Below are 57,671 nucleotides of genomic sequence, written 5' to 3'. Positions count from 1 at the left end.
AAATTGCGACAGCTGTGCTTTGTGCGCTCTACATCCAACCCTTTCAATTTTGGGTTTTTAGCAAGCTGTGCTTTGCTTACCCGTTTCATAAACGGCATACCCATAGCCCACGCACCAGTGCCAATAAAAGGCACGTATTTTAATTCATCTTTTAAAAAAAACTTAGGGGCTGGTAATGCATGTAATGAGCTAAGCACGGTTATATCTAACCAACTCGTGTGATTACATATAAGTAAATACCAACTTTTTGAATTTAAATCGCCAGTTATATCAACCACAATATTAGGACAACCTAGCCACAAGCCAAACCGATTGCCATTACACCACCCTCGATAAGCGCTGTGCAATAAAGAGTTAACAACAGACAAAGGCAGTAATAACTTAATAAGCCCTAGTAAAAATACTAGCGAACCAAAAAGCATTACATTAGAAAACAATACGCAGCCCACAATTAAGCCGTTAAGCCAATTTGGTAACCACTTTTTTAGCATAACTGTAAGCTCATATTTTTGCCTTTTATTTGGGATGTTTTTCGAGCGATTGTAATGTTTGCTCTTTATTTTCCCATAAACGATTTAGCTCGCTTTGAAAGCGCACTCTAAATTCAGAATCGCCGGTGTAGTCACCAATAAGCTCTTCGCTTACAGGCCTTACATCCACGTGTACGTTGATATTTTTTACCTTACCACCAGCAAAATCCATGAATGTAGGAATGCCATTAGGGTAATGAATTGTAACGTTAACCACTTTAGTAATTTGCTCGCCCATTGCTTGCATTACAAAAGCAATACCGCCCGCTTTTGGTTTTAATAAATGTGGAAACGGGCTATTTTGGCGCGCGTGCTTTTGTGTAGTAAAACGAGTGCCTTCTACAAAGTTAACCACACTTACTGGCATCTCTTTAAATTTTTCGCAGGCTTTACGCGTGGTTTCTAAGTCTTTTCCACGCAGCTTTGGATTCTTTTTTAATTGGCTTTTACTCGTGCGAGTCATAAACGGAAAATCAAGCGCCCACCAACACAAACCTAGAATAGGTACGTAAATAAGCTCTTTTTTCAAAAAGAAGTTTAAAAATGGAATTTTACGGTTAAACACACGCTGCAATACTAAAATATCGACCCAGCTTTGGTGATTTGCAATTACTAGGTACCAATCCTTTAGCTTAAGGTCTTCAAGGCCAGTTACATTAAGTTTAGTTGGCGTAAATAACTTTTGATTTAAGCTATTAAAGGTCACCCAAATAGTTGCAAATTGCTTTGCAGCCCAGCTCATAATCTTTTGTAGAGGCTTAATAGGTATAAGCTTTATAAGCCCACAAATAAAAATAGGCACAAACCAAAAAAGTGTGTTTATTGTGTAAAAAATAATACTAAATACACCGCGAATAACTGACATTACTTCCATTCCTTTAAACATTGCGCAGCCACTAATACTGCGCTTTCAGTTGCTTACAAATTAATCTTCAAAATAGGTATAGCCTTCAAGGCCTGCATTAAGCTCAGCTAAGTAACCTTCTTTGCACTGCGCTGATACATCAAGTTTATTAACTTGGTACGCAAAGTTGTCAGCTAAAATGGCGCTATCATAGTCAACAAACTTTAATACATCCTTAACGCTATCACCTTTTATAGCATTGGTTAACACATAACCTTCATCGTTAAGCTCTACATGCACTGAATCAGTGTCACCAAATAGGTTATGTAAATCGCCTAAAATTTCTTGATATGCACCCACCATAAACATTGCAATATGGTATTGCTCGCCGTGTTTATACTCTGGTATTGGTAGGCTGGTTTCGATACCAGCGCCTTCAACGTATTCGCGGATTTGCCCGTCAGAGTCACAGGTAATATCTTGAATAATCGCGCGCTGAGTCAATGGTTGAGTTAAGTTTTCGATTGGCATAACCGGAAACAACTGCTGAATACCCCATACATCAGGCAATGACTGAAATAATGAAAAGTTAACAAAGAGTTTATCGGCAAGCTTTTCGTTTAAATCGTCGAGGACTTCACGGTGCGCGCGCGCATTATTACTAAGCGATGCACGTACACGATGTAAAATAGTAAAGTAAAGCTGCTCTATTTTCGCCCACTCTAGCATGCTTACTAAGCCATGCACGTACTGATCGTGCGCTTCGCTAAATAAGTGCATAGCGTCGTGATAAATCTCAAGTGCCATACGCGGGTTTAAACGCTGTAAACACTGCCACATTTCATCAAGCACTAACGCGCTATTTTCAAGCGGTGGCTCTGGATTTAAATGATTGGGCGCTTTTTCTACGTCAATTACATCGGTAATTAATACCGCATGGTGAGCGGTTAAAGCGCGCCCCGATTCGGTGATAATGGCCGGATGCGTAAGGTTATGCTGATCGCACACCTCTGCAAATGCATTCACTACATTACGCGCGTACTCTTCTACGGTGTAATTCATTGAACACGCACTGCGTGAGCCAGAGCCCTCGTAATCAACGCCTAAGCCGCCACCCACATCAACGGTATTTAACGGTACGTTTAATTGTGTAAGCTCAGCAAAGTGGCGTGCGCATTCACGCAAAGCACGGTGAATATCACGAATGTTGGCAATTTGAGAACCAATATGAAAATGCACCATTTGCATTAAGTGCAGCTTATTATGCTTTTTAAGCACTTCAACAGCACTTAGTACTTGGCCTGCCGTTAAACCAAACTTGCCTTTTTCGCCGCCCGTGTTTTGCCACTTGCCTTTGCCTACTGAATTTAGGCGAATACGAATACCAATAGCAGGTTCTATGCCTAGGTTGTCTATTTCTTCAAGTAGTGTGGTTAGTTCTGAAAGCTTCTCTACCACAATTTTTACGCTGTGGCCCATTGCTTGACCAATACATGCTAAGCGTAAAAACTCACTGTCTTTATAGCCGTTACACACAATAGTAATTGGCTCTTTTGCTACGCCCAAAATAGCCATAAGTTCTGGCTTTGAGCCTGCTTCTAGGCCAACAAGCCCGCTTGGATGCGCTAATAGCTTACTTACTACAGAACGTTGCTGATTTACTTTTATTGGGTAAACACAGGTGTATTTTCCGTTATATTCACGATTTGCTCGCGCTTGTGTAAACGCGTTAGTAAGTGTGTCTACACGATTTTTTAAAATATCAGTAAAGCGTACTAAAACCGGCAACGTTAAACCTTGTTGCTTAAACTGCTCAGTTAATTGCGTTAAAGAAATGGCCGGTTTTGTTTGGTCGCCATCTGGGTAAGCCACCAGTTCGCCTTGTGCGTTAATATCAAAATAACCATCACTCCAATGAGCAACGTTATAAGTGGCGCGTGCTGTTTCTAAACCCCAGGTCATGGCAACTCTTCTTTAGTCAATTAGGTATAAAGGCGCATTTTAATACGTCACTATCCACTAGGCTAACAAAAATTGAACTTTCACTCACTCCTAACTAACTTTATTCGTCAAATCAGTTAAAATGTCATTGAGCAAAACGCCAAGCACTGGCAGAATTGCCCCTTTTTCATACTCAACCTAAAAAAGTGTAATAGTAACTATGGCAAATTTAGATCAAAGTAAGTGGTTTACTGAAATTAGCGACCGCGATGGCAGCGCATTTTCATTACGTATTAATAAAAAGTTAGATGAAAAACAGTCTCCTTTTCAAAAGGTAGAAATGTTTGAAACCACAGACTTTGGTAATTTAATGATCATCGACGGGTGTACTATGGTAACAACCCGCGAAAACTTCTTTTATCATGAGATGATCAGCCACCCTGCACTTTTAGCGCACCCAAACCCTAAAAACGTCGTTATTATTGGCGGCGGCGACTGCGGTACTTTACGCGAAGTATTAAAACACCCAGGCGTAGAAACTGTAACGCAAATAGATATAGACGAAGTAGTAACGCAAATGTCGTTAAAATACTTCCCAGAGCTTTGTGAATCTAACAACGACGCCCGTGCAACGGTTATGTTTGACGACGGTATTAAATACATGCGCGAAGCCGCTGGCGAATCTATCGACGTGGTTATTGTTGATGGCACCGATCCGGTGGGTCCAGGTGAAGGTTTATTTAATCATGCGTTTTACACAAGCTGTTTAGATGCACTGCGCCCAGGTGGTATTTTAGTGCAACAAAGCGAATCACCTCTTATGCATATGCCATTATTAGTTGAAATGCGCGAAGCAATGCTAAGCGTAGGCTTTAACGATTTACAAACACTGCCATTCCCGCAACCAATTTACCCAAGCGGTTTATGGTCGGTAACACTTGCACGTAAATCACAAGCATTTGACGGTTTTAGAGAAGACGGCGCAGCACAAATAGCCGAGCATAGCGAATACTACAACAGCGGTATTCATCATGGTGCACTCGCTACACCTAACTACATGAAACGCGCTTTTGATAAAAAATAATACTAATTCACTTTAGGCTTTGTTGACTTCTCAAGGTTAAAATTGCATTAAAAAAGGGACTTTTAAAGTCCCTTTTTATATTTATAATGACTATTCAAACTGAACTCGAGCTAACAAACAACATAAGTACAGTTATATTTTAAAACCTTAAAGAGCTATCTAACCAAATAATCAGCTTATTTAAACTTTAAATCGATGTACTAAGTGATTTAGCTCATCAGTCAATTGTTCCATTTTTTTAGATACATCCTCAGTAGTTCGAGCAAGCGCCCCCCCTTCTAAAGTTTGATCGTTTAATGATGATAGGTTTTGACTTATTTCATCTGCAACCGTTGTCTGCTCTTCAGTCGCTTGCGCTGTTTGCATCGCCATATCATTTACTTTAGTAGACGAGCTTTGCATTGCATTAAGCACATCATTAGTTTGACTAAACGAGCCAACCGCATCATCTGCAAATTGCTTACCTTCATCTATCGCTTTAATTGATTGTTCTACGCTCGTTGCAAATTGCTCTATCATTTTTTGAATATCGTTTGTGCTTACTTGCGTGCGTGTAGCCAATGTTCTTACTTCATCTGCTACCACAGCAAAACCTCTGCCATATTCACCAGCTCGCGCGGCTTCAATAGCAGCATTAAGCGCCAGCAGATTTGTTTGCTCTGCAATTGCACGAATAACCTCAAGTACTTTGGCAATGTTATCAGAACTTTGTTGTAGTTCTGTAGAGCGCGCCATAGCTTGCTCCATATTTTGCGACAAAGAAATAATACGAGAACTAGAGTGCGCAACCGCTGTTAGTCCTTGCTGAGCTAAATTTAACGATTTATCAGCTTCTGTTGATGATTGCTGAGCAACACCTGCAACTTCTCTACTTGCTACACTCATCTCATGCACTGCACTTACTATTGACTCAGAGGCTTGGCTGAGCGTTTGATTTACAGCATTGTTTTTATTTGCAACCTGACTTAACTCACCTCCTAATTCACTTAGCTCTTTTGATTGCTCTAAAATATCGCGAATTAATTGCTGTAAGTTGTCGAGAAAACGATTGAACTGCGTTGCAAGTTCAGAAAATTCATCTTTAGACGTTATAACGATCCTGCCAGTTAAATCGCCATCACCAGAGGCTATATCGTTAATACGAGAAGTTACATAGTTAATTTGCTGTGTTAATTGCTTAGGAATAAGGTAACTAAACCAACACGCCACTAATAAAATTAATATGACAAAAATAAGCATAGTTAACTTAGTTGAAGCAATTGTGTCTGATAGTTTTTGAACTTCTTCAACCGATGTTTGCTCTGCTAATTCACCAGCTTGATCAAGCGTAGCTCTTAATTCGTCAAATGCTTTTTCTGATTGAGACTGTTTTTTTAGATTTGTTTTATCATTCATATAGGCCAGTGAAGCGTTTAACCAAGTATTATAAGCACCATCAAAACCGCGAAGCCCATTTATAGCTTTTGGATAATCCGATAACAAAGTTAAGTACTGCTCTGACCTTTGCGTTACTTGCTCAGCATTTTCTTTATGCTCTTGCAAATAAGCTTCTTTATTGTCGTTATGTGCGACTAAATTTAACTCAGCAACCTTTGCTTGATACAAATCCCTGTCGGCACTCAAAGCAAGAGACACAGCCTTAATAAATTTATCGGATTGCACATCTAATGCATTTTTTTGTAAGTTAATTAAGTATGAATACCCAATAATTAACGACAAGATAGCAATACCTAAAATAACAATAGGAAAAGAGACTTTGACGCGGATACTATTCAAATTCATTAATTACTCCAAAAAAAAACATATTTAATACCTACCTTTTTGATAATAAATCTAGTTTATAAAACCTAAAATCGCCATTGAGCGTTTAGCATTATTTGCTGCTGCGAGATTCGTTCATTAAATCCAATTGGCTCTCTATTTTTTGCAACACTTTTAAGTGCAGAACCTTCAACCCCTATTTGTAGTTTATTAGTGAGCTGGTAGCGCCATGTTGCGGTTAAACCTTCCCCATTGCTTGCATTAGGATCAAACGCAGTGGTGTCGTTATCTGTCACTTTAAAGTAATCGTAGCGTACAGAAACTCGATGCTTGCCTTCTTTATGGCTTAACATTAAATAATGGCTGTAAAAGGCATTATCTATTAAAGCATTAGCGCCCATTTCGGTTTTACCATTAAGTACCTGTGCTATAAAGCGGGTTTTATTATTAAACTTATAAAGCCAAGCGGCGCTTGTAAAGCGAGTATCCCAAGCATACTGCCCTGTACTAATATTAAGTGTGGTTGGGTCACCGTTATTGTTGTAATAATAAATTCGAAATTGTGATTTTTTTAAGTAATCCCAGTGTACGCCAGCGTAATAGCCAAAACGTCCGTCTACTTCTTCAAACGGTAAAACCTGATTAGCTTGCCAGCGTAATTCATACGTATTTAATGCCGCTACAGGCGCAAATTTAACACTTTCGTTAAATGTAGTTTGCCTATCGTGTAATGCAAAACCACGCCAAGCAAGTAAAGTACCGGCAGGGTCATTGCCTTTAAATGTAGCACCTACAAAACTAAAGCTATGAGCGCTGTTAAAACGTTTTGCTGGGCGCTTAATAGTTACCTCTGCGCCAACAGTGCGTACTTCCTCGCCTATCCAGCTATTAATAGCTGAGTTTGTATAGTTATAAGGAGAAGTCCATCCTATATCAGGGTTTTCAAGCGACATAAGTGGATAAAAGCCCCCTACACGCACATGCCATTTATAGTTGCTGTTAGATAGCGGCTGATACTTTATATAAGCTTGCGTAAAACCAAGGCCAACGTCAGGATCTTGATTCGCATTTAACACCCCATGAGCCGACCAACTAGATGCTAAATCAACATTAAAATCTAAAATACCTTGGGATAAAATAAGTTCGTCGCTTTTAGTATCGTGCCGATATAGCCCAAGGCCGCCCTCTTGGAAGCTACGTGTATCGTCACCCTGCACGGCTCTAATTTGTATCAAGCCTTTTACTTGTGCATACAATGCATTACTAAAACATAAAGCACCGGCTAAAAATATCAGCCTCGTTAAACGATTAATAGTCATCAAATTCATCCGTAGCAAAGTCAATTTGCTCCGCAATTTCCTGCTTTACTTTATAAGTGATCGGGTTAGTAGCCACAGTAATAGTTTGAGATTCAACCTTACTAATATCACTAAACCCAGAATGCCAAACACTTAACGTGTATTCGCCTACATTGGCATTTAAATCAACATGACCATTTTCATCAGTGATTGCAAAAATAGTACTATCGACCACCACAATATAACCTAACATCCAATCATGAATATTACAGCCAAGCTCAACAACCCCTGTTTGATCAAAAGTAATGGGCGCTTTTGGGTGCTCCTTATATAGCTTTAATTCAAATGTTTTAGCTTTAGAAAATGAATAAACATGATGCATGATTGAGTCCGCATTCGGAAACTCTACCTTTGCATTTTGTGGGACAACTAAAATACGCGGCTTAAATTCTCGATTTTGCTGGGTCATCGCATAAGGTGCTTCTGGAGGAATAACGTTAGAGGAATCTCCTGCAGTTAGCCACACAACAGCATTAGGTAATGGGCCATTATTAGCATTTTTAATTGTAATATTTGCTGCAAAAACTCCAGTACTAGCACTTAGTAAAAATACACAAAGTAAGCTTTTTATCATTTTCTTGTCGCTATTATCAATTTGTTTACATTATAGACCGATTAAGCCACCAAATTCTTTCTATTTTTTAAAACATTGAATACGTATGTAGGCAGTCGTATTAATCATCAACAGTCATTATCCTTAAATGTCACCACCGACTCATCTAAGGACACACCATGAGAATCCCTGCACTTGTGCTTTTAGCCTTTGCTAGTAATAGCTACGGACAAACTGTAGAGCTAAAATCGCCAGACACACAAATAACAGTAAGCATCTCTGACGAAAACAACACGCCAAGCTACGCAATAAAATTTAAAAACAAAGCGGTTATAAACAAATCTTTACTGGGGTTTGAATTTAAAACACAAGCGGCCTTTAGCGACGGTTTTAAAATTAAAAGCATTGAACAACAAAGCGTTAACTCGCAGTGGCAACAACCTTGGGGCGAACGCCAAAACGTTGTTGACGAATATAACGAAGTAGCCGTTACCTTTACAAAAAACGAGCCAAATAAAGGTACCTACACTATTCGATTTAAAGCATTTGATAGTGGTGTAGGTTTTAGATACGAAGTGCCACAACAAACCGGCTTCGAACATACAGAAATAACCAAAGAGCTGACTGAGTTTGCAATAAACAATAGCCATGATGCAACAGCATGGTGGATACCTGCTCGTGGCTGGAACCGCTACGAATATGTTTACAACACTACTCCACTTAACGAAGCTCCACTAGCTCACACACCATTTACGTTTAAAACAAGTGACGGTACTCATATTAGTATTCATGAAGCCGCTCTTGTTGATTATGCGGGTATGGTGCTTAATCAGCGCCGTCCAGGCACATTTACAGCAGACTTAACCCCTTGGTCAGATGGTATTGCCGTTAAAAAGCAAGGCGCTTTTAAAACACCATGGCGCACCATTCAAATAGCCGACAGCGCTGTTGGCCTAGTTAATTCAGATATAATACTAAATTTAAACGAGCCTAATAAACTCGGTGACGTGTCGTGGGTTAAACCTGGCAAATACGTCGGTATTTGGTGGGGTATGCATATAAACACGCAAACTTGGGGTAGCGGTAAAAAACACGGCGCCACTACGAAAACCACAAAATACTATATGGATTTTGCAGCGCAGTATGGTTTTGATGGCGTACTCGTTGAAGGCTGGAATATTGGCTGGGATGGCGATTGGTACTTTAATGGCGATGTATTTAACTTTACCAAACCGTACGATGATTTTGATATAGCAGCGCTGACTCAATACGGCAAAGAAAAAGGCGTACAGCTCATTGGCCATCACGAAACATCAGGCAATGTAAGCAACTACCGAGACCAAATGGAAGATGCCTTTACACTTTACGAAAAATCAAACGTCAGCCAAGTAAAAACAGGTTATGTAGCCGATGGCGGAAATATAAAACGTATAGACAAAAACGGTATTGCGCGCCATGCATGGCATGACGGCCAATTTATGGTTAACGAATACCTTCATAACGTAAAGCTTGCGGCTAAACATAAAATTAGCATCAATACGCACGAGCCAATTAAAGATACAGGCCTGCGCCGTACTTACCCAAACTGGATCGCGCGCGAAGGTGCACGCGGGCAAGAATATAATGCATGGGGTTCGCCTCCTAACCCACCAGAACACGTACCAATGCTTGCCTTTACCCGCATGCTCTCTGGCCCTATGGACTTTACGCCAGGTATTTTTGATATGAGCTTTAATGGTTTAGGAGGCGATACAAACCGCCCACAAACTACACTTGCCAAACAACTTGCACTTTATGTTGTGTTGTATAGCCCAATTCAAATGGCTGCCGACTTACCTAAAAACTATTTGGCTAAGCCCGACGCATTTCAATTTATTCAAGACGTACCAACAGATTGGCAGCAAAGTATTGCCCTTGATGGCGAAGTAGGCGACTTTATTGTATTTGCCCGTAAAGAACGTAAAAGCACTAAATACTCAGGAAACGATTGGTACCTAGGTGCTGTTACTGACGAGAAAGCCAGAACAATTGAGGTGAAACTCGACTTTTTAGAGCAAAGCAAAAAGTTTGAAGCACAAATTTATAAAGATGGTAAAAACGCAGAGTGGAAAAACAATCCGTACGATCTAGCTATCGAAAAACGTGTTGTAACTGCAAGCGATAAACTAACGCTTAAATTAGCCACTAGTGGCGGTACAGCTATTCGTTTTAAAGCACTTTAATACAATAAAACCCCTGCATTTATTGTGCAGGAGTTGATACCTTGATTGGCAAATATACTTGTGCACTTAAACCGCCTTCTGGGCGGTTTTCTAGTTTTACTTTACCGTCGTGCATATCAACAATGCGTTTAATAATGGCAAGGCCTAAGCCACTACCTTCACTGCCACGTGCAGTATCGCCTTGCTTAAAGGGCTCAAACACAGACTCTAATTCGTTTTCAGGGATCCCAGGACCACTATCGTTTACAGCGATAACTACATATTTTTTGTTTGAATTAAAGTAACTAAGTACTTCAACATCGCCCTCAGAATAACGCAGCGCATTACCAATCATGTTGGTAATTACACGTTTAATAGCCACAGAGCTTAAGGGTATATTGCCTATATTTGGATTACTTTTAAACGTAATAGTACGTTGATGCTGAAGCTCAGAATTAACAACCTCGGCAACTAAAGCATTTATATCTTCGCAACTTAGTTCTTCACGTTTATGGTGGCGTAAATACTCAATAAACTGATCGATAATTCCGTTCATATCTTCTATATCGTAAATAATACCTTCACGAAGATAGTCATCTTCATCAACCATCATTTCGGTGGCTAAACGGATACGCGTAAGCGGCGTACGTAAATCATGCGATACACCAGCCATTAGTAAACGGCGGTCGTTTTCAAGTGCGGCAATTCCGCGCGACATTTGATTAAACGCGCGCGTTACTTCTATTACTTCTGTTGAGCCTTCTTCTTCTAATTTGGTAGAAAAATCGCCTTTACCTACTTTTACTGCAGCTTGTTGCAGTGCTTTTAATGGCCTATTAAGGTGCCTTGCAAACAACCACCCACCCAGCACACTTAAAAAGCCAATACTTGATAAGTAAAAAGTTAAAAACTCTAAGTTATTCTCTTTAAAACCTTTAAGCGGTACTTTTACCCAATAACCTGGCGCTTGCGGTGCTTCAACCCAATAAATCAATGGATCAGTTTGGCTAATACGTACACGAGAATAACCACCAAGTTGCTCAGTCATGCTACGCGATAGCATAGAATATTCGCGGCTTTGCCCAAGTCCTTGACGCATTGCTTCGCGCTGCGTCATTACTTCAATGCCGGTAATTTCAAAAAACTTCGCAGATACTTCGTCGTTTATTTCAACGCCATCTTCCCAGTCAATAAATACCGTTTTAATTTGCTTAGCAAGCATCAAGTTAACTTGCTCAATAGTTGGTTTTACAACATAAAAACTAACCGTAACATAAGACACTATTTGATTTATTAGCAACAAAGCCGCCACTAAAAAAACAGTTTGCCCAAAAGCACTGCGCGGAAACATGCCCATAAATATTACTTTTCACCGTCGGGAACAAACACATACCCCAAACCCCAAACGGTTTGAATATATCGAGGATTAGCAGCATCTACTTCAATCATGCGGCGAAGTCGCGACACTTGCACATCAATACTTCGCTCAAGCGCACTGTAATCGCGGCCACGCGCCAAGTTCATTAGCTTATCGCGGCTAAGTGGCTCACGCGGATGCGAAACAAGCGCTTTAAGCACTGCAAACTCACCACTGGTAAGCGATATTGTTTTATCCCCTTCACTCATTTCGCGCGTTGCTAAATTAAGCGTAAATTTACCAAAAGCGATTAAGTTTTCTTCAGCAGCTGGAGCACCTGGCACTTCTTTTGCGCGGCGGCGTAAAATTGCTTTTATGCGAGCAAGTAGCTCACGTGGATTAAATGGTTTTGGAATGTAATCGTCAGCGCCAAGTTCAAGACCAATAATACGGTCTACTTCGTCGCCCTTTGCAGTAAGCATAACAATAGGAATTTCATTTTCTTTTTGGCGTAGTCGGCGGCAAATAGATAAGCCATCTTCGCCTGGAAGCATTAAATCGAGAACCATTAAGTGAAAGTTTTCACGCTCTAGGAGTCTATCCATTTGCTCCGAGTTTCCTGCGGTTCTAACAATAAAGCCTTGCTCTACTAAGTAACGTTCAAGCAAACTGCGTAAGCGCATATCGTCATCAACAACTAATACTTTTGTGGTCTCGTGTCCCATAATCTCTTTCTTATTTTTATATCCAATTACTAGTTAATATAAATGAAAAACTTAATAATCAAAAACTAATTACTTGCTTAGATTGTTACTGAACATTTCAAAGCTTCCTTACTCGTACTTTATTAAATTTTACGCTCGACAAATTTTGGCAAATTTAATAACGTGCACACCATTAGAGTTAATAAAGAATTGGCCATGAAAACAAATTTAGTTACCCGCGAAGGTTACTTGCAATTACAACAAGAACACGATCAACTATGGAACGTAAAACGCCCAGAAGTAACAAAAATAGTTAGCTGGGCAGCCAGCCTCGGAGATCGCTCTGAGAACGCAGACTATCAATATAACAAGCGATTGCTGCGCCAAATTGACCGCCGAGTACGCTACTTACGCAAACGCATACCAGATTTAAAAATTATTGACTACTCTCCGGTGCAAGATGGAAAAGTATTTTTTGGTGCATGGGTTGAAATTGAAAACGAAGAAGGTGAAGTTAAAAAGTTCAGAATTGTAGGTCCTGATGAAATTTACGACCGTAAAGATTACATATCAATAGACTCACCTATGGCGCGTGCGTTGATTAAAAAACAAGTGGACGACGAATTTGAAGTGACCACTCCTCAGGGAAAAAAGCAGTGGTATGTAAACAGTATCGATTACCAAAAAAAGAAATAAAAAGTTTTGATTCAGATCATGTTAACTTTTGATTGTGTAAATTAAAGCAATAAGCTATAACTGAATTATTCAAGTTGATTTGTTTAATTTGAAAGCAGTTAATTAAGGTCGTGATTATGTCAAACATAGTACAGCGCATATTTAGTAATGCCGTATTGTTTGCACTTTTAATGAGTGTAAGTTTGACGCTGCATGCCAGCAACACTGACGTAAACCTTGATAACGCTAAACTATCTAATCACTTTATTACTTGTGATATTCCTGACCAAGCAAACCTCGATTTTGACGTGGACTCTCACGTTAACACTATTACCTTTAGGTCGCCTCAACCACTTCCTAATGTCGTAGATTCTTTTTATAAGAGCACTAATCTAAACAGACCTTTTAGCACTGCATACCAACGCGGACCACCTAGCTATTTAATTTAATTCATTATTTTACAACTTAATTAAATTTTATAACTACTAAGGTGACTACTATGTCTAACTTTAAAGAATTACGTACCCAAAATATTTCTCATGGCGTTATTGCTAGCACATTTGCAGATGATCAACCATTAATCGATTTATCTTCTCCAGCGCTAAAAATGGTGAATAACTTTACTCAAAAAACACCTATTCGTGCAGAGCATGGAACAACGATTACAGAGGCACTTAAACAAGTAAGTGCACAACAATCTGACTTTGTTTTAGTAACAGACGAACACCAAAAATTAATTGGCCTAGTTTCTAGCGCCGATTTACAAAGCTCTAAAATTACTATTATTGCAGAGCGCTTAAATATGCAACGAAGCGAAGTAAGCTTACGTGACATTATGACACCAGTTAGCCGCCTTACAGGTGTAAGTATGCAAAGCTTAAGCTACGCATGCATTGGTGATGCGCTGCAAACGATGGAGCATCAGGGCACAATGTTTTTATTAGTTACAACAGCGAGTAACGAAATTTGTGGTTTAATTTCAGCTCGCCAAATAGCTAAAACATTACATATTCCTGTACATATCTCACCTATTGCTCACTCTTTCAGTGAGGTATTAGAAAACATTGAGCACCCTCACTAGGGCGCTCTTTTAGTTGAATTGATTTGCTCCCGACCCAACCATCTTAAAGCAAGTAAAATAGCTTGCTTTAAGAGCTTTTCATTACTACCTCCTGTGATATTATTCAAGCAATTAACAGCGCCAGTAACACGCTTCTGGTCTTATTTTATTGTATAAAAAGGTTTTTGCATGAGCGATATCTCTGCACGTTTAGCCGGTGAGTTAAACGCACAGCAGCAACAGGTTGTTGCTGCAACAAAGTTACTTGATGAAGGCGCAACTGTTCCTTTTATTGCCCGCTACAGAAAAGAAGTTACAGGCGGCCTAGACGACACCCAATTACGCCTTTTAGAGCAGCGTTTATCGTATTTACGTGAACTAGAAGAGCGCCGTAGTTTTATTTTATCGACAATCGAATCGCAAAATAAATTAACGCCAGAGCTAAGTGCCGATATAACCAATGCACAAAGTAAAACAGAACTTGAAGATTTATACCTACCATATAAAGCTAAGCGCCGCACTAAAGGCCAAATAGCAATTGAAGCTGGTTTAGAGCCTCTTGCAGATGCACTATTTAAAGATGCTAACCTTGACCCAGAGCAACAAGCGGAACAGTTTGTAAGTGCTGAAAAAGGTTTTGCAGATACAAAAGCGGTACTTGAAGGCGCTAAATTCATCTTAATGGAACGCTTTGCTGAAGACGCAAAATTACTTGCTAAATTTAGAAGCCACATTAGCCAAAATGGCGCAATTGAAAGTACTGTGATTAAAGGCCAAGAGCAAGCCGGTGCAAAATACCGTGATTACTTTGAGCATCAAGAACTTCTTAAAAAAGTACCTTCTCACCGTGCGCTTGCAATGCTTAGAGCTCGAAATGAAGGTGTACTTCAGTTAAATATAAACCCAGAGCCTAGTGCAGAAAATTCAGCACAATTATGTGCAAACATGATTGCTGAGCATTACCGTTTAGATATTAAATATAAAGCGGCAAGTCCTTGGTTATTAAACGTTGTTCAATGGGCGTGGAAAGTTAAGCTAGGGTTACACCTAGAGAATGAGTTTTTTGCAGCAATGCGCGAAAAAGCAGAAGCCGGTGCAATAGATGTATTTGCTAAAAACTTAAAAGATTTATTAATGGCTGCACCTGCAGGCCCTCGTACTACTTTAGGTCTTGATCCAGGCCTTCGTACTGGCTGTAAGATTGCCGTTGTTGATAGCACAGGTAAATTACTAGCTACACAAACTATTTTCCCTCATGCACCACAAAATCATTGGGATAAATCAGTGCGTACGTTAGAGCAACTTTGCCGTCAGCATAAAGTTGAGCTAATTGCGATTGGTAACGGTACTGCATCACGCGAATCAGATAAGTTGGTTGCTGAGCTTATCAAAGCAAACAGCGAACTTAAGCTTAGTAAAATTATGGTTAGCGAAGCGGGTGCATCGGTTTACTCAGCTTCTGAATTTGCAGCTAATGAATTTCCAGATTTAGATGTTTCTATACGAGGGGCTGTCTCTATTGCACGCCGCCTTCAAGATCCTCTTGCTGAACTTGTTAAAATTGAGCCAAAATCAATTGGTGTTGGCCAATACCAACATGATGTATCACAAAGCCAGTTAGGCCAGAGCCTTATTTCAGTAGTTGAAGACTGTGTAAACTCAGTAGGCGTAGATTTAAACATGGCCTCGGTACCGTTACTTACACGCGTATCTGGTTTAAACAAAACATTAGCGCAAAATATCGTTAATTATCGCGATGCTAACGGCACATTTACTAAACGTAGTGAGCTTAAAAAGGTTGAGCGTTTAGGGCCAAAAGCATTTGAACAAGCGGCTGGTTTTTTACGTATTAACAATGGTAGCGATCCACTAGATAACTCATCAGTTCACCCTGAAGCTTATCCTGTTGTTAAACGCATTTGTGAACGCAATAGCGTAGATGTCAGTAACCTAATTGGTAACAGCGACTTTTTAACTAAACTTGCTGCTAACGATTACACTGACGAAAAGTTTGGCTTACCAACCGTTACCGACATTATCACTGAGCTTGATAAACCAGGTCGAGATCCTCGACCTGAATTTAAAACAGCTGAGTTTAAAGCCGGTGTTGAAAAAATTAGTGACCTAAAACCAGGTATGATTTTAGAAGGCGTGGTTTCAAACGTTGCTAATTTTGGTGCGTTTGTTGATGTAGGTGTTCACCAAGATGGTTTAGTGCATATTTCAGCAATCACGAATAAATTTATATCAGATCCGCGTGAAGTTGTTAAAGCTGGTGATATTGTAAAGGTTAAAGTTGTTGAAGTAGACGCTGCACGTAAACGCATAAGCTTTACTATGCGCTTAGATGACGATATTGACACAAGTAATAAGTCAGCAGCTCCAGCTACGCAAAAGCCACAAGCACGTGCTAATAATTCGCAACCTCGCGCTGCAAAGCCTAAACGTGACAACGGTAATGCGTTAATGGGCAATGCATTTGCCGATGCGTTCGCTAATGCTAAAGTAAAAAAATAATACTTGTACAACTAAGCTAAAACGAAAAAACCGCGTAAGCGGTTTTTTTGTGGTTATGTTTTGCTAAATTATTAACTTAACGCTGAAAAACTACTTTGGCTCGCTGGCGATGTAGCCATTTGGTAAAAATTAGCAATACGCCCCGCCCGTACCTCAACATCGGCATCACGTGTTTGCTCGTCACTTTTAGCTGTTTTTGTATCGCTGCTTTCATCGCTAGAGAATGATGCTTCAAGTTTACTTTTTGCGTCTTCGTCGTCTTCTTTTTCAGGTTGTGCAAGCTCAGCTTGAGCCGCTGCTAGCTTTTGCGTAGCATCTGCGGCAATAGAGCGATCAGCTCCTGAAGGCTCTGCAGGCGCTAATGCGGCAGCGCGTACTGTTTGCATTTTGTCTATAGTCGCTTGCGGGTCACCCGGAATCTCTGATACATCTATTTGTACTTCTCCGCCAACTGCGTAGTTAGTACCATCTGGGCCACGTTGGTATTCATAGCTTGGCGAGCCAGCATATTGCCCGCCTACAGAAGCGTGTGCTTGTTCGTGTATTCGTACTTCAGTATCCCGTGCTTTTAGCTCTGTAATTTGTTGTTGTTCTTGTTCTAATTGCAGCTCTTCTTGCTCAGATTCTTTTTTCTCGATTGCTTCACTTTCTTGCTCAGTGCCCTCAGGATTTTCTGAGTTTCCATCGCGCTGCTGAACTGACTTTTCGTCTGCTATTTTTCCCGTTGCGTTATACGTCGCACCATCGCTACTGCCTGGCAATTTTGCTTTTTCAGCATCACTTTGCGCTTTGGTTTCTGTATTACTTGCGCTACTAGATGCGGGAGCCGGAATAACTTCGCGTAGTTGGTTGTCACGCCGTGCGGTTTCCGTATAAACATTTGCGGTGTTTATATTGATAGACGGAAATGGCGTGACAATATTCATAATACTAAACTTTAATATCGATTAACGTGCCAAGTACATCATCGGCCGTTTGAATTGATTGCGTGTTTGCCTTGGCATTAAATTCTTCAACTTTTAAGTTAACAAGCGCTTCATCAACACGAGCTGGTTGTGCTACTGGTGCAGTAATCGCCTCTTCAGGGCGTGCTGCCGTAAGCTGACGTTGCTGCGCTAATTGCGCGTCATCTTGTTGTTCTATACTGGCACGGTTAATCTCAGCACTGGCTTTTTCAATACCTTGGCTAGCTCGGTTAAACCCTTCTATACCACTATTAAATACTGATCCGATTGGCATATTAAAACCTCCACCAAATAAACATTGTTTAATTATCGCTCAGGTTCTGCTCAAAATAAAGCTTTAAACAGCGCTATTCTTAGCTCTATTTTAAAGCATTGATTTAACGACAGATAAAAACTCACTTTTATGAGAAATAAATGGTGCATGGGATGCTTTATCTAGTACTTCATATTCAAACTCAGTATTTAGTGCTGACATTTTGCTAATAGCTTTATAAGGTACTAAAGCATCAAGCCGGCCAAATACTCCTCTAATAGGGACTGGGCAATGAGTAAATAAGTCACGTAAATCGTCGTTTTGTAAAATATCTAAACCAGCACTCAGGGCATCGCTTTGGGGTGCGCTGTACTGATTTAGCAATTGTTTAAGCTGCTTTATATCATCACGCGCCGACTCGCTACCCATTGCTTGAATAGCTAAAAAGCGCTCTATTGTTTTTTCTCGATGATTAACTAACTGCTCTTTAAACTGCGCCAATACATTCGCTTTTATTCCAGGCCAATTATCTGCCTCTGCAAAAAAAGGAGTCGATGCTATTAAAATAACTTTAGATACCTTTTCAGGCCAATGCTTCGCAATATAAAGTGCAAATAATCCACCTAACGACCATCCCATTAAAATGCTCTTCGGCTTTAATTGCTTACTCAAAATTTCTGCTGCATCATGCAAAGTATAAGGGCTTGGGCACACATCGCTATTACCAAACCCAGGTAGGTCATGGCTACGTACATTTCCTGAATATAAAAACTCAAGTTCTGGCTGTACTAACTGCCATACGCCCTGATTCATTCCCCAACCATGTAATAACACTAACTCATTTTGCATATTTGCCTAACCTTTACCAAACTTAGGCTCATCATAACGTTTAGAAAGGCGATTGCAATGCAAGGAGCGAGTCTGTGAAACAAGCCGTTTTAAATTGGTTATTTCCCTCTTATTGCGTGCAGTGTCAAAACTCGATTGCGACCTCTTTAGGGCTATGTGATTATTGCCTTGAAGATTTACCATTGTTTGATTTTAGTAAGCATACGAGTTTATTGCATCGACCTGATATTATTGAGATGTTTCCTAATTGCGAGTTTGATAAATTATTTGCATGCGCTTTTTATCAGCCTCCCTTTGAGCATTGGCTTAAAAGGCTAAAATTTAATAATCAAATTCATTATAAAAAGGCATTGCAGCAAATTATACAAAAACAGTTAACGCAGTTTTTTGAGCAAAGCCCTAACTTGCCAGATACCTTTATTATTTTACCTCTTCATAAAAGCCGCTTTATTACTCGTGGATTTAATCAGGTAAGCCAAGTTTGGCAACCCTGTTTAGCTAATTACGCCCCACTAAGTAATGTTCTTATTCGCGATAAAAAAACACAAGCTCAGTCGGAGCTATCCAAAGCAAAGCGTATAAGAAACTTAAAAAATGCCTTTATTTGTACACAAGACATGGCCGGTAAAACAGTCGCTATTGTTGATGATGTGATGACGACAGGGGCAACATTAAACGCAGCTACTAGTGCACTAAAACAAGCAGGCGCTAAACAAGTGTGGGCTTTTACAACTTGCTTAACGCCTATTTAATTATTAAAAAGTATTAAACCAATCCGCAATAATACTTAATCATTTTGCGGGGCTAAACGTGTCGCTACCTGTGTTAAAAAATTCTCATTTACGACTGCATGGATGCAGAAGGTAGAGCAATGCAGAAGAAATTGCCGAGAACAACTAAATAGCGAATTTTTTGCCTAGCTATCAACGCGTTTTTCCATCCTCAAAATAGATTACTTAATTAAGCGAATTGGTATTATTCGCCATTTGCACGAAACGTATGACCAAAAAATAACGCATTGCTTAGTAGTCGACTAGTCCCATACCAGTAACCCCTAAATACAGGGTCGTCAGTCATACCAATCACAGTGCCTCGTCCATATGAGTGCGCAATTAAGCCAGCACCACCAGCAACTTGATCAACATTAACGGCATCAGTAAAACCTGCCAATAATGGGTTTTTAGTGTAGGTAAGTACATTTACGAATGGCGCATCGGAAACTTCTAGCAACCAAGTACTGTTTTTGAATACGGGCAATGTATTGCGCTTAAGTGAAAATGTAAGCGGATGAGTTAAATCTACATTAGTATTAAAAATAGCACCTGCAATGCGTTGACGTCCTGCTAAATGGTCCTTATCGGCGTAGCTTAAACCTTTTGTTTTAAATGCACTTGCTACATCTTGGCGTGATAGATAGCTTGCTTTAAGTAATTGCTGATCAGCTAAAAATTTAGCACCGCCTTTGTGACCCCAAATAACGCCGCCTTTTCTTACCCAGCTTTTTATAGCCACTTTGTCGGTATCAGATAAGCTATTGTAGTTACCATGAGCAAGTACTATATGGCTGTAATTACTGAGTTCAATAGAGTTTAAACGCTCCATTTCAACAATTGTTGGCGCAACACCTACAAAGCGATCGAGGTAATACCATACTTCCCCAGCTTCGTACTGGCTTACGCCTTTACCACCTACCAATAATACTTTTGGCTCGCTAACAACCGCCATTGTACGAGACCCTAAATCGGCTCCTTTGCTTGTAAGACCTGAGTTAATAGGCTTGATTGCAATTCCAAACTCGTTTTGTGCTTTATTTAATATTCCAACCCAATCATTATTCGTTTGTAAGCCTGCTGGCACAATAATACTACCAGCATCAAAGCTTACTTCACTTGAGTTTGATTTGGCTGTTAATGGGCTTAGCGCTACACGCGCTTTAATACCTTGCTTTAAAAGGCTGTTTAGCATTTTAGGTGCTAGGTAATCATCCCACGAAAAGCCAAACGCATAGCCTTGCTCAAGTGAAGCAAAAGAAGGTTTTACCGCTTTTTGCCACGGTGTACTTGCAACCTCTAAACCCCAACTGCTTTTTACTTTTGCAAAAGGTAAGTTAAACGCATGCGCTAAAGTCCAGCCAGATACGTCATAAAAGGTGTTATCAGCAAAGTTTTTTTGCTCGCTAAAAATAGCTTTTATTAGGCGGTACTGTGGCTGGGCTAAGGGCACAAAGTAACTATTGGTTGTATAGTTGTTGCCATTTGCCTTGAGTGATTTAGTAAGCGAAAAAGCATCTATTTGATGCTGTTTCAACAACCCTAAAAAATCTTTAATACGAGTGTTGTCATCCACGCCCTCAATTACATAACCTTCAAAGCTTTCATCACTGGCTAAATCAGTAGCTTGATTATAAAACTTAGCTTGGTAATCAAGTAATGCTTGGCGGTTATCAACAGCGGCTTTAAAGGTAGATAAACTCGTTAATAGTTGATTTTTAATAGTAAAGGGAAAGCTCAAAGGTCCATTTATAGTGTCTTGGATATGCCCGCGAGAACTTGCTTGCTCAAATAAAATACCTACACCACCATTTACGTCGGGATAAGTTGAGCCTTTACCGTAATAGAAGTCGTCAAAGCTTTCTTCGGTAAAGTACAGTGCGTTGTTTTCATCTAACGTTTTTGCGTGATAGTTAGCAATCGCTTTAGTTAACGTTACATTTTCATCCGGTGTTATTGGGTGTTTACGACTAGGGATACCTGGCTGAAAAAAGTAACTGCTGTTTGGTCCCATTTCATGAAAATCGGTTAAGACATTTGGTTTCCACTGATGAAATTTAGCAATACGCGCGCGCGATTCAGGATGTTGTAGTAATAACCAGTCACGATTTAAATCAAACCAGTAATGATTGGTACGACTACTTGGCCAGCTTTCAACATGTTCACGGGTTTTAGGGTCGCTTGATAAGTTCATACCTCGGTTACTGTTTGCCCAATTAGCAAAACGAGCAAGTCCGTCAGGATTAAGCGAAGGGTCGAGTAAAATAACCGTGTTATTTAATAACTCATCTATTTCAGCGCCTTGTGCAGCAGCTAAGTAATACGCCACCAGCAAAGATGAGTTACTACCTGATGACTCATTACCATGCACACTGTATCCCATCCATACAACGGCAGGCTGTTTTGTAGAATTAGCATCTGATCCATCGTTACTTAAGCGTGCTAAGTGAGCTTGGCGTGTCTGCTCTATGCTTGATAACTTATCAGCTGCTGTAATTGTTAGCATGACAAGGGGGCGTTGTTCATGTGTGCGGCCAATCACTTCAAAATTTATACGGTCGCTTTTATCAGCAAGTATTTCCATATAACGTACGAGCTGATCATGTCTCACGTGCCACTCTCCTACTTCGTAACCGAGTACTTGCTCAGGAGTAGGAATTGAAGGGTCAAATTTTACATCTTGTTCAAAATAATACGAAAGTGGCTTAGCTACACTTGAAAAGCTAAGCAACACCACCATTAACGTTAATACCAAACGCATATAAATCACTCAAAAAATGTTCGTTGTTTGCACGCTACCATTGCTTAAAATAGATGCCAACTTTTTACGCTCAACACTAGCCGCAACACGATGAGCGGAGTATGATACGCAGTATCCGAGTAATTTAGTCAAGTATAGATGGTTTTATGATTTCTATTTCCGAAACAGCGCAAGCGCATTTTGCTAAACTATTAGCAGATCAATCACAACAAACCAATATTCGTGTGTTTGTTGTAAACCCTGGTTCATCACAAGCGGAATGTGGTGTGTCTTATTGTCCAGAAGACGCTGTAGAAGCGAGCGATATTCGCCTAAACTTTAACGGTTTTGATGCCGTTGTAGATGCAGAAAGTGCTCCATTTTTAGAAGAAGCTGAAATCGATTTTGTTACCGACAAAATGGGTACTCAGTTAACGCTAAAAGCACCAAATGCAAAGGCGCGTAAAATAGGTGACGATGCATCGTTAAACGAACGTGTACAGCACATGCTAGAAACCGAAGTAAATCCACAACTTGCTAACCACGGTGGTCAAGTAAGCCTTGTTGAGATTACAGCTGCAGGTATAGCTATACTTCAGTTTGGTGGTGGTTGTAATGGTTGTTCTATGATCGATGTAACACTAAAAGAAGGCATTGAAAAAGAAATGATAGCTAAGTTTGAAGAAATCACCGGTGTTGCTGATATAACAGAACACGAAGCGGGCGATCACTCTTACTATTAGGCCTTGTAAATGCTAAAGCAGCTTATCTATCGCTTAGGGAGCAATCCTAAGCTGAGCTTAAAGCGCTTTTTTCGCGGCTTAGCACTGTTTGTGCTAGCCGTGATATTCATATCTATTGGGTATTACACCCACTACAGCTTACAAATAATTGGCGTTATAATTTTACTCCCCGCATTATTTTTTGCCGGTTGGGGCTACTGCGGTATTTTTGCCAATCGTTTTTCACAAGTTTTAAAAGATATGGGCCCTAAACACCATGACCCCGATCTCTGGAAATAAACCATTTATTTAATCTAATAGCTGATTATTTATTTTTAAGTGGTGATATTTAATTATTAATGTAACCCCGCGCATTAACATAAAACAGCTCATAGCCAGCCATAACCCGTTATTTTGCAAGTCTATAAACACCCAAAACACACCAAAAAAGCCAACTCCAGCTGAAAGTATCATACTGTTACGCATGTTCTTTGCTCGCGTAAGCCCTACAAAAATACCATCAAACAAAAAGCAACTCATGGCCAAAATTGGTAATACTACTATCCATGGTAAATAATGCGTTGCCTCTTGAATAACCTCTGGCACATTGGTTAAAAGCTTGATTATGGTGTTGCCAAATAATGCAAAAAATAGGCTATATAACACACCAAAAAGCATACCCCAAAATACGCTTATTTTAACCCACAGCTCTATGTTTTTAACACTTCCTTGGCCTTTCGCTTGCCCTACTTTTGCCTCAGAGGCGTAAGCAACGCCATCAAGAGCAAAGCTCACCAACATTAAAAAATTAAGTAAGACAGCATTAGCAGCTAATGTGGTTTCGCCTATACGCGCCGCGTAAAATGTCATAAAACTAAAGCATAATTGCAGTATTAAAGAGCGAATAAATATATCTCTATTCAAACTCAATAATTCAGCCATTTTGCTAATACTCAACCAATTCGGTACATTTAGATCAATGTCTTGTTTTTTAGCTAGTTTAGCCACTAAAAACAGTGCAAATACTAGTGCTGTATAGTCAGCAATAAGTGACGCCCATGCAGCGCCTGCAACTGCCCAATCTAAATAAACAACAAAATAAATATCGAGCACTATATTAACGATATTAGTGACGAGTAATAAATAAAATGGACCTCGACCATAATGCACACCAAGCATCCAACCCAGTAACACTAAATTACATAATGCTGCTGGAGCACTAAAAATACGAATGCTAAAATACTGATAAGCTTGGTTAAGTACGTCGCCATTGGCTGCGGAGAGGTAAGCAATAGCGTGCTTTATTAATGGGGATAACACAATTAATAGCACGGCCACTGCGCTTGCAAGCAATAGGCTTCGTTTAAGTAAAGCGGCAAGTTGGGTTAAATCGTTTTTTCCGTATGCTTGTGCCACGAGTCCCGTGGTGCTCATTCTTAAAAAACCAGCAAGCCAAAATAAAATAGATATAACTGCAGAGCCAAGGGCAATTCCAGCTAAGTAATGAGCGCTTCCTAAGTGCCCAATTACAGCAGTATCAACAATTCCTAACAACGGCACTGTGATATTTGATAGTATCATCGGACCCGCTAACAACAGCAAGCTTTTATGGTGTGCCTTATTATGTATAAGAAATTGTTTCATTTAGTGTTATTTATCCTCATTAGTGTATCTGTACGGGCTCAAGCAGCCATTATTTTACAGTATCATCATGTTAGTGAAACCCTACCCGCTGTCACGAGCGTTAGCGCCAATACATTTACGGAGCACTTAAGCTATTTAAAAGAGCACAACTTTAACGTTATTCCTCTTAATGAGTTAATTAGCGCGCTTCAACAAGGTGAAACTTTACCTGATAAAACTCTCGCCATCACCTTTGATGATGGCTATAACAATAACTATGAACAAGCCGCACCTATTTTAGAAAAGTTTGGCTACCCGTACACTATCTTTGTAAATCCTAAATTAATAGACGAAGGTATGAGTTACGTAATGGGGTGGGATAAGCTCAAAGAATTATCTAAAAAAGGGGCATTAATAGCCAATCATAGCGGACAACATGATTACTTACACCTTAAGCTTGAAAACGAAACCGATGCACAATGGCAATCACGTATTAAGCAAGATATTCTTAACTCTCAAAAGCGCATAAAAGAAGAAATAGGCCACGACTATAAATACTTAGCATACCCGTATGGTGAGTTTAATAACGAGCTGCAAGCACTCGTGACAGAGCTTGGTTTTGTGGGTATTGGCCAGCACTCAGGCGCTGTAAATAAAGATTCTAATTTTAGCCGCTTGCCGCGTTTTCCTGCATCAGGCTTTTACAGCAAGCTAGAAACCCTTATTACTAAGCTCAACTCACGCGCGTTTAATATCACCAATTTAACTTATCAAGATAGCGTTACACAGCAAAATCCACCCACGCTCACAATGGAATTTAAGATGGGTGATTTTCATAAGAGCCAATTTGCCTGTTATGTATCAAGCGTAGGCCAAGCAGATTTAAAATGGATAACTAAAAATACTGTCGAAATCACCTCACCAAAGGTGCTTAATAAAGGGCGTTCTCGTTTTAATTGCACGGCCCCTTCTATTTCAAGCCCTGGTGATTACTTTTGGTTTTCGCAGCCTTGGGTAATTGAAGCATCTAAACCTTAACGGCCCGATGTAAAAGCCGCTGGGTTATTTTATCCAGCGCAACTATCTCGTCAGCTGCATTTAGCTCAGCAGCTGCTTTAGGCATACCCCATACCACCGATGAGTACTCATCTTGAGCCAAGGTATGTGCTCCGTTTTGTTTTAGTGCAAGTAACCCTTTTGCGCCATCACTCCCCATTCCTGTTAGTATGGCTGCAACTACGTTTTTAGCCCCAGTTTCGACTAATGAGTTAAACAACACATCTACCGCAGGTTTATGTCTGTTCACCGGCTCGCCATCATCAAGCTGGCAATACAAGCTAACACCTCGTTTTTTAATACTTAAATGAAACCCACCCGGTGCTATATAAGCCCAGCCCGCGCTAAGCTTATCGCCATGTTCAGCTTCTTTCACATTTATCGTGCATGTACGATTCATTCGCTCAGCAAATGAAGCGCTAAACACAGGAGGAATATGCTGAGTAATTACAATTGGCGGGCAATTTTGTGGCATTTTAATAAGCACTTCTTTTATAGCCTCAGTCCCCCCCGTTGAAGCACCTATCGCTATTACTTTATTAAGTAAAAACTGAGAATGAGTATTAATAGGCTCATTTGTGACGACCGTTTTTTTATAGCTTCTTACTCTTGCTCCAGCAGCTATTCGCACCTTTTGTTGGACAAGTGATGCATATTGGCTCAATTGCTCTCTTACGTTATTAGTAGGCTTAGCTATAAAATCAACAGCCCCTAATTCGAGCGCTTCTAGTGTGATAGGAGAGCCTTTTTGTGTCAGTGTTGAAATCATCACTACTGGCATTGGTCTTAATCGCATTAAGTTTTTTAAAAAACTAATACCATCCATTTTTGGCATTTCTACGTCGAGCGTTAATACATCAGGACTGAGTTTTTTTATCATTTCGCGAGCTTCGTAGGGATCCTCAGCACTCCCCACTACTGTAATGTCTTTAGCTTGTTGTAATATTTCAGTGAGTAAACGCCTAATTAAAGGGGAGTCGTCAATTATTAATACTTTAATCATGCATACTCCTAAAACAGCTCTATATCGGTTACTACTTCTTGCTTTTTAAGGTTTTGTAAGTAACGGACTTCGCGTTTTTCAATCGTATTATTATGTAGGTTTTTAAGTTTTTTCATATGAACTTTACCAGTGTTCGGGTGAAAAAATATTTTTCGCGGCCACGGCCCCCCCATATCATGGGCAACTAGATTTAATGCCTCTTCTTTAATATACGCTGCTGCAAAACTAATATTACCCAGCCCTATATCAGTCATCGCACTAATAATTTTCCCCCCGCCAAAAAGTTTTACTTTTAGGTTACACCGAGACGCGCCATTTTTTAAAACTTCGTTTATAAGATACTCCATAGCCCAATTACCGTACCGACAACTTAAACTATGCGCATTTTTAAGTTCTACTCCCTTTTGAATTGGTAACATAAAGTGATTCATCCCGCCAATACCAAGTACTTCATCGTATACACAAGCCGCAATACACGAACCCAGAACTGTAGAGATCAGTTCATTATTTTTAGAAACATAAAACTCACCCGGAAGTACTTTAGCAACAACGCTACCTCGGCCCGAATCCCAATATCGTTTAATATGTTCAAAGTTAGGTAATACCGGCCTGAACTCAGCGTGCATTTTGTCCCTTTTGGTACATAGTTTTCCCTAAGTTTTTGAATTGCGAATGCTCTTTACCCATACTTTCTGAGTGACCTAAAAACAAATAACCTTGTTCATTTAATATATTGGCGTAACGCTTAAAAAGCTGATCTTTTGTTTCTTTATCAAAGTAAATAACAACATTACGACATAAAATAAGATCAAATGATCCTTTCATTGGCCAGTCTTGTAATAAGTTTAAACGCTTGAAAGAAATAGACTCTTTTAGTTTATCTCTAACTTTATAATTTTCACCGTCTTTGCTTTTTAAAAACCAACGCTTAAGTTGCACGTCATCTAAGCCATTAACATTCGCTGCGGTGTAAATACCTTTTTGTGCTTTTGCCAATACATTAGAGTCTAAATCGGTTGCTAGTATTTTTACATCCCAATTGCTCGGAAATGCGTTATTTAAAGTCATCGCCAAACTGTAAGGCTCTTCCCCTGTGGAGCAACCTGCAGACCAGATTCTTACTCGCTTACTGTTTTTATTTGCCTTTAAAAGAGCAGGTACAAGCTCAGATTTTATAAATTCAAAGTGATGTATTTCACGAAAAAAAGACGTTAAGTTCGTTGTTATTGCATTAATAAAGGCATCAAACTCCTGATCTTTATGACTATTCAGATACTCTAAGTAAGCTTTAAAATCAGTTAATTTACGCTCCCTAATACGTCTTGCTAAGCGTGAATAAACCATCTCTCGCTTATGATCCCCTAATACAATTCCACATGCGCTGTAAACTAAACTGGCAATTTCCTTAAAGTCGCGGTCGGTACACAAAAACTCTTTCATTGTCCGCTCCCAATTAAACCTAACGCTAACAAGTAGTGCCTCGCTGTAACTATTTATTAGACGAGGCATAAAAAGGCTAAATATTAAAACTCTTCCCACTCATCAGCTGAGTCTACAAAGTTATCGCCCCTTGGCTTATTACTCACAAAACGGCTTTGCGGCTTATGAGATAGTTCAGGAGTTCGCATAGTTGATGACATCATTGTCATCTCTTGCTGATCTACTGAGAAAAAGTTAAGTAATCGGCGCATCTCATTAGCTTGCTCAGCCATAGACTCACCAGCAGCAGAGGCTTGCTCTACTAGAGCGGCATTTTGTTGCGTCATTTCGTCCATTTGAGAAATAGCTTTGTTAACTTGCTCAATACCCGCACTTTGTTCTTCAGATGCCTCCGTAATATCAGAAATCATTTGCGTCACTCTTTGCACCGACACAACAATCTCTTTAAGTGTAGCGCCCGACTCATTAACTAATTGAGAACCATCAGCTACTTTGCCTACACTATCTCGTATTAACTCTTTAATTTCTTTCGCTGCGCCCGCAGAGCGCTGCGCTAAATTACGAACCTCACCTGCAACAACCGCAAAGCCTCGACCTTGCTCACCCGCTCTTGCTGCCTCTACAGCGGCATTAAGCGCTAATAAATTCGTTTGAAACGCGATTTCGTCTATTACACCGATAATATCTGCAATTTTTTTGCTCGACTCATTAATTGCCGACATGCTTGTAACTGCTCTATTAACAACTTCACCACCTTGAATCGCTTTTTCACAGGTTTCTTCTGCCAAGTCGTTTGCTACTTTTGCGTTATCAGCATTTTGACGAACGGTACTGGTCATTTCCTCCATACTTGAAGCTGTTTCTTCAAGTGACGAGGCTTGCTCTTCTGTACGTTGGCTTAAATCAGCATTACCTTGAGAAATTTCTTCTGCACCACTGGCTACTAACGTTGCCGATGAATTTATGCGATTAATCACTTCTGTTAATTTATCTGCCGTAGCATTTGCGTCGCGTTTAAGTTTATCAAATGAACCTTTGTATTCTTTTTCAATACGTTTTGATAAATCACCACTTGCCATCGCATCGAGCATATTGCCAGTGTCGGCAACGGCATCATCAACTATTTTAACTAAGCTATTTAATCCTTGAGCCAAACGTAAAAAGAACCCTTCCTTCCCATCTTCCGCAACTCTTGTATCTAATTCGCCATTACCTGCAGCACCAATAAGCTCAGCGATTTCTTTTTCAAGCGCAACTTCATTGGTTCTATCTTCCCACTCAACAATGGTGCCTAAATGCTTTCCGTCTTGACTGATCCAAGGTGAAGCAATCAAGGTAAAAGTGACACCTGCTAACAGTAGCTCGGCTTTATAGGGCTTATCTAGGTTTTTTAATAAATCACGTTGATGATTAGGGTGCTTATGAAAATCATCAACACAGGTGCCAATTAAATTATCAACAGAAAAGCTTGGCAATACGGTTTGTAATTCTTTTTCGCGGACTTTTAGCATTTGCTGAACACGGTCGTTCACAAATACTATTTTAAGGTTTTCATCAGCAATCATTACGTTTGCTTGGCAAACTTTAAGCGCATTTGCTAAATCGGCTGCTTTGCGAGATGCCTTTTCAAGCTCTTTTTGTTCAGTAATATCAGATGCATATTTAATCACTTTAAACGGCTTGCCGTTCATATCATAAATTGGATTATAAGATGCTTGAATCCAAACCTCCTGACCCTGCTTTCCTATTCTTAAATATTCCCCTGAATCAAATTCACCGCGACCTAGTTTGGCCCAAAATTCTTTATATTCGATACTATTTGCATGTTCGGGATCAATAAAAAGCCTATGGTGCTGGCCTTTAATCTCGCTAAGTTGATAGCCAAGCGCATTTAAAAAGTTAGCATTGGCATCAATAATAGTGCCATCTAAATTAAATTCGATAACCGCTTGAGATTTACTTATAGCACTAATTTGCCCTGAAGCTTCTGCTGTTATTAACTTTTGCTCAGTCACGTCGGTGGCAAACTTAACTACTTTTAATACTTGCCTTTGCTCATCAACAATTGGGTTATAAGTTGCTTGGATCCATACCTCAGTTCCACCTTTAGCATTACGCTTAAACTCATCTGAGATAAACTCGCCATTACGCAGGCGTTGCCAAAAGTTTTTATAATCGTTGCCCTGAGCTTCATCTGGGTCAACAAACATCGAGTGATGCTGACCTTGAACCTCCTCAAGACGATAGCCCATCGCGTTTAGAAAATTCATATTTGCAGTAATTATTTTTCCGTTAGGTTCAAATTCAATCACCGCTAATGATTTATTCAATGCGTCTACAATTAAATCATTACTTGATTTTGACTGCTTTGGATTACTAAACCATCCCATGCTCATCACCACCTTTAAGTTTATTATTCATTTAGTTTCTATTTGCTAAATATTCATTGTTTTTTGCAGGTCAATTAGCGCTACCATTTTTTCACCAACATTCACCAACCCAGCTACATATTCACAATTACTCGATTCAGACAAACTAGGAACCGCTTTCGCATCTTGCTCCGCAATACTGTAAACATCAGAGACGGCATCAACAGCAACACCTATAATTTTACTACCTAGTTCAAATTCTATTTTGACAACGATAACCACCGTTAATGGTCCATAGTCGACACTTGGTAATCCAAAACGCAACCGTAAATCAATAATTGGCACTATTGTTCCGCGTAAATTAATAACGCCTTTTACAAATTCAGGTGCATTGGGCAGTACTGTAATTTCTTCCCAACTGCGAATTTCTTGTACTGTTAAAATATCAACGCCATATTCTTCATCAGCCATAATAAAAGTTAAAAACTGTTTTACACCTTGCTGTTGCTGAAGATTTAATTGGTTACTTAACTGGCTTTGATCTGAGCTCATAACGCCTCCAAAGTGGCTTGCGTTTCAATAGTTAGTTCTTGGCTACCTGGCTTTTTTAAGCCTGAGAGCTTTATTAAGCCGCTAATGTCCACAATCAGCGATACACGCCCATCTCCTAAAATGGTAGCACCCGATACGCCATCCACTTTATGGTAGTTTGCCTCTAAACTTTTAATAACAACCTGCTGTTGAGACAGTAAATCATCAACTAATAAACCCACCTTTTGGTTATCTGTTTCTACAACAACAAGCAGCGTTTTATCGAGTGATTCAATAGCATTTTTATGATTAAAAATATCGTAGAGTCTTAATATAGGAATGTATTCGTCTCGAAGCCTCAATACATCAAGGCTTTTACCCACTCGACTCACTTTTGCAATATCAATTTGCAGTGACTCCACAATAGAAATGAGCGGAATAATATAAGTATGCTGAGCCACCTTAACTAATTGCCCATCTAAAATAGCGAGAGTAAGGGGTAATCTAATAGTAAACGTAGAACCAACACCGGGCGCTGAGGTTACTTCCACTGAGCCATTTAATGATTGGATATTTCGCTTAACAACATCCATCCCAACTCCACGACCAGATAAGTCACTTACCTCATCCATTGTCGAAAAGCCCGGCATAAAAATAAGCTCATTTATTTCATCGTCACTGAGATGGTTATCAGCTGAGATTAATTCGTTAGCGATGGCTTTTTCTTTTATTTTTTTTGTATTTAACCCTTGCCCATCATCCATTATTTCAATAACGATGTTTCCACCCTGATGAAATGCATTTAAGGTTACTGTGCCAACGGGATCTTTACCTGCCGCCAGTCTTTGCTCAACAGTCTCTAACCCATGATCAAGTGAGTTTCTTACTAAATGCACCATAGGGTCAGATATTTTTTCCATTACTGTTTTATCAAGCTCGGTTTGCTCTCCAATCAGCTTTAGCTCAACCTGCTTATTTAGCTTTTGCGCTATATCTCGCACTAATCGAGGAAAACGACTAAATACAAAATTAATTGGGAGCATACGAATACGCATCACATTTTCTTGTAAATCACGCGTATTATGTGCAAGTTGTGCTAAGCCTTCTTGTAGTAAAGTGATTGTGGCTGGTGTGATTTCTTGTTCGCTGAGTTGATTTAGCATGGCTTGTGTAATAACAAGTTCACCTACCATATTTATTAACGAATCAACTTTATCAATGCCAACACGTATAGAGGTAGATTCTGGTGCACTTGTAGGTTTTTTATCTTTATTAGCAACGGGTTGCTGTGGCTTACTTGGTAACTCAGCTACTTTTATTGAATCGGGTTCTTCAAGCTCAACAGCTTTAGGTATCTCATCTTGATTAGGTTGTATTGACTCATCATTGCCAAATAAGCCGCCACATAATTCAACTTTTATATCGGCATCGTCTTCTACCCATTCAAATACTTCTTTTATGGCTTTTTCATCATGGCTAGTATCTAAAAAAAAGCGCCAATGTAAAAAACATTCATCACTACTTAAATCGGTGATTTCTGGAACTTCATCGTAAAATACTGTGGTTTCTAACTCACCTAGCTCTTCAAGCTCACTGATCATATACAGTGGCTCGTTTCCTGTTTTAAATAAATGATGATGAGGTTTAAAGTCTATTTGATAGGTATTACTACTTGTTTGCTCTTCACAGCTTTGAGGTTTATTCTCATGTGTTTCATTTTTCATTCCAAGTACATGTTCAAATTGTACTTTTAACAAATCTGCTTCGGTTAAATCTGGCTCTTGTTCACCTTGAAGTGCAGCAAGTAAAGCGCGTAAGCAATCCACAGCTTTGAGTAATAAATTAACATGCTCGGTACTAAGCTCTCGTTCACCTTGGCGAATTTGATCTAGTAATGTTTCAAGTACATGAGTAAAGTCAGCAACGGAGCTAAAACCAAATGTCCCACTGCCTCCTTTTATTGAGTGAGCAGCTCTAAAAATAGTGTTGATAGTTTCTAAATCTTCCTCACCTGGCACTAAGTTTAATAGCTCAGCCTCCATGGTATCTAGGCCTTCAAAACTCTCTTCAAAGAAAACTTCAAAAAATTGACTTAAATCTATACTCACACTGCGCTCCTTAGCGAATAACTTTTTTAATTACCGCTAGTAGCTGATCGGGATTAAATGGTTTAACAATCCAGCCTGTTGCCCCAGCAGCTTTACCTTCTACTTTTTTTTCTAAACCCGACTCAGTTGTAAGCATCAGTAATGGTGTAAATTTATAACTAGGCAAAGTACGCAGCTCTCGTATTAATGTAATTCCATCCATTATTGGCATGTTTACATCTGAGATCACGGCATCAAAGTCTTGCTGCTTGGCAATAGCGAGAGCTTCACTGCCATCTTTAGCTTCGGTTACATCAAACCCTGCGGTTTTTAATGTAAAGCTCACCATTTGACGCATCGATGCTGAGTCATCAACCGCTAAAATTCTTTTCATATATACCCCTAACTTTTACTTTCGGTTGTTAAGTATTGGCTTAAGCCAAGTTTATTGATTGTATGTGTTAAGGCCTCGCTACTGCCTACCCAAATGATTTTGTGCTGTATGGTAAGTAGGTGTTTTTGTAAGGCGCATAAAAGTTGAATTGAGGCAGTATCAGCAGAAATCACATCGTTAATATCAAGACAGATATCATCGTTGCTATTGAGTTCGTGCAGTAAATCTTGATGTAGTGTTTCAACTTGCGTAATAGCAAGTTCGCTTGGAAGTTTTAGCATTTAGTAGGTGCATTCCCTGTCAATTCAATTCATAACAAAAGCTTAGCCCTAGTTATTAAAATTGCCATAAAATGCTTAATTAAATTTAAATCGTCGTTAAAAAACAAAAAAAGGAGCCTAAAGCTCCTTTCAAATTGGTAAAAAGTAAAAACTAGTTTTTGTAGTAATCGGCTATTTTTTTAAACTCTTTCGTTAAAGTCGTCGCATTAATTAATGGCACACTACCTTGTTTGAATTCTGGTTTAAAAATAGCTCTAACCGCTCCATTTTGATCAACCATAGCGACCGAAGCACTATGATCAACTGCATATTCTGATTCACTACTATCGCTAATCGCGTAAATTAAACCAAGCTCTCTAACAATAGGAAAAAGGTGTTTATGCTCCCCTGATACAGCTAAAAAGTCAGGATTAAAGTAATCTATATATTGCTTTCGTTTAGCTGGTGTATCGCGTTTTGGATCAACCGATAAAAACCAAATTTGCAGCGGATAATCTGCTTGTAAGTTTTTATAAACAGCATTTAACTTAGCAAGTGTTAATGGACAAATATCTGGGCAGCTTGTGTAGCCTAAAAATACTAAATTCCACTGTCCTAAAAATTGTTGCTTAGTCACTAATTCGCCGCGCTGATCGTTTAGCGTAAAATCAGACAATGGCTTTGCATTTTCGTAAACTAATGCATCTACATCTGGTGGACTATTTTCATTTGAACATGCTGATAAAAACAAAACTAAAACAACAATTAATCCAAGCCATAACTGCTTCATAAAGGGAGCCATTTATCTATAAATAAGATTACAAAGAGTACCATTAAATGAATAATCGAAAAACGAAATAAGTCCATTGCAGTCTCATCATTTCCAGCAATTTTTAATTTGACGGCTTTATATATAAACACTGCATTTAATACACACGCACCTATTAAATATATTAATCCAGACATACCGATTAAATAAGGTAATACGCAAACTACAGCGAGTAAAACAGAGTAGGCAACGACGCACGTTTTACAAAAGTCGATTCCATGGGTTACTGGTAACATAGGAATTTTAGCGCGTTCATAATCACTTTTTCGCGCTATAGCCAGCGCCCAAAAGTGTGGCGGAGTCCAGGTAAATATTATCATTACAAGTAACCAAGGGGCTGCTGCCATTTGGTTTGTTTCTGACACCCAACCTAATAATGGAGGCATTGCGCCAGCCAACCCACCTATAACAATATTTTGCGGTGTAGCACGCTTTAAAAATGATGTATAAACAAATGCATAACCTACCAATGCAAATAACGTTAATATAGCGGTTAAGGTATTAGCCCACACCATTAGCATAATAAAACCCGCAACCCCAATAACAGCTGCAAAACTAAGCGCATGTGTTTTACTTAAACGCCCTTTAGCCACAGGACGATGACGAGTCCTTGCCATTTTTGAGTCTATCTCACTATCAACCACATGATTAATAACCGCTGCAGCAGCAGAAAGTAGCCCTATACCTAACAAGCTAATAAACTGTACAGCCATACCGCGCCCTACATCAGGAGCCAGCGCTAAACCAACCCAAGCTGTTAGTACCAGCATGGCTACCACTTTAAATTTACTAATTGCTAAGTAGTCTTGCAGCAAATTATGAGTACGCGAAATTAGCGATTGAGTATTAACGGGTAGCAGTATTTTTTTATCAATTATAAGTGCCATTATATTTCCCCTTTATGTGCGTGATTTTAGGTAATAACACAACCTAACCATGCTTAATAATAGTATGGCAGCCATCAAGTTATGCGCCAGTGCAACTCCCAACGGAATATGCCAATGTACTAAAATAAGCCCTAAGCTAATTTGGCAAAGCAGGGTAAGCAATACGCTCACCACGCAATTTTTAATTTTTTTAGAGTACGCTTGGCTGTATATTTTCCACATAATTAGCGCCAGAACGATGCAAGTAACCAGTGCCCAAATGCGGTGTAATAAATGAATAGACATACGCGCTTGCTGCGATAACACACCAAATTCATAATTACTGTGCTCAAGTGGTAATTGAAATACGCTACTCAATGAAAACGGTTGTGCGTAATTACACAATGGCAAACCACTACAATGAGGAGCGGCGTAATTTGCAGCCAGCCAACCACCAAGTGCAATTTGGATAATCAATACACTGAGCGCAACTAAACTTAAACCAAAATAGCGTTTTGCGCCGCTATCGCCACCCATAATAGGTTTTGCGGTTAGCCGTAAATATAAAAGCGTTATAAGTGACAAAATACTAAAGCCACCTAATAAGTGGCCCATTACAATAAGCGGCTGAAGGTTCATGGTTACTGTCCACATACCAAGGGCAGCCTGAAACACCACTAGTAGAAGTAAAGCCAAAGGCAATTTAACTGGCGTAGTTGGATATTGGCGCTTTAAAAAAGCCAACACAAATAAACCTAAAATAAGTAAACCTAAAGCACCTGCAAAGTAGCGATGAATCATTTCTTTCCACGCTTTTGCGGTTTCGAACATCATATCGGGGTAGCTTTGAGCTGCTAAGGCTATGTCAGCCTCATGCTTAGGTACCGTTAAAAAGCCATAACAACCAGGCCAATCGGGGCACCCTAATCCTGCATCACTTAAGCGGGTGTACGCACCTAAAGCAACTACAATCAAAGCGAGTAATCCTGTTATTAATACTAAGTTTTTATAATTTTTATACATCAGATACTCCAACTTAAGCTCAACTTAATTAGCTAGAACGAGAATAGTTAAGTAATTTTTTTAGATCTTTTAATAACCCTTTTTGTACTAAACGGTTTTCTTGTGGCTCGACCTTAAAGGGATATTCAAGTACCACTAACCCCATATGATCAATTAAATATAAACTTGCAGGGTTTAAACTCTGTTGTTCGGTAATAATTTTCCATGGTAGATTTTTATTGTCGGGGCTTCCCATTACAGCCATATCAACCTTGCCTTGGTTTTTACCAAGTGCCACATATAAGTTATTAAGTGCATTGAGCTGTTCGCTGCATGGGGTGTTACATTCGTTTGAATAATTAAGTGCGATAGTCCATTGTTTGGGATTATTTTGCGGCCAATTTTTAAGTTTTATTTCTTGGCTTAAAAACTCGCCATTATTAGTAATTGCAGTAGGCAACCAATCAAACTTTAATGCGCCATATGCCAAAATTAATGGGATAGCGCAGCAACCCACAAACAACAAAAGGGGATTATTTTTCATTATGTGTCCTTTTTTTACTCGCAAAAATAGCCACAACAGCACATGCAACAGCAATTAAAAACCATTGCAAAGCGTAGGCATTATGCTTTTGAGGGCTCATAACAACGGCCTCATAATGAGGTGTTGCAATCTCATCACCAGTACCTTGTCTGTAAGCCATAAAATTAATTAATGATTGCTGGCTTTGAGTGCTCAGCATATTCAAGTCGATAGATTGGATTCTTGTAGGTAAGTCGTTATTTGTAGTTTTATCTTCAAGCGTAAAGCTACTTAGGTTATTTTCTTTTATTTGCGCTTTAAGAATAAAAACACCTGTAGGCAGAGCAACCTTTGGCAGTGTATCTCTAGATATAGGCGCTTTTACCCATCCTAAATTAACTAAAATCACTTTTTCTTCGGTGTCTGGCTTTAGTAAAGCAAGTAGGTCGTACCCTACTTGTCCGTTATAAACTTGATTATCTAAAAGCCAATATTGGTTTTGTACAAACCGCCCTTTTAACTCAACCAATACACCAGTTTTGTTCCAGCTATCAGGCAAGTTAAGTAATTGAGACCAGCTCATCACACCACGAGTCTGTTGCTTAGCAATGGCGGTTAGTTGTTGCTGCTTTTGCTCACCTCGCTCCAACTGCCAAAACCCCAATCGCACACACACAAGTACAACAACCACAACCATACAAAGTGTGATTAGTGAGCTAAGCTTTTGTTTGTGCCATAAAACTAACTGCATAAAGGGTCAACTCAGTGATTATTAAAATTATTATCGTACTGTTGTTAATATTTATACTTTTTAACTTATTTAGAGCATTGTTTATTATGGTGTCAGGGAAAACAGGGGGACGACCTATGTCTCACTTTTTAGGTCGTCGCGTATTGTTTTCGTTCGTTGTTTTAATTGTTGTTATTGCAGCGCTTAAACTTGGTTTTATTAAAGCGAATAATTCGCCAATAAACGCTACAGCACATATACAAATACAAACAAACACAGCCACACCACATCAACAAAGTGCCAATACCAAGCAGCTGCTTGAAAAGCAAAGTGCTTATCTTTAGTAAAGTGCCCTTTTAATATCCGTAAAAATATTACAAATAAAAGTACGGTTCCTAGCGTTACATGCATGCCATGAAAACCAGTCAATAAAAAGAACGTATTACCGTAAATACCCGCATCTAGCGTTAGATTAAGGTCATTATATGCATGCATGTACTCCTCAACTTGCAGCCCTAAAAAGCAAACACCCAGTAAAATAGTAGCACCTAAAAAAACCTTAAGTGGAGTACGTTTATTGTTTTCCATCGCTACGTGGGCAAAATGTAAAGTAACTGAGGAAGTAAGCAGTATTAAGGTATTTATAAGTGGTAAGCCTTGCCAGCCCATAGCCTGAGTAGTTTCGCCAGCAGGTGTTGAAACTAGCGGCCAAACAGCTTCAAAAGTTGGCCATAAAACCTCGTTAGTCATTGCATTATTGCCTGCACCTCCAAGCCAAGGTACCGACAATACCCGTGCATAAAAAAGCGCACCAAAAAAGGCCATAAAAAACATAACTTCAGAAAAAATAAACCAGCTCATACCTTGTCTAAAAGAGCGATCCATTTGTGCTGAGTACAAACCTTGGTCCGATTCACTAATTACATTTTTAAACCAGCTAAACAACATATACACAAGCACAGCAATACCGGCATAAAGCAGATAAACCCCGCTACCACCTTCTTTACCTACACTCATAACAGTCAAGCCTGCCCCTACTGCAATAAAAAACAATGCAACTGCACCTACAATAGGCCACGGGCTTTGCTCAGGTACGTAATAATGCTCATATTCTTGATTCATTTTATTTACTCCTAGTTTCACACTAGTTTAAAAAGCTAGTTATTACTTGCCACCAGCTGTTCACTAATATCAAATACGGTATAAGATAAAGTTAATTCTTCAATGTCGCTTGGCAATGCGGTATCAACATAAAAAAGTAATTTAAATTCAAGCTCTTCCCCTGCTTTTAGAGGTTGCTGATCAAAGCAAAAACAAGCTATTTTATGTAAATACTTTGCCGCTTTACCTGGCGAGACTGATGGTACAGCCTGCATTACTTTATCTAGATTGCTGTTATTTTTAGCACTAAACATTACTTCACGCATTGCACCGGGTTTTACCACTACACTGTATTCTTTTGATTTAACTTTAAACGGTGCACCACTTTGTGCGTGAGTAGTAAAGCTAACGCCAACTTCTCGGTTTTGTACTATTTGTGTACTTTGCTCTGCTTGCTCAAGCGAAGGCTTTCCATTAAGCCCTGTTACATCACAAAACACGTCATACAAAGGTACTAAAGCAAAGGCAAAGGCAAACATGCCTATGCAAATAAGTACCAAACGTTTGAGTAGCGGTGCATGTGTCATTACTTAATAACCGGCGGCGTAGAAAAAGTATGATATGGCGCTGGAGAGTCAACTTCCCACTCAAGGCCTTCTGCCCCTTCCCATACTTTTGCAGGCACTTTATCACCGCCACGCGCGCATTTAATTACCACAGCTACAAACAACAATTGCGATAAACCAAAGGCAAACCCACCAATACTTATGATTGCGTTAAAGTCGGCAAATTGAAGAGCGTAATCGGGAATTCGACGCGGCATACCAGCAAGCCCTACAAAATGCATAGGAAAAAACAGTACGTTCACGCTCACCAGCGATAGCCAAAAATGCCATTTAGCCAATGTGATATTAAACATATTGCCCGTCCACTTGGGCAGCCAGTAATAAGCCCCCGCCATTATCGAAAATACAGCCCCTGTTACTAATACATAATGAAAGTGCGCCACTACAAAATAAGTATCGTGATATTGAAAATCAGCAGGTGTAATTGCCAGCATCAATCCCGAAAAACCACCCAAGGTAAACAGCACAATAAACGCAATACTAAAAAGCATTGGCACTTCAAAAGTTATTGAGCCTTTCCACATTGTGGCAACCCAATTAAATACTTTTACTCCTGTAGGTACCGATATAAGCATGGTCGCGTACATAAAAAACAACTCGCCAGCGACCGGCATCCCAGTGGTAAACATATGATGAGCCCATACAATAAAGCTCAATAGTGCTATGGAGGATGTGGCGTATACCATTGAGGCATAGCCAAAAAGTTTTTTACGAGAAAAGGTAGGTACTATTGTAGATATAATGCCAAAGGCAGGAAGAATCATAATGTATACTTCGGGGTGACCAAAAAACCAAAAAATGTGTTGGAACATCACCGGGTCGCCACCGCCTGCGGCATCAAAAAAGCTGGTCGCAAAATACTTATCGGTAAGTACCATAGTGACAGCCCCTGCAAGCACTGGCATTACGGCTATTAATAAAAAGGCAGTAATTAACCACGTCCATACAAATAATGGCAACTTCATCCATGTCATGCCTGGGGCACGTAAGTTCACTATGGTTACAATCACATTGATTGCGCCCATTATTGAGCTAATTCCCATAATATGTACGGCAAATACAAACAATGCAGTATTATCATTACTGTATGTTGTGGACAGTGGTGCATAAAAAGTCCAACCAAATGCAGGCCCCCCACCAGGCATAAATAACGATGCCAATAGGATTAGAAACGCAAACGGTAAAATCCAAAAGCTCCAGTTATTCATTCTTGGCAATGCCATATCTGGCGCGCCAATCATGAGTGGTATCATCCAGTTAGCAAGGCCTGTAAAGGCGGGCATAACCGCACCAAACACCATAATTAAACCATGCACTGTGGTCATTTGATTAAAAAAGTGAGGGTCGACCAACTGTAAACCTGGTTGAAATAATTCAGCTCTGATCACCATGGCCATTGCGCCACCAATTAAGAACATGGTCAGCGAAAAAATTAAATATAAACTACCTATATCTTTATGATTAGTTGTGTAAAGCCAGCGTTTAAAACCTTTAGCTGGGTGATGAGCATGATGAGCTTCATTGGCGTTAGGTTGTTCTACTATGCTACTCATTAGTTCGCCTCCACTTTGGCATCAAGTGCCGTCTGTATTTGACTCGGTTGAATAACATCACCCGTATCATTACCCCACGCATTACGTTTATAAGTAATAACCGCAGCTAATTGCTTTATAGATAACTGCTTGGCAAAAGCTTGCATTGCCGTACCGGGTCGTCCATGGATAACTACATCAATGTGATCTTTTATATCGCCAAGCACTATCGGGCTGCCTTTAAGTGCAGGAAATACGCCCGGTAACCCCAAGCCAGTAGGTTGATGACATGCAGCACAATTAGCCATATATACTTGTTCGCCTAAAGTCATTAATTCTTCTTTTGGGAGGGTTTTATCAAGTAATGCGGCATCTGCTAATGCTGCTTTTTGTTTAGCCTGCTTTGCATCTGTAAGCCATGTTTTAAAATCAGCCTCAGATTTAGCGACCACCACAACGGGCATAAAGCCATGGTCTTTACCACACAACTCAGCACATTGGCCTCGGTAAGTACCTTCTTCGTTTATGTTCGTCCATGTTTCGTTTATAAAGCCGGGGTTCGCATCTTTTTTAACTGCAAAATCAGGTACCCACCAAGAGTGAATAACATCGTCAGAAGTCATTAAAAATCGTACTTTTTGATTTATTGGCAGTACAAGAGGCTTATCAACCTCAAGTAAGTAGTTAGGATTTTTATCTGCAAGATTCGCGATTTCATCTTGCGGGGTAGATAAAATAGAGTAGAACTCTACATCTTCGCCCATATATTCATAATGCCATTTCCATTGCGAACCCGTAATTTTAATAGTGAGATCAGCTTTGCTGGCATCTTCCATTGCAATTAGGGTTTTAGTGGCTGGTACTGCCATAGCAATTAAAATAACAAACGGAATTGCAGTCCAAAGTATTTCTACTTTAGTGCTTTCGTGAAATTGGGCAGGTACAGCCCCTTTAGATTTACGGTGATGAATAAGTGCCCAAAACATAATTGCGAACACTATCACCCCAATCACACAACATATTATAAATATGGTCATGTGCAGCTGATATACATTATTGCTTATATCGGTTACGCCTTTGCGCATATTGTATTGGCTGTTAGCCAAAACTGGGTGCGAAAAAACACATAATATAAGCCACAAGGTAGAGGTCAGTTTACCCATGTGACGGCTCCTTTGATGCTATTGCGAATGCAAAGCGAAGAGGCATACGGCTTAAACGCCAATTCGTTATTTTTATTTTTTTAGCCAATCTTATTTAATATTGATTGGTTTTGCTGCGCCAACAACGAGTTTGTGTATATTGTGTGTTCTCAAAACTAAAAAGCTGTGAGTTATTATTAGCTCAGCACATTAACAATTAGCTAAAAAACGAACAACAAGCAAGTTTTAGTATAAAAAACAATCAGGTGATATTGAATAATTAAAAAAAATCGGTAATCAACTGGGCAACAGGAAGTTCAAAATATGAGCAAAACAAAGGGGTTTAACGCATTCGGAGGGGGAAAATATAAGTGCAAAAAAGTTTACAGCTTAAATAGTCAGTGGGCTGTTTACGCCCTTTTTTTAGTACAAATTCTAAAACAAAAATGCGTACTAATTAGTACGCATTTATAAAACTGCTTGTTTAAAAGCTATTTTTAAAGTCACATCCAATCAGCGTTTCTTATAACGCCAACGGCTAAGCCTTCAATATTAAAAGACTCATTCTCAAGATCTACTTCAATAGAGTCAAAATCGTCGTTTTCAGCATGAAGTAATACTTTACGACCCGCTTTCTCAAGACGTTTTACAGTTACGTCTTCGTCTAGGCGAGCAACAACAACTTGTCCATTTTCAGCGGTTTGAGTACGATGTACAGCAAGTAAATCACCATCCATAATACCAATATCTTTCATGCTCATACCGTTAACGCGTAGTAAAAAATCTGCAGCCGGTTTAAACATTAATGGATCGATTTTGCAGTGACTTTCAACGTGCTCTTGCGCCAAAATAGGTGAACCAGCAGCAACACGCCCTATAAGCGGTAAACCTAATTGTTCTGGCTCTTCTTCTTCAATTAATTGAATACCACGGCTTGCACCTGGTTTCATTTTAATTGCGCCTTTTTTAGCAAGTGCTTTTAAATGTTCTTCAGCAGCATTGGCACTTTTAAAACCTAATGTTTGCGCTATTTCAGCACGTGTAGGAGGCATACCAGTGTCTTTAATAAAAACTTTAATTAGTTCGAGTATTTGAGCTTGGCGGTTCGTTAATGGTCGCATACAACTGGTTTTCCATACAGTACATTTAACTGTGAGTATATACAGTTAAATAAAAATCGCAAATTTAAATTAAGCCTTAAAATAGCTAAAGTAATTTCACTTGTGTACATTTCAAGGATATAACTAAAGCTAAGTTTATAAATGATTAAAAATGCAAAGGAGACATTATGAGTATTTGGTACCAGCCCATCACCTTAGAGCTGTGCAAGCAGTTAGAGCAAGGCGTTAATGGCCAAGGAACATTAATGAAAACTATGGGGATAGAAGTCACAGAAATTGGCGATGATTATTTGGTTGCCACAATGCCGGCAATTCCTGAGCATCATAACCCGATGGGGATGGTACACGGCGGTGCTAACGTTGTACTTGCCGAAACAGTTGCCAGCTATGCCGCTAACTTTGTTGTCGATTTTACTAAATTTTACTGTGTAGGGCAGGAGATTAGCGCAAGTCATTTAAAAGCATCTCGCAACGGCACTTTAACAGCCACGGCTAGAGCATTTCATATAGGTAAACGTAGTTCAGTATGGGAAATAAAAATTACAAATAGCCGCAATGAGCTGTGCTGCGTATCAAAAATGACCGCAGCAGTCGTAGAGCGAAGATAGTTACTTTTCGATTGGGTAAATGGTAATTTCCATACCCGCACCAATCGCAGATATACGCAATAATGTATCTGCATCTAAGGCTTGATTAAAGCACTTAGGAGAAGTCCCTGATTCAAAACCAATATCAAACGTTCTACGTGAACAGCTTAACCATTGCTTTAGCGCGTTACGCGAACACGATTCAATAAGCTCACATATATGGTTTATGGCTTTATCAGGTGTGCTCACCTCACCTGTAGCTTCAATACGCGCTAGTTGACGGTATTCGTCTTTGTCATAATGTAAAATCGTCGCGACTTTTTTCAAGTCCGCCACTAGCAAACTAATATCTTGCTTTGATTCAAGCTCAAGATCTACATTTAAAAATTGAATTTCCGACATCGTTTCGTATTTATCCTCTAATAATTTCATTGCAAACTTTAACGCAGTTTTACCGTTATACCAAATCAACTATGCTCTATTAACCACTTTATATGGATATTTCGCAGCTTTTAAGTATTTTTTAGCATTTAAAGCTGGCTGGATATAAAACATTCAGCTCAATTAAACAGATAAGTCATGTTAGGAATTTAAGTGTAATCTTTTTTATTTTTAAATGATTACAGTAAGCTATAGTTTAAACTGCGACAAAATGTCGCAGTAACTTATCCCATTGATGTAATAAACTAGCTTCTAAAAATAATAAGACTAAAACATGAATAAAAAAATATTTAAACATGCTCGCAAGTTACATAAATGGTTAGGATATTTATTAGCACTACAAATTTTAGCATGGTTACTAGGTGGTTTAATTATGAGTGCAATCCCTCTTGATAAAGTTCATGGGGAGCATCTTGCAACACGTACTCTTAATAACCCATTTACGCAGGCTGATTATGTTGCCTCCCTTGACGATATTGCCTCTCAGGTGGTTAATCCAACACAAATAATTTTTGAGAACTTCTTAACTACACCACTTATTACTGTCTTTAGTAATAACGAGCAGCAAAGCTTCAATGGAATAACAGGCCGACCATTTGAACCGCCAACTAAAATACAAATTACCGCAAATGCTAAAGCACACTTACTTATTGACGCTCAAGTAACAAGCGCTGTACTACTAAAGCAAGGTATGCGAGAAGTTGGATATAAAACCAATGTTTGGCAGGTACAATTTGACGACACATTTAACACAACACTGTACTTGTCAGAAAATAACGGCAAAGTTGTTACCGTTCGCAGCACGCTATGGCGAATATTCGACTTTTTTTGGATGTTACATATTATGGATTACGATGAGCGAGAGGATTTTAATAATCCACTGCTTATTAGCTTTTCAGCAACCAGTGTACTTTTTTGTTTAAGTGGAATATTACTACTTATACAAAATATACGACTAAAACGATTTATCCGAATTAAAAATAAGAATAAATCAAAGTAGTCATATTGGTTTTTGAGAGCTAGCGCCCACTTATCAAAGAGTAAATAAGCCTAGGGCTTATTTTATTCCAAGTGCTTAAATCGACTCAAATGTCGCTTTAACATTTCGTTTTCGAAAATCAACTCATCACGCTCATCCAGCAATTGTAAAACTAAAGCTATTGCCGACCAATCTAACGAAAAGTCATGTTGGATGCGGGCCGCTTTTTTAACTAAGGTCACTGCAGATACCGTAAATTGCCACTGCGTAACATGATCCCCCTCAATTGGAACCGCAATATTATGCTCAACTAGCTCATATAAAATTGCTTCGCTAATATCACTGCTCAAACATAGCTCTTTGCTAGTAAGTAAATCGTCTTTTTGTGTCACGATAATTTGCATTATGGCTTGCTCCAGTTATTACGGGGATCAAAGTGAGCTTTTTTGGCTAATTCTTCCCACAGTTTTTTACTGGCATCATCAACAGATGTTGGATTAACAATTTTAAGCACAGCAAATAAATTACCTTTAGCTTTTTTACTCATTAATCCCTTACCTTTAATACGCAAGCGTTGACCAGACTGACTATTAGAAGGAATAGTTAATTGGATGTTTCCTGTCAACGTAGGTAAATTTAGCTTTGTACCAAGAGCCGCTTCCCATGGTGCAAGAGGGACAACTATATTTAGGTTATGACCTTCAACATCAAATAATGGGTGAGGCACTAAACTAATTTGTAAATACAAGTCGCCATTTTGCCCATTAGCTGACCCTAATCCGCCTTGCCCTTTTAGTCGAATTCGCTCGCCATTTACTGAGCCTGCAGGAATTTTCACTTTAAGTGATTTTTTAATTTCAGTGACACGGCCACTGCTGTCTCGCTGCGGTAACATAAACTCAACAGGCTTAACGGTATCAACTAAAGTCTCTTCAAGAAAAATTGGGAACTCTATTTCCACATCTTGTCCTTTTTGCGCGCGAGCGGCGTTACTTCTGCTCTGCCCGGAACGATCGAATCCACCAGCTCCGCCAAACATTGAATTAATAAAGTCAGAAAACTCTTGGTCGGTTTGAGGATCGCTTTGCTGATAATTACTTTGCGAAGAGGCATTGTTACCACCATAATGGCCTTGCTGTTGACGAGCACGATTTTGTTGGTGACGACGTAACTCGTCGTATTTAGTGCGTTCTTCTTTGTTATGGATGACTTCGTAAGCTTCTGCTATTTCTTTAAACTTATCTTCTGCTTGAGGCTCTTTGCTTACATCTGGGTGATATTTTCTGGCTAACTTTTTATAAGCAACTTTAACCGCTTTATCATCTGCATCAGGCGATATTCCAAGCACTGCATAATAATCAACAAATTTCATTTGCAATCCAAATCCTCATATTGAGTAAGCTTTAAGCATACTCCTTAACGGGTAACCTTGTGTGGTTAAAATACGATAAATATTGAGAAATAAATGAATAGTGAAAGTAACTTTGAGTAAAAAAATTAATCAGGCACTTTTTATTAATATAAGCGTAGGCCTTAAGTTAACTTTATCTTTTATCTTCAGGGCTTTAAACTGCCTATTCCTGTAGTTCACATTTGTGATGGATATGACTCGATTTATTCTGGCCTTATTGGCTTGTTGTGTGTGCGTTTCGGTATCAGCCGAACAATTTACCCGTTTTTCAACGGCTAAAAGACATTTAATTAAAACCCTACCTGACAACGCCAAAAGCATTTACTGCGGTTGCGACATTAAAAAAGAAGGCAAAAAACTCGTTCCTGACCCGTCTAACTGTGGTTACATTCCTCGAAATACCCTTACCCGCTCAGGTAAAGTAAATGTGCGAGCACTACGCATTGAGTGGGAGCACATTGTTCCGGCGTGGGAATTTGGTCACCAGCTACAATGCTGGCAAGATGGCGGGCGTAAAAACTGCCGTAAAGTAAGTGCTAAATTTAGAAAAATGGAAGCTGATATAAATAACTTAGCGCCAGCTATTGGCGAAATTAATGCCGATCGCTCTAATTATCGTTTTGGTATGCTTAGCGAAAACGCCACACAATATGGTCGTTGCGAAGTAAAAGTAAACTTTAAGCAACGTGTAGTTGAACCGCCTGTTTATGCACGAAAACGTATAGCTGACACCTACGCTTACATGCAAAAAACATACGGTTTAAAAATCTCTGATAAACAGCAAAAGTTATTTAATGCATGGCAAAAGCAAGCATTCGCAGATACAAGTAGTGCGAGCAAGCTCTAAGCTTTAACACTCATTTACATAAATCAAAGTTATAAATGTTGAATAAACGAGCGAGTGTTGTAATATTTTAAACAACTTATTTACAAAAAAGCCCTTAACTATGTTTAAAAATAATAAAACCTCGCTTGCCATTTTCACTGCATTTGCGGGCTTTGCTTTGACCGGTTGTGGCGGCGGCGGTAGCGGTATCGACTCAGCCCCTGTAGTTACAACACCTGTTAGTAGCAGTCCAACATGGACTGCGGGTGTATTTGAACCCTCTAACGATTTAAAAAACTTTTGCGAAACCCCGCGTACGGGTAACGATCCCTTTAATAACAACGAGCCTTACCCAGATCAAGCCGGTTCTGCCCTTTACGAAAAACTCTGGCTTCGCTCTTGGAGCGACGAAACCTACCTTTGGTATGATGAGATTGCCGATAACGATCCTGAAAGCTTTGCCACAGTAGCCGATTATTTTGCCCAATTAAAAACAGAGCAGCTTACCGACTCAGGGGCAAAAAAAGATAACTTTCATTTTTCAGAACCTACTGAAGATTACTTTCAAGAAGCGCAATCGGGCGTTACTTCTGGTTACGGTATAAATTGGGCGTTTATTGGCGATACAGCCGACCGTATTTTACGCGTCGCTTATCTTGAAGATGATTCACCTGCAAGCCAAATAGGCTTTCAACGTGGTGATACTGTACTTTCAGTTGACGGTGTTAGCATTAATACCAATACACAGTCGGGTGTAGATACGCTTAACGAAGGTTTATTTAGTCCTACTAACGGCGACTCACATACTATTGTTGTACGCAGTAACGATGGCGCCGAAAAAACATTTAATGTAACCGCTGGCAATATTGAACAAACACCGGTTCAAAATGTTAAAACGATTACAACCGCAAATGGTTCAAGCGTGGGTTACATGCAATTTAATAGTCATATAAGCATTGCCCAAGAAGGGCTTATTGATGCAGTAAATAAGTTTAAAACCGATGGTATTGATGAGCTTGTAATCGACTTTAGATATAACGGTGGTGGTTTATTAGCACTGTCGGCACAATTGGCTTATATGGTTGCCGGTAATGCCAACGTTAACAACCGCTTTTATTATCAAACTCAACAAAACGATAAACAACCCGTTGATTCGCCTTTTCCATTTATTGATGAAGAAATAGATTACTCTACTTTTTTTAGCACAGGTGAAAACCTACCTGATTTAAACTTATCGAAGGTTTATGTATTAAGCACATCAGGCACCTGTTCGGCATCAGAAGCTTTTATTAATGGTTTAAAAGGTATAGACGCAGAAGTTATTTTAATTGGCGATACAACCTGCGGTAAGCCCTATGGCTTTACCCCAACTCATAACTGCGCAACAACCTATTACACTATTCAATTTAGTGGGGTAAATAGCAAAGGATTTGGCGAATACGCTGCGGGTTTTACACCAACCCCTACGCCACAATTTGATGCTGATGTTCAAGGTTGTGAAATTGAGGACGACTTTGATCATCAGTTAGGCGACAGTGACGAGGCCGTTTTAGCCACCGCATTGTTTCATGTTGAAAATGGCAATTGCCCAATTAGAACGGCTGCTGCAAAAGCAGAGCCAGCTAATTTTTCAAGCTCTCGTGAATCTCTCATTCCTTTAAATATGCCTGAGCAATTTACCCAGCGTAATATGGACTTAACTTGGCCAACACTGAGTGAGGAAAGGTAATGGATAAATTATTACTCCCATTAGCTACCTTATTCGCTTTAGGTGGATGCCAAAGTGTAAATAGTGATCCCGCTAAACCCGCTATATTAACGAGCGTTAATCCTAGCGTTATTGCAACACTACAACAGGCAATTCAACAAGCTAAGGGAGGCGCATTAGTAACACTTTCCGATTCCGTATTTACTAAACGTAGCGAACTGCTAATTGATCATGCAATGAGTAAAGGGTCTGATGGCAGAGTAATTATGGGCGCGCATAATATAAAATCTGAGAAGTTTATTTTGCAACTACGTAATAACCAATGCGAGCTTTACTATCCTAAAAAAGAGCTTACTACAGTACTTGAAGGTGTGACCTGTAAAGAGTTATAAAGCACTTTATTAGCGTTTATAAAAAGGCGCGCAGCACATCGCTGTACGCCTTTTTCTATTTTAAAGCGTTATTACAAGTCTTCATGCGGACCAAACACTTCATAATGAATCTGCTCGTTTTTAACACCTAGTTCAAGTAACTGCTTTTTTATAAATGCCATAAAACCGGCAGGACCACATAAGTAAAAGTCGCCATTACTCAATGGTAGCTGTGCTTGTACTGCATTTAGGTTCATTAACCCAGTAAAGTCAGCGCCCTCTGTCGCTTGGTTAAACCACGTTATTGTTTTCAAGTGGTTATTCTGCGCTGTTAGATCATATAAATATTTTGAAAACGAATGTTGCTGAGTATTTTCGCAAGCATGTAAATACATAATCTCTTGATTAGAATTGTCACTTAATAACGTTTCAAGCATAGCCAGCATTGGCGTTTGCCCAACACCTGCTGAAATGAGAACCACTGGACTTGTGTTATTGCGTAAAAAGAAGTCTCCTGCCGGCGGGTATAACTCAACAATAGTGCCTTGCTCTAATGAGTGTAAATAATTAGACACCATGCCAGGCTTTGGCTGTAGCTCTTTTTTAACACTAATACGGTAGTTTTTAGCGTTACTTTTTTGTGAAATAGAATACTGGCGAATTTCTTCATATTCAGCGCCCTCTGGCTTAACTTTAATACCTAAATACTGCCCTGGTTTATGTGTAATAACAGCTTCGCCATCAACTGGCGTAAGTGTAAAACTCGTTACTAGTTCTGATTCGGCCTGTTTGTTGGTTATTTCAAATTGCCGAGTTCCCGCCCAACCACCGTGTTTATTTTTACTGTGCTCATACAAAGCAGCTTCTTCGGTTATACAAATATCAGCAAGTACGCCGTAAGCTTCGCGCCAAGCGTATTCAACATCGGGAGTAAATTGCTCAGGAAGAAGTTCTTTAAGCGTACCAATTAAGTGTGCACCTACAATAGGGTAATGCTCAGGTAAAATATTCAAGCTTGTATGCTTATGATTAATACGTGTTAGCGCTTCTTTTAATACGGCTAAATTATCAATATTTTGTGCATACGCAGCCAATGCATTAAAAAGTGCAAATTGCTGACGACCTGTATCTTGGTTCGCCATATTAAAAATATTTTTAAGCTCAGGATTATGACTAAATAAACGCTTATAAAAATGATCGGTAACAACCGTACCCGCCTGCGCTAATAACGGAACTGTGCTTTTTACAATCTCAATGGTTTTATCAGATAACATATGTATTTCCTATGGATGAACTAACCACGACGCCCATCAACACGACGCCGCGTTAATATAGGTGTGCAGTGAATTAAAAATAATGAAAAAGCTACTAACCACAGCAAAGCACTTATTTGCCAAGCAAGGTGAGGCCTAATAATAAAAGGGAGTAATGAACGAGTAATAGCGGCCACAAGCAAAAATGCAAAAGCAACAGCCATGTAATGAGGAATAGCGAGTATCCGCCCTGTATGACCATGCGATACACGCGTCATCATTGCTAAAATCATCATACCTATTGTGCCAATAGTGATTAAGTGCAGCGCATCTTTAAATTGCATTGCACTGCTATAAAAGCTAAATGCAACCATCATTAACCCTACGCCTAACGCTAAGTAGGAAAAATGTAAAGACCATAACAACGGCACTCTCAATACCTTGCTATCCCACCAACAACCAGCCCTAAGCAGGTGAAGCGCAGCAACAGTTGCAACAACTAACGCAGGATTAATCGTGTTCAAAAACAACTTGTTGATGAAAAATAAAGTGATAGCCACAATAGATAAATACATAACAGCTTTATCTATTTTAGGAGTGCGAACTTGTGCGGCTAACCCCAGACCTTTAGCGGTAAAAAATGGTAAAACGCGGCCCGCAACAATGCCAACTAGTAAAGTAATAACCAGCACTGCGGTATCAACCACACCAAGTGCAAGCTGCATGTTTTGTTGTAAAACAAGTATTAAATACAATACATTGAGCCCACAAAGCACAGCTAAAATAGCTAAAAACGGATAGTTACTTTTGCTATTGGCTTTTAATAACATATTAGCCAACGCGGTTATGGCGCCTAGCCACCAAATAACTTGTAATGTAAGTGCAGCATATAAATTAAAATGAGCAATATCTGGCAGTACTACAAAAAATGCTAAGCGCGCTGCAAGCCATATAAACGTAAGCCACATAAGGGCTTTGCCACTTATGCTCGGCACGCCTGTCCACGTTTGTGCTGCGGTAAGTAAAAAGCCAACAGCTACAACTCCTGCAAAGCCAAACAGCATTTCGTGCGCGTGCCATAATGTCGCAGGTATCGATAAGTGCCAACTTGCATGGCCTGTTAAAATAAGTAGCCAATACCCCACTGACAAAAATGCCAATAAGCCACCGCCTAAAAAGAAAGGCCTAAAAGCTAGCATCCATAACGACCATTGAGATACTTGATGAATAGCAACGCGTGCTGGCATTGGCTCAGTTAAGTTTATAGGGCGCATTATTTTATTTCCTGCCCTACACCATACTGAGCAAAAAAGTATTCAGCGCACGCTAGTGCCTCATGCAGTGAACTAAACTGTGTTTGATTATTTAAATTATTCAGCATTAGTGTGTTCATGGCGATCTCTGTAACTAACTACGTTACTTAGCTATTACACATACTGTGCCAACAAGTTTAATTAATTAAATTCAACAAGTTAAATTAAATCACTTTACAGTGTGAGTCTTTATGACCTACTATAAATTAACTCATAAAAACACAAATAGGTCATTTTGACGTGAACCAGCAATTCAACCTTACACAAGTTGCTCTAGAGCTTGCTCAAAGTACACTACACGAGCATAGCTTTGATAAATTACTAGCAACGGTTGAGCGGGTTATTCCAAGTGATGCAAGTGCGTTATTAGTGCTTCAGGGCGAACAATTAAAACCACTGGCAATTAAAGGATTAATGCCCGACAGTTTAGGCAGACGATTTAAAATAGTAGAACACCCTCGCCTAGAAGCTATTTGCAAAAGCACACTCGCGCTTCAATTTGCGCACGACTGCCCACTACCCGATCCATACGACGGATTACTATTAGCTAAAACCGGCGACATACCGGTACATGCATGTTTAGGTTTACCTCTTTATGATAAAAACGCGCTACTTGGCGTACTTACGTTTGATAGCCTTAACGCCAATGCATTTAACAGCATAAGCGCTGATACACTCAATACCTTACAAACGCTGTGTAGCGCGCACTTTAAAACGGCCTTAGAACTTGCCCATTACAAACAGCATGCACAGCACTCAAGTGCATTAGTACAAGAACTAAATCGTGAAGCATTAACACGTGACGGCGGTGAAATTATTGGTCAAAGTCCACTAATGCAAACACTTAAAAACGAAATTAAACTCGTTGCAGCATCTAACTTTAGCGTGCTTATATTAGGTGAAACAGGGGTAGGGAAAGAGCTTGTTGCACGTAATATTCACTTAAATTCAGCTCGCAAAGATCAACTGCTTATTCACTTAAATTGTGCATCGCTTCCCGAAAACCTCGCTGAAAGTGAATTTTTTGGTCATGCGAAAGGGGCTTTTACAGGCGCACAAAATTCGCGCCAAGGTAAATTTCAATTAGCTGATGGCGGCACGTTATTTTTAGATGAAATTGGGGAACTACCCCTTGCCATGCAAAGTAAACTATTACGAGTGCTACAAAGTGGCGAAATACAAACGGTAGGAGAAGACACGCCAAAGTACGTAGATGTACGCGTCATTGCCGCAACCAACAGAAATTTAAAAGAAGAAGTAGCTCAAGGTCGCTTTAGAGCCGATTTATACCATCGCCTCAGTGTCTACCCTATTACTGTGCCACCACTTAGTAAACGCGAGCACGACATAACACTCTTAGCTGGTTATTTTATTGAGCAAACAGCCCGTAAATTAGGGATAAAACAATTAAAACTAAGCCCTGAAGCGCAAGTACTGCTTAATCAGTACAGCTGGCCAGGTAACGTGCGCGAGCTTGAACATGTCATTAGCCGCAGCGCCCTAAAAGAAAAACAAAGCCAATGGCAAAATCCGATAATAACCATTACAAGCGAGCACTGTGACTTAACACCGAGTGCGCCGCAAAACTCTCTAGTAGCAAGCCAAAGTACAACCAACACCTTAATCAACCAACCTTTAAAGCAAGCTGTAGAATCGTTGCAATACAACGTAATTACCGAGCAATTAAAGAAGCATAACTACAACTGGTCAGCAGCAGCAAGAGTACTTGAATTAGATAGAGCAAACTTAGTACGCTTGGCTAAACGCCTAGGGATAGAAGTAAAAAAAACACTATAATCATTTAAAATACAGCTAACACGCTGCTAAAACTATTGATTAGCAGCTAACTTACTAAAGTGTGTTTTTAACAACCCTGCAAAAGCTTGTACTTTAGCAGTACGATGCACTAAGTGATGCGTGACTAACCATACATCGGTAGGCCAGCTTAACTCACTGTGCAATATAGGCACTAAATCAGGATATTGCGCCGCTACGTCATGTTGTAATCCGCCAATGCCTAGCCCTTTAATGATTGCACGAGTCGCTTCTGCAGTTTCAGATACTCGCAGCTTTATTTGCGATGCAGGAATGTGCTCATCAGCCCATGCAAAATAAGGCACGCGGGCATTAAAACCTGCCACGCCCGATACAAAGTTATGTTGTTGTAAATCAATTAATAATTTAGGCATACCGTATTTATTAATGTAACGTTTATTAGCGTATAAACCCGATGAAAGCTGCGCCAAATGCTGAGCAATATAATCGCCTTCATCAGGTCTTGGGCCTGCACGCACTGCAATATGTGCTTGTCCGTGATCGAGCCTTAGCCTTTTTTGTTCTAAAATAACCTCAAGCTGCACTTGTGGATGTAGCGCCTGAAATTGCTCACATACATCACCAAGGACATCCATGAAGCCACTTACCGTCGTTAGCAACAAACTACCTCTAAGGGTGCTATCGGCCGCTACTATATCGTTATGTAACTGCTCTAAGGAGCTATGGATTGTTTGTGCTGTTGCAAATAACTTGGTGCCAATTTCAGTAACCTTGTAGCCACGAGCATGGCGATGAAAAAGCCGTGCATTTAAGTTTTTTTCAAGATTATTAATTCGCCTAAGCACTGTGCTGTGGTGCACATTAAGCTCCTCGGCCGCTGCTGTTAGCGTGCCTAACCGTGCTACTTCGAACGCAACTTTAACGTCTTGCCAATCTTCAAATTTTATCGCCATGCTGCCTACCTTTTACTTATGTGCATATACGCACACAAGTGTTGCGTTTATTAGGGTTTTCTACAAGTGAAATTTTGCTACATTAGTCATGTAACTTAAAACATTAAAAGGCCACTACCATGTCAGCACCAAAAATTATCGCCCTAGCTGGAAGCCTTCGCCAAGAAAGCTTTAACCAAAAAATTATTAATGAGGCAGCACGTTTTGCTCTACAAACAGGTGCTGAAGTAGAAGTAATAAAACTAAACGAATTAAACATCCCACTATTTAACGAAGATATTGAAGCGCAAGGTACACCAAGCGATGTACAGCTTTTAAAAGATAAGCTACGTACAGCCGACGGTATTTTACTAGCAAGCCCAGAGTACAACGGCTCTATTACCGCAGCACTAAAAAATGCGATTGATTGGGCATCGCGTACAGAGCAAGGTGCTGTTCCTGCTTTTCGTAATAAAGTGGTTGCTTTGTTTGCAGCATCGCCTGGTGGGCTTGGCGGCTTACGCGGTTTAAATCATGTGCGTGATATATTAAGCGGCATTGGATCGTTAGTACTTGCCGATCAACTTGCAGTACCCGCTGTGCACACACTGTTTAATGAGAATGGGCAAATAAATGAACCTGTAACGGCTGAAAAAGTATCAGCCCTCGCTCATCAGTTAGTAAGCGTTGCAAGTAAGTTAAGATAACTTGCACGCCTAAATAACTAATTACTTTGTCGCTGCTATTTTGGCGGCGATAAAGTCGGTATGCGTTACATATAAAAGCCCTGCTACTTTACGTATAACGTAGTCTTCTTGGGGATCTATTTCTCCATCGGCATACGCTAAGCGCCATAATAACTCTATTATTTCTATTCGCTGCTCCGCGCTACAATGCTCATTAATCTGTTTTGAAAACTGAAAGTAATCTATCGAATCATCTAAGCTACTTGCCGCATTATTAGTAAGCTCATTAACCTCAGTGTCTGTTAAATTAAAGTACTTTTTTAAGGTTACAGTCAGGGTTCGTTGTTCATCATGTTCAAGCTTGGTATCTGCGCGCATAACTTCAATTAATAATGCAGCAACCGCTGTTTTTAAGTCGTGCTCTTGCATACTTGGCTGCTGTTCATCGAATACAGCAAAAAGTTGTTTTATTTGTTTGAACATCACACTTTCCCTTTTTGGGTGTTAGACTAATACGTAAAGAAATCGACCTTATTACTCTTATTAATGGGTATAAAGTTCGCAAATTAAAGGATACATTTTATGAAAGGAATAAACACACCACGCTTATTTATAGGCGCTACGCTGGTGGCCCTTTCGAGTGCAAATACTGCACTTGCTGAAAAAGCCGAAACCGAGAAGCTCTACGACTTTGATAACAAAGTACATTACTACCAAACACAAATTGGCGAAGACAACTATAAAATAGAAATCCAGTCAGACGATTACAAACACTTTACCAATCAAAGTGTATTTTTGTTACGTCATGCTGACCGTCTATGCCGCGGCAATACCTTTATGTTGAAAGTACTTGAAGGCGTGCAAGAGTACGAACGCTTTCCAACAAAACCACGCGCTTACCAACCTGATTTAAGTGTTTTACTCCAATGCGAAACTAAAGAAGATACAAGTAAGGGTAAGTAACCTTATTTATAACCCCAAGGTGCTGATGGTGGAGTAATCGGTTTAGTTAAATCAAAATCCACCTTAAACTCACGTCCTTGGCGAATTAATCGATAAGTAAATACTTCTGGGTAAATATACATTTGCCATGTATTACCTACAGACTGCGCAAGACCTTGTTTTACAAATAACTCTTTAGAGTATTGGTCTGCTGGAAACGACTGTATCTGCGCAGACCCTGCATCAAGCGTATGGCCACCATACATAGTTGATGCGTCGTCTGTTCCATCTTTATGACGATGATCGTGCTTTAAACTCAAGCCGCTACCCGTTTTAGTTATGATCCACGTACGTGATGCATCGTCTCCTACATGAAACGGTACTTGTAACTCAGTCTCACCACATTTACGTACATGCATAACCAGTTTTTTATCTGTAAATGAGCTTGGGCCTTTCGCGTTATCTACCGCTACTTCACCTTCAAAAGCTTTACCACAATGCGCTGCAATACTATTAAAAAAGGCATCATGAGTAGGAATAGACACTAACGGTGCAGGGCGTGCAAAGGCTGTCGATGAAGCAAGTAATAAAGTTGCTGCAGTTAATAATTTCATTTTTTTCTCGTTATAGTTATTTTAAAACACCTGTAATAGTACAGTTTTCTTAAGTACTTTATTAGAAGTATCTAAATAAAAATGAGAACAGGACAACTAGATAAAATTTTAAGTAATGATTAACGACTAAATATCTCTGCACTCATTAACAATCCTACTTTTATAAATATTAATTGCACACTCCGAGATGTGATTTTAACGTCGGGAGTCGCTACGCTCGAACGACCCACGTGATGGATGTTGGTATGAGTGTGTGTTAACTGCGCACATTTCACTTTTCTGCAGATGTAAAAAAGCCCGACTATTTCTAGTCGGGCTCTCTACAATGTGAGGTCGGTGCGCTACGCAGTAGGATGTCGTAGTGCCCACAGCGGTAGAAAGTCGTAGTGCCCACAGCGGTAGAAAATCACAGTGAAATGCTACTGTATCGACCGACTGAGATATTGAGGGGTTTTGTTGCGATTTTCACATCGGGAGTCGCTACGCTCGCCCGGCCTACGAGATGGGTGTTGCTGTGAGTGGATGATAATTGCGCACATTTTACTTTTCTGCAGATGTAAAAAAGCCCGACTATTTCTAGTCGGGCTTTCTACAATTTGAAGCCTGGTAATGTCCTACTTTCACATAGCAAATGCTACACTATCATCGGCGCTGTTTCGTTTCACTACTGAGTTCGGCATGGAGTCAGGTGGGTCCAAAACGCTATTGTCACC

General features: G+C 39.7%; 58 protein-coding genes and 1 rRNA gene (1 of these 59 running past the window's edge). 19 read left to right on the top strand and 40 right to left on the bottom strand.

Features of this window, described 5'->3' with window-relative positions; all coding sequences use genetic code 11:
* The 3 genes in view from H5159_RS14135 to speA are tightly spaced (at most 60 nt apart) and all read right to left on the bottom strand, a layout consistent with a single transcriptional unit that may run on beyond the window.
* Window positions 1-491, bottom strand: the 5' portion of a protein-coding gene (locus H5159_RS14135; protein WP_182749573.1) for an acetyltransferase. Its footprint begins 430 nt before the window's first position; only the first 491 of its 921 coding nucleotides appear in the window; its start codon is at window positions 489-491; its stop codon lies beyond the left edge, outside the window.
* Between the two features lie 25 nt (window positions 492-516).
* The gene (locus H5159_RS14130) at window positions 517-1,395 is read right to left on the bottom strand and encodes an acyltransferase (RefSeq protein WP_182720125.1); all 879 of its coding nucleotides are present in this window, start codon (window positions 1,393-1,395) and stop codon (window positions 517-519) included.
* Between the two features lie 60 nt (window positions 1,396-1,455).
* Window positions 1,456-3,336 (bottom strand): biosynthetic arginine decarboxylase, encoded by a 1,881-nt coding sequence (gene speA, locus H5159_RS14125; protein ID WP_002959544.1) that lies wholly within the window; start codon window positions 3,334-3,336, stop codon window positions 1,456-1,458.
* Between the two features lie 199 nt (window positions 3,337-3,535).
* On the opposite strand from speA, the gene speE reads away from it, so the two are divergent.
* Window positions 3,536-4,399, top strand: coding sequence for a polyamine aminopropyltransferase (speE, locus tag H5159_RS14120; protein WP_010554937.1), 864 nt, complete (start codon window positions 3,536-3,538; stop codon window positions 4,397-4,399).
* A 180-nt stretch (window positions 4,400-4,579) separates the two neighbouring features.
* Here the strand turns inward: speE and H5159_RS14115 are convergent, their stop codons facing one another.
* The 3 genes from H5159_RS14115 to H5159_RS14105 form a co-directional block, all read right to left on the bottom strand.
* Window positions 4,580-6,181, bottom strand: a complete 1,602-nt coding sequence (locus tag H5159_RS14115) for a methyl-accepting chemotaxis protein (RefSeq protein WP_182780475.1) — start codon at window positions 6,179-6,181, stop codon at window positions 4,580-4,582.
* Window positions 6,182-6,246: 65 nt separating this feature from the next.
* Window positions 6,247-7,479 carry a hypothetical protein gene (locus H5159_RS14110; protein ID WP_104641785.1) on the bottom strand — a complete coding sequence of 411 codons (1,233 nt, stop codon included), beginning with the start codon at window positions 7,477-7,479 and terminating at the stop codon, window positions 6,247-6,249.
* Window positions 7,469-8,092 carry a methylamine utilization protein gene (locus tag H5159_RS14105; protein ID WP_182693754.1) on the bottom strand — a complete coding sequence of 208 codons (624 nt, stop codon included), beginning with the start codon at window positions 8,090-8,092 and terminating at the stop codon, window positions 7,469-7,471. The genes H5159_RS14110 and H5159_RS14105 overlap by 11 nt, the downstream gene beginning before the upstream one ends.
* A gap of 158 nt (window positions 8,093-8,250) precedes the next feature.
* Between H5159_RS14105 and H5159_RS14100 the strand changes: the two genes are divergently transcribed.
* Window positions 8,251-10,293, top strand: coding sequence for a glycoside hydrolase family 97 protein (locus tag H5159_RS14100; RefSeq protein WP_182780474.1), 2,043 nt, complete (start codon window positions 8,251-8,253; stop codon window positions 10,291-10,293).
* 19 nt (window positions 10,294-10,312) lie between these two features.
* Here the strand turns inward: H5159_RS14100 and envZ are convergent, their stop codons facing one another.
* Together envZ and ompR are read right to left on the bottom strand one after the other, a co-directional pair.
* Window positions 10,313-11,629: a two-component system sensor histidine kinase EnvZ gene (gene envZ, locus H5159_RS14095; protein ID WP_182780473.1), complete on the bottom strand. Its 1,317-nt coding sequence runs from the start codon at window positions 11,627-11,629 to the stop codon at window positions 10,313-10,315.
* A 5-nt stretch (window positions 11,630-11,634) separates the two neighbouring features.
* Window positions 11,635-12,354: a two-component system response regulator OmpR gene (gene ompR / locus H5159_RS14090; RefSeq protein WP_002959552.1), complete on the bottom strand. Its 720-nt coding sequence runs from the start codon at window positions 12,352-12,354 to the stop codon at window positions 11,635-11,637.
* 195 nt (window positions 12,355-12,549) lie between these two features.
* On the opposite strand from ompR, the gene greB reads away from it, so the two are divergent.
* The 4 genes from greB to H5159_RS14070 all read left to right on the top strand — a co-directional run bounded on the left by greB (window position 12,550) and on the right by H5159_RS14070 (window position 16,585).
* Window positions 12,550-13,029: a transcription elongation factor GreB gene (greB, locus tag H5159_RS14085; RefSeq protein WP_002959554.1), complete on the top strand. Its 480-nt coding sequence runs from the start codon at window positions 12,550-12,552 to the stop codon at window positions 13,027-13,029.
* Window positions 13,030-13,145: 116 nt separating this feature from the next.
* A complete protein-coding gene (locus H5159_RS14080; protein ID WP_033020846.1) occupies window positions 13,146-13,457 on the top strand; it encodes a hypothetical protein in 312 nt (103 codons plus the stop codon).
* Window positions 13,458-13,507: 50 nt separating this feature from the next.
* Entirely contained in the window at window positions 13,508-14,089 is a 582-nt protein-coding gene (locus H5159_RS14075; RefSeq protein ID WP_182694446.1) for a CBS domain-containing protein, read from the top strand.
* Window positions 14,090-14,257: 168 nt separating this feature from the next.
* Window positions 14,258-16,585 (top strand): Tex family protein, encoded by a 2,328-nt coding sequence (locus H5159_RS14070; RefSeq protein WP_154904138.1) that lies wholly within the window; start codon window positions 14,258-14,260, stop codon window positions 16,583-16,585.
* A 71-nt stretch (window positions 16,586-16,656) separates the two neighbouring features.
* Here H5159_RS14070 and H5159_RS14065 read toward each other — a convergent pair whose 3' ends face one another.
* From H5159_RS14065 to bioH, 3 genes are all read right to left on the bottom strand, one after another.
* Window positions 16,657-17,511: a putative metalloprotease CJM1_0395 family protein gene (locus H5159_RS14065; protein ID WP_182780472.1), complete on the bottom strand. Its 855-nt coding sequence runs from the start codon at window positions 17,509-17,511 to the stop codon at window positions 16,657-16,659.
* Between the two features lie 4 nt (window positions 17,512-17,515).
* Window positions 17,516-17,824, bottom strand: a complete 309-nt coding sequence (locus tag H5159_RS14060) for a hypothetical protein (protein ID WP_002959563.1) — start codon at window positions 17,822-17,824, stop codon at window positions 17,516-17,518.
* A 90-nt stretch (window positions 17,825-17,914) separates the two neighbouring features.
* A complete protein-coding gene (gene bioH / locus H5159_RS14055; protein WP_182694084.1) occupies window positions 17,915-18,652 on the bottom strand; it encodes a pimeloyl-ACP methyl ester esterase BioH in 738 nt (245 codons plus the stop codon).
* A gap of 74 nt (window positions 18,653-18,726) precedes the next feature.
* Between bioH and H5159_RS14050 the strand changes: the two genes are divergently transcribed.
* A complete protein-coding gene (locus tag H5159_RS14050) occupies window positions 18,727-19,404 on the top strand; it encodes a ComF family protein (RefSeq protein ID WP_182694083.1) in 678 nt (225 codons plus the stop codon).
* A gap of 223 nt (window positions 19,405-19,627) precedes the next feature.
* On the opposite strand, the gene H5159_RS14045 is transcribed toward H5159_RS14050, so the two are convergent.
* Complete coding sequence (locus H5159_RS14045; protein ID WP_182780471.1) at window positions 19,628-22,183, bottom strand: M14 family zinc carboxypeptidase; 2,556 nt, start codon at window positions 22,181-22,183, stop codon at window positions 19,628-19,630.
* A gap of 146 nt (window positions 22,184-22,329) precedes the next feature.
* On the opposite strand from H5159_RS14045, the gene nfuA reads away from it, so the two are divergent.
* Window positions 22,330-22,905 (top strand): Fe-S biogenesis protein NfuA, encoded by a 576-nt coding sequence (gene nfuA / locus H5159_RS14040; RefSeq protein ID WP_002959571.1) that lies wholly within the window; start codon window positions 22,330-22,332, stop codon window positions 22,903-22,905.
* A gap of 9 nt (window positions 22,906-22,914) precedes the next feature.
* Window positions 22,915-23,184 carry a hypothetical protein gene (locus tag H5159_RS14035; RefSeq protein ID WP_002959572.1) on the top strand — a complete coding sequence of 90 codons (270 nt, stop codon included), beginning with the start codon at window positions 22,915-22,917 and terminating at the stop codon, window positions 23,182-23,184.
* Between the two features lie 9 nt (window positions 23,185-23,193).
* Here H5159_RS14035 and dinF read toward each other — a convergent pair whose 3' ends face one another.
* Window positions 23,194-24,528: an MATE family efflux transporter DinF gene (dinF, locus tag H5159_RS14030; protein ID WP_182716559.1), complete on the bottom strand. Its 1,335-nt coding sequence runs from the start codon at window positions 24,526-24,528 to the stop codon at window positions 23,194-23,196.
* On the opposite strand from dinF, the gene H5159_RS14025 reads away from it, so the two are divergent.
* Entirely contained in the window at window positions 24,508-25,545 is a 1,038-nt protein-coding gene (locus H5159_RS14025) for a polysaccharide deacetylase family protein (RefSeq protein WP_165724171.1), read from the top strand. The two genes, dinF and H5159_RS14025, sit on opposite strands and share 21 nt — an antisense overlap.
* Here H5159_RS14025 and H5159_RS14020 read toward each other — a convergent pair.
* The 13 genes from H5159_RS14020 to H5159_RS13960 form a co-directional block, all read right to left on the bottom strand.
* Window positions 25,535-26,566 (bottom strand): chemotaxis response regulator protein-glutamate methylesterase, encoded by a 1,032-nt coding sequence (locus H5159_RS14020; protein ID WP_182780470.1) that lies wholly within the window; start codon window positions 26,564-26,566, stop codon window positions 25,535-25,537. The genes H5159_RS14025 and H5159_RS14020 overlap by 11 nt on opposite strands.
* A gap of 8 nt (window positions 26,567-26,574) precedes the next feature.
* Window positions 26,575-27,192, bottom strand: a complete 618-nt coding sequence (gene cheD / locus H5159_RS14015; protein WP_039489124.1) for a chemoreceptor glutamine deamidase CheD — start codon at window positions 27,190-27,192, stop codon at window positions 26,575-26,577.
* Entirely contained in the window at window positions 27,182-28,006 is an 825-nt protein-coding gene (locus H5159_RS14010; RefSeq protein ID WP_033020851.1) for a protein-glutamate O-methyltransferase CheR, read from the bottom strand. The genes cheD and H5159_RS14010 overlap by 11 nt, the downstream gene beginning before the upstream one ends.
* Before the next feature lie 83 nt (window positions 28,007-28,089).
* The gene (locus H5159_RS14005) at window positions 28,090-30,396 is read right to left on the bottom strand and encodes a methyl-accepting chemotaxis protein (RefSeq protein WP_182780469.1); all 2,307 of its coding nucleotides are present in this window, start codon (window positions 30,394-30,396) and stop codon (window positions 28,090-28,092) included.
* Window positions 30,397-30,441: 45 nt separating this feature from the next.
* Window positions 30,442-30,927: a chemotaxis protein CheW gene (locus tag H5159_RS14000; RefSeq protein ID WP_002959588.1), complete on the bottom strand. Its 486-nt coding sequence runs from the start codon at window positions 30,925-30,927 to the stop codon at window positions 30,442-30,444.
* Window positions 30,924-33,014 (bottom strand): chemotaxis protein CheA, encoded by a 2,091-nt coding sequence (locus H5159_RS13995; RefSeq protein WP_182712888.1) that lies wholly within the window; start codon window positions 33,012-33,014, stop codon window positions 30,924-30,926. The genes H5159_RS14000 and H5159_RS13995 overlap by 4 nt, the downstream gene beginning before the upstream one ends.
* 10 nt (window positions 33,015-33,024) lie before the next feature.
* Window positions 33,025-33,387: a response regulator gene (locus H5159_RS13990; RefSeq protein WP_002959593.1), complete on the bottom strand. Its 363-nt coding sequence runs from the start codon at window positions 33,385-33,387 to the stop codon at window positions 33,025-33,027.
* An 8-nt stretch (window positions 33,388-33,395) separates the two neighbouring features.
* A complete protein-coding gene (locus tag H5159_RS13985) occupies window positions 33,396-33,668 on the bottom strand; it encodes an STAS domain-containing protein (protein WP_002959595.1) in 273 nt (90 codons plus the stop codon).
* 151 nt (window positions 33,669-33,819) lie between these two features.
* Entirely contained in the window at window positions 33,820-34,437 is a 618-nt protein-coding gene (locus H5159_RS13980; protein ID WP_182712889.1) for an SCO family protein, read from the bottom strand.
* Window positions 34,434-35,363: a heme o synthase gene (gene cyoE, locus H5159_RS13975; protein ID WP_138489788.1), complete on the bottom strand. Its 930-nt coding sequence runs from the start codon at window positions 35,361-35,363 to the stop codon at window positions 34,434-34,436. The genes H5159_RS13980 and cyoE overlap by 4 nt, the downstream gene beginning before the upstream one ends.
* A gap of 12 nt (window positions 35,364-35,375) precedes the next feature.
* Window positions 35,376-36,365 carry a heme A synthase gene (locus H5159_RS13970; protein ID WP_024595086.1) on the bottom strand — a complete coding sequence of 330 codons (990 nt, stop codon included), beginning with the start codon at window positions 36,363-36,365 and terminating at the stop codon, window positions 35,376-35,378.
* Window positions 36,366-36,393: 28 nt separating this feature from the next.
* Window positions 36,394-36,888 (bottom strand): hypothetical protein, encoded by a 495-nt coding sequence (locus H5159_RS13965; RefSeq protein ID WP_024595087.1) that lies wholly within the window; start codon window positions 36,886-36,888, stop codon window positions 36,394-36,396.
* Window positions 36,878-37,618 (bottom strand): SURF1 family protein, encoded by a 741-nt coding sequence (locus tag H5159_RS13960; protein ID WP_182712890.1) that lies wholly within the window; start codon window positions 37,616-37,618, stop codon window positions 36,878-36,880. Before H5159_RS13960 ends, H5159_RS13965 begins: the two co-directional genes overlap by 11 nt.
* Before the next feature lie 14 nt (window positions 37,619-37,632).
* On the opposite strand from H5159_RS13960, the gene H5159_RS21190 reads away from it, so the two are divergent.
* Window positions 37,633-37,941 (top strand): DUF2909 domain-containing protein, encoded by a 309-nt coding sequence (locus tag H5159_RS21190; protein ID WP_182693455.1) that lies wholly within the window; start codon window positions 37,633-37,635, stop codon window positions 37,939-37,941.
* Here H5159_RS21190 and H5159_RS13950 read toward each other — a convergent pair.
* The 5 genes from H5159_RS13950 to lexA form a co-directional block, all read right to left on the bottom strand.
* Window positions 37,844-38,719 carry a cytochrome c oxidase subunit 3 gene (locus tag H5159_RS13950; RefSeq protein ID WP_002959610.1) on the bottom strand — a complete coding sequence of 292 codons (876 nt, stop codon included), beginning with the start codon at window positions 38,717-38,719 and terminating at the stop codon, window positions 37,844-37,846. The genes H5159_RS21190 and H5159_RS13950 overlap by 98 nt on opposite strands.
* Window positions 38,720-38,754: 35 nt before the next feature.
* Window positions 38,755-39,285, bottom strand: coding sequence for a cytochrome c oxidase assembly protein (locus H5159_RS13945; RefSeq protein WP_182693454.1), 531 nt, complete (start codon window positions 39,283-39,285; stop codon window positions 38,755-38,757).
* Window positions 39,285-40,877, bottom strand: a complete 1,593-nt coding sequence (ctaD, locus tag H5159_RS13940; RefSeq protein WP_002959615.1) for a cytochrome c oxidase subunit I — start codon at window positions 40,875-40,877, stop codon at window positions 39,285-39,287. The genes H5159_RS13945 and ctaD overlap by 1 nt, the downstream gene beginning before the upstream one ends.
* The gene (gene coxB / locus H5159_RS13935) at window positions 40,877-42,019 is read right to left on the bottom strand and encodes a cytochrome c oxidase subunit II (RefSeq protein WP_182712891.1); all 1,143 of its coding nucleotides are present in this window, start codon (window positions 42,017-42,019) and stop codon (window positions 40,877-40,879) included. The genes ctaD and coxB overlap by 1 nt, the downstream gene beginning before the upstream one ends.
* A 482-nt stretch (window positions 42,020-42,501) precedes the next feature.
* Window positions 42,502-43,119, bottom strand: a complete 618-nt coding sequence (gene lexA, locus H5159_RS13930; RefSeq protein ID WP_024595093.1) for a transcriptional repressor LexA — start codon at window positions 43,117-43,119, stop codon at window positions 42,502-42,504.
* Between the two features lie 167 nt (window positions 43,120-43,286).
* On the opposite strand from lexA, the gene H5159_RS13925 reads away from it, so the two are divergent.
* Window positions 43,287-43,727 carry a PaaI family thioesterase gene (locus H5159_RS13925; protein WP_002959621.1) on the top strand — a complete coding sequence of 147 codons (441 nt, stop codon included), beginning with the start codon at window positions 43,287-43,289 and terminating at the stop codon, window positions 43,725-43,727.
* On the opposite strand, the gene H5159_RS13920 is transcribed toward H5159_RS13925, so the two are convergent.
* A complete protein-coding gene (locus H5159_RS13920; RefSeq protein WP_024595094.1) occupies window positions 43,728-44,108 on the bottom strand; it encodes a hypothetical protein in 381 nt (126 codons plus the stop codon).
* Window positions 44,109-44,421: 313 nt separating this feature from the next.
* On the opposite strand from H5159_RS13920, the gene H5159_RS13915 reads away from it, so the two are divergent.
* Window positions 44,422-45,147: a hypothetical protein gene (locus H5159_RS13915; protein WP_182734520.1), complete on the top strand. Its 726-nt coding sequence runs from the start codon at window positions 44,422-44,424 to the stop codon at window positions 45,145-45,147.
* 62 nt (window positions 45,148-45,209) lie between these two features.
* On the opposite strand, the gene H5159_RS13910 is transcribed toward H5159_RS13915, so the two are convergent.
* The gene (locus H5159_RS13910) at window positions 45,210-45,530 is read right to left on the bottom strand and encodes a chaperone modulator CbpM (RefSeq protein ID WP_024599636.1); all 321 of its coding nucleotides are present in this window, start codon (window positions 45,528-45,530) and stop codon (window positions 45,210-45,212) included.
* Window positions 45,530-46,498 carry a DnaJ C-terminal domain-containing protein gene (locus H5159_RS13905; protein WP_182712893.1) on the bottom strand — a complete coding sequence of 323 codons (969 nt, stop codon included), beginning with the start codon at window positions 46,496-46,498 and terminating at the stop codon, window positions 45,530-45,532. The genes H5159_RS13910 and H5159_RS13905 overlap by 1 nt, the downstream gene beginning before the upstream one ends.
* 232 nt (window positions 46,499-46,730) lie before the next feature.
* Here H5159_RS13905 and H5159_RS13900 point away from each other — a divergent pair, with 232 nt between their 5' ends.
* From H5159_RS13900 to H5159_RS13890, 3 genes are all read left to right on the top strand, one after another.
* Window positions 46,731-47,384, top strand: a complete 654-nt coding sequence (locus H5159_RS13900; RefSeq protein WP_149603346.1) for an endonuclease — start codon at window positions 46,731-46,733, stop codon at window positions 47,382-47,384.
* 100 nt (window positions 47,385-47,484) lie between these two features.
* Window positions 47,485-49,092 (top strand): S41 family peptidase, encoded by a 1,608-nt coding sequence (locus H5159_RS13895; protein WP_182692764.1) that lies wholly within the window; start codon window positions 47,485-47,487, stop codon window positions 49,090-49,092.
* On the top strand, window positions 49,092-49,463 hold the full coding sequence (locus H5159_RS13890) for a hypothetical protein (RefSeq protein ID WP_182712894.1): 372 nt from the start codon (window positions 49,092-49,094) through the stop codon (window positions 49,461-49,463). The genes H5159_RS13895 and H5159_RS13890 overlap by 1 nt, the downstream gene beginning before the upstream one ends.
* 71 nt (window positions 49,464-49,534) lie before the next feature.
* Here H5159_RS13890 and hmpA read toward each other — a convergent pair whose 3' ends face one another.
* Together hmpA and H5159_RS13880 are read right to left on the bottom strand one after the other, a co-directional pair.
* Complete coding sequence (hmpA, locus tag H5159_RS13885) at window positions 49,535-50,716, bottom strand: NO-inducible flavohemoprotein (protein ID WP_024605008.1); 1,182 nt, start codon at window positions 50,714-50,716, stop codon at window positions 49,535-49,537.
* A gap of 20 nt (window positions 50,717-50,736) precedes the next feature.
* Window positions 50,737-51,969 (bottom strand): NnrS family protein, encoded by a 1,233-nt coding sequence (locus H5159_RS13880; protein ID WP_182716568.1) that lies wholly within the window; start codon window positions 51,967-51,969, stop codon window positions 50,737-50,739.
* A 279-nt stretch (window positions 51,970-52,248) separates the two neighbouring features.
* On the opposite strand from H5159_RS13880, the gene norR reads away from it, so the two are divergent.
* Window positions 52,249-53,805: a nitric oxide reductase transcriptional regulator NorR gene (gene norR, locus H5159_RS13875; RefSeq protein WP_182716569.1), complete on the top strand. Its 1,557-nt coding sequence runs from the start codon at window positions 52,249-52,251 to the stop codon at window positions 53,803-53,805.
* A gap of 32 nt (window positions 53,806-53,837) precedes the next feature.
* Here norR and H5159_RS13870 read toward each other — a convergent pair whose 3' ends face one another.
* A complete protein-coding gene (locus H5159_RS13870) occupies window positions 53,838-54,737 on the bottom strand; it encodes a LysR family transcriptional regulator (protein WP_138489798.1) in 900 nt (299 codons plus the stop codon).
* Between the two features lie 119 nt (window positions 54,738-54,856).
* On the opposite strand from H5159_RS13870, the gene H5159_RS13865 reads away from it, so the two are divergent.
* A complete protein-coding gene (locus H5159_RS13865) occupies window positions 54,857-55,423 on the top strand; it encodes an NADPH-dependent FMN reductase (RefSeq protein WP_008138682.1) in 567 nt (188 codons plus the stop codon).
* 21 nt (window positions 55,424-55,444) lie between these two features.
* Here the strand turns inward: H5159_RS13865 and H5159_RS13860 are convergent, their stop codons facing one another.
* Window positions 55,445-55,885, bottom strand: a complete 441-nt coding sequence (locus tag H5159_RS13860; protein WP_154904115.1) for a TerB family tellurite resistance protein — start codon at window positions 55,883-55,885, stop codon at window positions 55,445-55,447.
* A 99-nt stretch (window positions 55,886-55,984) separates the two neighbouring features.
* On the opposite strand from H5159_RS13860, the gene H5159_RS13855 reads away from it, so the two are divergent.
* Window positions 55,985-56,365: a hypothetical protein gene (locus H5159_RS13855; protein WP_039489163.1), complete on the top strand. Its 381-nt coding sequence runs from the start codon at window positions 55,985-55,987 to the stop codon at window positions 56,363-56,365.
* A gap of 2 nt (window positions 56,366-56,367) precedes the next feature.
* Here the strand turns inward: H5159_RS13855 and H5159_RS13850 are convergent, their stop codons facing one another.
* Together H5159_RS13850 and rrf are read right to left on the bottom strand one after the other, a co-directional pair.
* Window positions 56,368-56,958 (bottom strand): hypothetical protein, encoded by a 591-nt coding sequence (locus tag H5159_RS13850; protein ID WP_182712897.1) that lies wholly within the window; start codon window positions 56,956-56,958, stop codon window positions 56,368-56,370.
* Between the two features lie 601 nt (window positions 56,959-57,559).
* Window positions 57,560-57,671 (bottom strand): 5S ribosomal RNA (gene rrf / locus H5159_RS13845); the annotation flags it as partial.

This window comes from Pseudoalteromonas sp. SG43-1 (assembly GCF_014164415.1).
Classification (GTDB): domain Bacteria; phylum Pseudomonadota; class Gammaproteobacteria; order Enterobacterales; family Alteromonadaceae; genus Pseudoalteromonas; species Pseudoalteromonas distincta.
Note: the sequence above shows the minus strand (reverse complement) of the source record. Positions and strands in the feature narration are given on the sequence as shown.

Excerpts from the sequence above, each read along its gene's own strand:
- H5159_RS14000 (WP_002959588.1), bottom strand. The coding sequence starts at position 30,927 with ATGAGCTCAGATCAAAGCCAGTTAAGTAACCAATTAAATCTTCAGCAA.
- speA (WP_002959544.1), bottom strand. The coding sequence starts at position 3,336 with ATGACCTGGGGTTTAGAAACAGCACGCGCCACTTATAACGTTGCTCAT.
- H5159_RS13925 (WP_002959621.1), top strand. The coding sequence starts at position 43,287 with ATGAGTATTTGGTACCAGCCCATCACCTTAGAGCTGTGCAAGCAGTTA.
- H5159_RS14115 (WP_182780475.1), bottom strand. The coding sequence starts at position 6,181 with ATGAATTTGAATAGTATCCGCGTCAAAGTCTCTTTTCCTATTGTTATT.
- H5159_RS13850 (WP_182712897.1), bottom strand. The coding sequence starts at position 56,958 with ATGAAATTATTAACTGCAGCAACTTTATTACTTGCTTCATCGACAGCC.
- dinF (WP_182716559.1), bottom strand. The coding sequence starts at position 24,528 with ATGAAACAATTTCTTATACATAATAAGGCACACCATAAAAGCTTGCTG.
- bioH (WP_182694084.1), bottom strand. The coding sequence starts at position 18,652 with ATGCAAAATGAGTTAGTGTTATTACATGGTTGGGGAATGAATCAGGGC.
- H5159_RS14010 (WP_033020851.1), bottom strand. The coding sequence starts at position 28,006 with ATGAAAGAGTTTTTGTGTACCGACCGCGACTTTAAGGAAATTGCCAGT.
- H5159_RS13960 (WP_182712890.1), bottom strand. The coding sequence starts at position 37,618 with ATGCAGTTAGTTTTATGGCACAAACAAAAGCTTAGCTCACTAATCACA.
- H5159_RS13945 (WP_182693454.1), bottom strand. The coding sequence starts at position 39,285 with ATGACACATGCACCGCTACTCAAACGTTTGGTACTTATTTGCATAGGC.
- cyoE (WP_138489788.1), bottom strand. The coding sequence starts at position 35,363 with ATGGCACTTATAATTGATAAAAAAATACTGCTACCCGTTAATACTCAA.
- nfuA (WP_002959571.1), top strand. The coding sequence starts at position 22,330 with ATGATTTCTATTTCCGAAACAGCGCAAGCGCATTTTGCTAAACTATTA.
- hmpA (WP_024605008.1), bottom strand. The coding sequence starts at position 50,716 with ATGTTATCTGATAAAACCATTGAGATTGTAAAAAGCACAGTTCCGTTA.
- H5159_RS13965 (WP_024595087.1), bottom strand. The coding sequence starts at position 36,888 with ATGAAAAATAATCCCCTTTTGTTGTTTGTGGGTTGCTGCGCTATCCCA.
- H5159_RS13985 (WP_002959595.1), bottom strand. The coding sequence starts at position 33,668 with ATGCTAAAACTTCCAAGCGAACTTGCTATTACGCAAGTTGAAACACTA.
- H5159_RS14070 (WP_154904138.1), top strand. The coding sequence starts at position 14,258 with ATGAGCGATATCTCTGCACGTTTAGCCGGTGAGTTAAACGCACAGCAG.
- H5159_RS14035 (WP_002959572.1), top strand. The coding sequence starts at position 22,915 with ATGCTAAAGCAGCTTATCTATCGCTTAGGGAGCAATCCTAAGCTGAGC.
- H5159_RS13910 (WP_024599636.1), bottom strand. The coding sequence starts at position 45,530 with ATGCAAATTATCGTGACACAAAAAGACGATTTACTTACTAGCAAAGAG.
- H5159_RS13900 (WP_149603346.1), top strand. The coding sequence starts at position 46,731 with ATGACTCGATTTATTCTGGCCTTATTGGCTTGTTGTGTGTGCGTTTCG.
- speE (WP_010554937.1), top strand. The coding sequence starts at position 3,536 with ATGGCAAATTTAGATCAAAGTAAGTGGTTTACTGAAATTAGCGACCGC.
- H5159_RS13905 (WP_182712893.1), bottom strand. The coding sequence starts at position 46,498 with ATGAAATTTGTTGATTATTATGCAGTGCTTGGAATATCGCCTGATGCA.
- H5159_RS14105 (WP_182693754.1), bottom strand. The coding sequence starts at position 8,092 with ATGATAAAAAGCTTACTTTGTGTATTTTTACTAAGTGCTAGTACTGGA.
- H5159_RS14075 (WP_182694446.1), top strand. The coding sequence starts at position 13,508 with ATGTCTAACTTTAAAGAATTACGTACCCAAAATATTTCTCATGGCGTT.
- H5159_RS13915 (WP_182734520.1), top strand. The coding sequence starts at position 44,422 with ATGAATAAAAAAATATTTAAACATGCTCGCAAGTTACATAAATGGTTA.
- H5159_RS13890 (WP_182712894.1), top strand. The coding sequence starts at position 49,092 with ATGGATAAATTATTACTCCCATTAGCTACCTTATTCGCTTTAGGTGGA.
- lexA (WP_024595093.1), bottom strand. The coding sequence starts at position 43,119 with ATGCGACCATTAACGAACCGCCAAGCTCAAATACTCGAACTAATTAAA.
- H5159_RS14065 (WP_182780472.1), bottom strand. The coding sequence starts at position 17,511 with ATGAATATTGTCACGCCATTTCCGTCTATCAATATAAACACCGCAAAT.
- H5159_RS14100 (WP_182780474.1), top strand. The coding sequence starts at position 8,251 with ATGAGAATCCCTGCACTTGTGCTTTTAGCCTTTGCTAGTAATAGCTAC.
- envZ (WP_182780473.1), bottom strand. The coding sequence starts at position 11,629 with ATGGGCATGTTTCCGCGCAGTGCTTTTGGGCAAACTGTTTTTTTAGTG.
- H5159_RS13870 (WP_138489798.1), bottom strand. The coding sequence starts at position 54,737 with ATGGCGATAAAATTTGAAGATTGGCAAGACGTTAAAGTTGCGTTCGAA.
- H5159_RS13920 (WP_024595094.1), bottom strand. The coding sequence starts at position 44,108 with ATGTCGGAAATTCAATTTTTAAATGTAGATCTTGAGCTTGAATCAAAG.
- H5159_RS13895 (WP_182692764.1), top strand. The coding sequence starts at position 47,485 with ATGTTTAAAAATAATAAAACCTCGCTTGCCATTTTCACTGCATTTGCG.
- ctaD (WP_002959615.1), bottom strand. The coding sequence starts at position 40,877 with ATGAGTAGCATAGTAGAACAACCTAACGCCAATGAAGCTCATCATGCT.
- H5159_RS14045 (WP_182780471.1), bottom strand. The coding sequence starts at position 22,183 with ATGCGTTTGGTATTAACGTTAATGGTGGTGTTGCTTAGCTTTTCAAGT.
- H5159_RS14110 (WP_104641785.1), bottom strand. The coding sequence starts at position 7,479 with ATGACTATTAATCGTTTAACGAGGCTGATATTTTTAGCCGGTGCTTTA.
- H5159_RS13865 (WP_008138682.1), top strand. The coding sequence starts at position 54,857 with ATGTCAGCACCAAAAATTATCGCCCTAGCTGGAAGCCTTCGCCAAGAA.
- H5159_RS14080 (WP_033020846.1), top strand. The coding sequence starts at position 13,146 with ATGTCAAACATAGTACAGCGCATATTTAGTAATGCCGTATTGTTTGCA.
- H5159_RS14130 (WP_182720125.1), bottom strand. The coding sequence starts at position 1,395 with ATGTCAGTTATTCGCGGTGTATTTAGTATTATTTTTTACACAATAAAC.
- H5159_RS13990 (WP_002959593.1), bottom strand. The coding sequence starts at position 33,387 with ATGAAAAGAATTTTAGCGGTTGATGACTCAGCATCGATGCGTCAAATG.
- H5159_RS13980 (WP_182712889.1), bottom strand. The coding sequence starts at position 34,437 with ATGAAGCAGTTATGGCTTGGATTAATTGTTGTTTTAGTTTTGTTTTTA.
- H5159_RS14060 (WP_002959563.1), bottom strand. The coding sequence starts at position 17,824 with ATGCCAATCGGATCAGTATTTAATAGTGGTATAGAAGGGTTTAACCGA.
- H5159_RS14025 (WP_165724171.1), top strand. The coding sequence starts at position 24,508 with ATGTATAAGAAATTGTTTCATTTAGTGTTATTTATCCTCATTAGTGTA.
- H5159_RS13950 (WP_002959610.1), bottom strand. The coding sequence starts at position 38,719 with ATGAATCAAGAATATGAGCATTATTACGTACCTGAGCAAAGCCCGTGG.
- H5159_RS13855 (WP_039489163.1), top strand. The coding sequence starts at position 55,985 with ATGAAAGGAATAAACACACCACGCTTATTTATAGGCGCTACGCTGGTG.
- H5159_RS13880 (WP_182716568.1), bottom strand. The coding sequence starts at position 51,969 with ATGCGCCCTATAAACTTAACTGAGCCAATGCCAGCACGCGTTGCTATT.
- coxB (WP_182712891.1), bottom strand. The coding sequence starts at position 42,019 with ATGGGTAAACTGACCTCTACCTTGTGGCTTATATTATGTGTTTTTTCG.
- ompR (WP_002959552.1), bottom strand. The coding sequence starts at position 12,354 with ATGGGACACGAGACCACAAAAGTATTAGTTGTTGATGACGATATGCGC.
- cheD (WP_039489124.1), bottom strand. The coding sequence starts at position 27,192 with ATGCACGCTGAGTTCAGGCCGGTATTACCTAACTTTGAACATATTAAA.
- H5159_RS14020 (WP_182780470.1), bottom strand. The coding sequence starts at position 26,566 with ATGATTAAAGTATTAATAATTGACGACTCCCCTTTAATTAGGCGTTTA.
- H5159_RS14005 (WP_182780469.1), bottom strand. The coding sequence starts at position 30,396 with ATGGGATGGTTTAGTAATCCAAAGCAGTCAAAATCAAGTAATGATTTA.
- H5159_RS13970 (WP_024595086.1), bottom strand. The coding sequence starts at position 36,365 with ATGTATAAAAATTATAAAAACTTAGTATTAATAACAGGATTACTCGCT.
- H5159_RS13860 (WP_154904115.1), bottom strand. The coding sequence starts at position 55,885 with ATGTTCAAACAAATAAAACAACTTTTTGCTGTATTCGATGAACAGCAG.
- greB (WP_002959554.1), top strand. The coding sequence starts at position 12,550 with ATGAAAACAAATTTAGTTACCCGCGAAGGTTACTTGCAATTACAACAA.